General features: G+C 39.8%; 42 protein-coding genes and 2 pseudogenes (1 of these 44 running past the window's edge). 36 read left to right on the top strand and 8 right to left on the bottom strand.

Annotated elements, in window-relative coordinates; all coding sequences use genetic code 11:
• Positions 1 to 473 carry the start of an amidohydrolase family protein gene (locus AN213_RS15025; protein ID WP_054563792.1) on the bottom strand. Its footprint begins 796 nt before the window's first position, so the window shows 473 of its 1,269 coding nt (coding positions 1-473); its start codon is at positions 471 to 473; its stop codon lies beyond the left edge, outside the window.
• Positions 474 to 620: 147 nt separating this feature from the next.
• Between AN213_RS15025 and AN213_RS15020 the strand changes: the two genes are divergently transcribed.
• From AN213_RS15020 to AN213_RS15010, 3 genes are all read left to right on the top strand, one after another.
• A complete protein-coding gene (locus tag AN213_RS15020; protein ID WP_055199001.1) occupies positions 621 to 2,444 on the top strand; it encodes a DUF885 family protein in 1,824 nt (607 codons plus the stop codon).
• Positions 2,445 to 2,508: 64 nt separating this feature from the next.
• The gene (locus AN213_RS15015; RefSeq protein WP_054552059.1) at positions 2,509 to 3,006 is read left to right on the top strand and encodes a YcgN family cysteine cluster protein; all 498 of its coding nucleotides are present in this window, start codon (positions 2,509 to 2,511) and stop codon (positions 3,004 to 3,006) included.
• Entirely contained in the window at positions 3,006 to 3,530 is a 525-nt protein-coding gene (locus AN213_RS15010; protein WP_054563794.1) for an RNA methyltransferase, read from the top strand. Before AN213_RS15015 ends, AN213_RS15010 begins: the two co-directional genes overlap by 1 nt.
• A 27-nt stretch (positions 3,531 to 3,557) precedes the next feature.
• Here the strand turns inward: AN213_RS15010 and AN213_RS15005 are convergent, their stop codons facing one another.
• From AN213_RS15005 to AN213_RS14995, 3 genes are all read right to left on the bottom strand, one after another.
• Positions 3,558 to 5,294, bottom strand: a complete 1,737-nt coding sequence (locus AN213_RS15005; protein WP_054563795.1) for a hypothetical protein — start codon at positions 5,292 to 5,294, stop codon at positions 3,558 to 3,560.
• 100 nt (positions 5,295 to 5,394) lie between these two features.
• Entirely contained in the window at positions 5,395 to 6,348 is a 954-nt protein-coding gene (locus AN213_RS15000) for a carbohydrate kinase (protein WP_054563796.1), read from the bottom strand.
• Entirely contained in the window at positions 6,348 to 7,565 is a 1,218-nt protein-coding gene (locus AN213_RS14995) for an AGE family epimerase/isomerase (RefSeq protein WP_055021631.1), read from the bottom strand. The genes AN213_RS15000 and AN213_RS14995 overlap by 1 nt, the downstream gene beginning before the upstream one ends.
• A 137-nt stretch (positions 7,566 to 7,702) precedes the next feature.
• Here AN213_RS14995 and fucP point away from each other — a divergent pair, with 137 nt between their 5' ends.
• The 21 genes from fucP (at position 7,703) to AN213_RS14890 (ending at position 33,045) form a co-directional block, all read left to right on the top strand.
• Positions 7,703 to 8,974: an L-fucose:H+ symporter permease gene (gene fucP / locus AN213_RS14990; protein WP_055021632.1), complete on the top strand. Its 1,272-nt coding sequence runs from the start codon at positions 7,703 to 7,705 to the stop codon at positions 8,972 to 8,974.
• A gap of 348 nt (positions 8,975 to 9,322) precedes the next feature.
• Positions 9,323 to 11,212, top strand: coding sequence for a methyl-accepting chemotaxis protein (locus AN213_RS14985; RefSeq protein ID WP_054563799.1), 1,890 nt, complete (start codon positions 9,323 to 9,325; stop codon positions 11,210 to 11,212).
• A 19-nt stretch (positions 11,213 to 11,231) separates the two neighbouring features.
• Positions 11,232 to 12,311 carry a diguanylate cyclase gene (locus tag AN213_RS20265; protein ID WP_235575516.1) on the top strand — a complete coding sequence of 360 codons (1,080 nt, stop codon included), beginning with the start codon at positions 11,232 to 11,234 and terminating at the stop codon, positions 12,309 to 12,311.
• The gene (locus AN213_RS20260; RefSeq protein ID WP_055199000.1) at positions 12,312 to 12,917 is read left to right on the top strand and encodes a DsbA family protein; all 606 of its coding nucleotides are present in this window, start codon (positions 12,312 to 12,314) and stop codon (positions 12,915 to 12,917) included.
• Between the two features lie 176 nt (positions 12,918 to 13,093).
• Positions 13,094 to 13,846 (top strand): DUF3450 domain-containing protein, encoded by a 753-nt coding sequence (locus tag AN213_RS14970; protein ID WP_054552068.1) that lies wholly within the window; start codon positions 13,094 to 13,096, stop codon positions 13,844 to 13,846.
• A gap of 10 nt (positions 13,847 to 13,856) precedes the next feature.
• Positions 13,857 to 15,224: a MotA/TolQ/ExbB proton channel family protein gene (locus tag AN213_RS14965; protein WP_054563802.1), complete on the top strand. Its 1,368-nt coding sequence runs from the start codon at positions 13,857 to 13,859 to the stop codon at positions 15,222 to 15,224.
• Between the two features lie 3 nt (positions 15,225 to 15,227).
• Entirely contained in the window at positions 15,228 to 15,755 is a 528-nt protein-coding gene (locus AN213_RS14960; RefSeq protein WP_054552070.1) for a MotA/TolQ/ExbB proton channel family protein, read from the top strand.
• Between the two features lie 45 nt (positions 15,756 to 15,800).
• Positions 15,801 to 16,214, top strand: a complete 414-nt coding sequence (locus tag AN213_RS14955; protein WP_036971869.1) for a biopolymer transporter ExbD — start codon at positions 15,801 to 15,803, stop codon at positions 16,212 to 16,214.
• A 12-nt stretch (positions 16,215 to 16,226) separates the two neighbouring features.
• Positions 16,227 to 16,832 carry an energy transducer TonB gene (locus AN213_RS14950; RefSeq protein ID WP_054552071.1) on the top strand — a complete coding sequence of 202 codons (606 nt, stop codon included), beginning with the start codon at positions 16,227 to 16,229 and terminating at the stop codon, positions 16,830 to 16,832.
• Positions 16,833 to 16,849: 17 nt separating this feature from the next.
• Complete coding sequence (locus AN213_RS14945; protein WP_055198999.1) at positions 16,850 to 18,157, top strand: lipopolysaccharide assembly protein LapB; 1,308 nt, start codon at positions 16,850 to 16,852, stop codon at positions 18,155 to 18,157.
• 290 nt (positions 18,158 to 18,447) lie between these two features.
• Complete coding sequence (locus AN213_RS14940; RefSeq protein ID WP_054563805.1) at positions 18,448 to 21,201, top strand: hypothetical protein; 2,754 nt, start codon at positions 18,448 to 18,450, stop codon at positions 21,199 to 21,201.
• A gap of 78 nt (positions 21,202 to 21,279) precedes the next feature.
• Positions 21,280 to 23,913, top strand: a complete 2,634-nt coding sequence (locus tag AN213_RS14935) for a TonB-dependent receptor domain-containing protein (protein WP_054563806.1) — start codon at positions 21,280 to 21,282, stop codon at positions 23,911 to 23,913.
• A 137-nt stretch (positions 23,914 to 24,050) separates the two neighbouring features.
• On the top strand, positions 24,051 to 24,947 hold the full coding sequence (gene yegS / locus AN213_RS14930) for a lipid kinase YegS (protein ID WP_055198998.1): 897 nt from the start codon (positions 24,051 to 24,053) through the stop codon (positions 24,945 to 24,947).
• A gap of 119 nt (positions 24,948 to 25,066) precedes the next feature.
• Positions 25,067 to 26,209, top strand: coding sequence for an aspartate-semialdehyde dehydrogenase (gene asd, locus AN213_RS14925; RefSeq protein WP_054563808.1), 1,143 nt, complete (start codon positions 25,067 to 25,069; stop codon positions 26,207 to 26,209).
• Between the two features lie 61 nt (positions 26,210 to 26,270).
• Positions 26,271 to 26,882, top strand: coding sequence for an FMN-binding negative transcriptional regulator (locus tag AN213_RS14920; RefSeq protein ID WP_055198997.1), 612 nt, complete (start codon positions 26,271 to 26,273; stop codon positions 26,880 to 26,882).
• A gap of 285 nt (positions 26,883 to 27,167) precedes the next feature.
• The gene (locus AN213_RS14915; RefSeq protein WP_055198996.1) at positions 27,168 to 29,126 is read left to right on the top strand and encodes a methyl-accepting chemotaxis protein; all 1,959 of its coding nucleotides are present in this window, start codon (positions 27,168 to 27,170) and stop codon (positions 29,124 to 29,126) included.
• A gap of 240 nt (positions 29,127 to 29,366) precedes the next feature.
• Positions 29,367 to 30,824 (top strand): EAL domain-containing protein, encoded by a 1,458-nt coding sequence (locus tag AN213_RS14910; RefSeq protein ID WP_055198995.1) that lies wholly within the window; start codon positions 29,367 to 29,369, stop codon positions 30,822 to 30,824.
• Positions 30,825 to 30,887: 63 nt separating this feature from the next.
• On the top strand, positions 30,888 to 31,322 hold the full coding sequence (locus AN213_RS14905) for a GNAT family N-acetyltransferase (protein ID WP_055198994.1): 435 nt from the start codon (positions 30,888 to 30,890) through the stop codon (positions 31,320 to 31,322).
• Between the two features lie 551 nt (positions 31,323 to 31,873).
• Complete coding sequence (locus AN213_RS14900) at positions 31,874 to 32,254, top strand: VOC family protein (RefSeq protein ID WP_055198993.1); 381 nt, start codon at positions 31,874 to 31,876, stop codon at positions 32,252 to 32,254.
• Between the two features lie 6 nt (positions 32,255 to 32,260).
• Positions 32,261 to 32,548 (top strand): hypothetical protein, encoded by a 288-nt coding sequence (locus tag AN213_RS14895; protein WP_054563814.1) that lies wholly within the window; start codon positions 32,261 to 32,263, stop codon positions 32,546 to 32,548.
• A 50-nt stretch (positions 32,549 to 32,598) separates the two neighbouring features.
• Positions 32,599 to 33,045: a hypothetical protein gene (locus AN213_RS14890; RefSeq protein ID WP_055198992.1), complete on the top strand. Its 447-nt coding sequence runs from the start codon at positions 32,599 to 32,601 to the stop codon at positions 33,043 to 33,045.
• Between the two features lie 103 nt (positions 33,046 to 33,148).
• Here AN213_RS14890 and AN213_RS14885 read toward each other — a convergent pair.
• From AN213_RS14885 to AN213_RS14875, 3 genes and pseudogenes are all read right to left on the bottom strand, one after another.
• A pseudogene (locus AN213_RS14885) lies at positions 33,149 to 33,397 on the bottom strand (ion transporter); the annotation flags it as partial.
• Positions 33,398 to 33,618: 221 nt separating this feature from the next.
• Positions 33,619 to 35,109 (bottom strand): DEAD/DEAH box helicase, encoded by a 1,491-nt coding sequence (locus tag AN213_RS14880; RefSeq protein WP_055198990.1) that lies wholly within the window; start codon positions 35,107 to 35,109, stop codon positions 33,619 to 33,621.
• A 3-nt stretch (positions 35,110 to 35,112) separates the two neighbouring features.
• On the bottom strand, positions 35,113 to 35,643 hold the full coding sequence (locus AN213_RS14875; protein WP_055198989.1) for a hypothetical protein: 531 nt from the start codon (positions 35,641 to 35,643) through the stop codon (positions 35,113 to 35,115).
• Between the two features lie 125 nt (positions 35,644 to 35,768).
• On the opposite strand from AN213_RS14875, the gene AN213_RS14870 reads away from it, so the two are divergent.
• The 11 genes and pseudogenes from AN213_RS14870 to AN213_RS14825 all read left to right on the top strand — a co-directional run bounded on the left by AN213_RS14870 (position 35,769) and on the right by AN213_RS14825 (position 53,588).
• Complete coding sequence (locus AN213_RS14870; RefSeq protein ID WP_055198988.1) at positions 35,769 to 35,990, top strand: helix-turn-helix domain-containing protein; 222 nt, start codon at positions 35,769 to 35,771, stop codon at positions 35,988 to 35,990.
• 699 nt (positions 35,991 to 36,689) lie between these two features.
• Positions 36,690 to 37,454, top strand: a pseudogene (locus tag AN213_RS20585) (PAS domain-containing protein); the annotation flags it as partial.
• Positions 37,449 to 37,988, top strand: coding sequence for a methyl-accepting chemotaxis protein (locus tag AN213_RS20580; RefSeq protein WP_408002939.1), 540 nt, complete (start codon positions 37,449 to 37,451; stop codon positions 37,986 to 37,988). The pseudogene AN213_RS20585 and the gene AN213_RS20580, both read left to right, overlap by 6 nt.
• A gap of 494 nt (positions 37,989 to 38,482) precedes the next feature.
• The gene (locus tag AN213_RS14860; protein WP_055198986.1) at positions 38,483 to 40,594 is read left to right on the top strand and encodes an EAL domain-containing protein; all 2,112 of its coding nucleotides are present in this window, start codon (positions 38,483 to 38,485) and stop codon (positions 40,592 to 40,594) included.
• Positions 40,585 to 41,508, top strand: coding sequence for a diguanylate cyclase (locus AN213_RS14855; RefSeq protein ID WP_055198985.1), 924 nt, complete (start codon positions 40,585 to 40,587; stop codon positions 41,506 to 41,508). The genes AN213_RS14860 and AN213_RS14855 overlap by 10 nt, the downstream gene beginning before the upstream one ends.
• Before the next feature lie 84 nt (positions 41,509 to 41,592).
• Positions 41,593 to 42,861: a PotD/PotF family extracellular solute-binding protein gene (locus AN213_RS14850; protein ID WP_055198984.1), complete on the top strand. Its 1,269-nt coding sequence runs from the start codon at positions 41,593 to 41,595 to the stop codon at positions 42,859 to 42,861.
• Between the two features lie 9 nt (positions 42,862 to 42,870).
• On the top strand, positions 42,871 to 45,129 hold the full coding sequence (locus tag AN213_RS14845) for an ATP-binding protein (RefSeq protein WP_055198983.1): 2,259 nt from the start codon (positions 42,871 to 42,873) through the stop codon (positions 45,127 to 45,129).
• Position 45,130: 1 nt separating this feature from the next.
• On the top strand, positions 45,131 to 48,592 hold the full coding sequence (locus AN213_RS14840) for an ATP-binding protein (RefSeq protein WP_055198982.1): 3,462 nt from the start codon (positions 45,131 to 45,133) through the stop codon (positions 48,590 to 48,592).
• A gap of 199 nt (positions 48,593 to 48,791) precedes the next feature.
• On the top strand, positions 48,792 to 49,814 hold the full coding sequence (trpS, locus tag AN213_RS14835) for a tryptophan--tRNA ligase (protein ID WP_055198981.1): 1,023 nt from the start codon (positions 48,792 to 48,794) through the stop codon (positions 49,812 to 49,814).
• 349 nt (positions 49,815 to 50,163) lie between these two features.
• Complete coding sequence (locus tag AN213_RS14830) at positions 50,164 to 51,885, top strand: hypothetical protein (RefSeq protein ID WP_150114723.1); 1,722 nt, start codon at positions 50,164 to 50,166, stop codon at positions 51,883 to 51,885.
• Positions 51,882 to 53,588 (top strand): hypothetical protein, encoded by a 1,707-nt coding sequence (locus AN213_RS14825; RefSeq protein ID WP_055198980.1) that lies wholly within the window; start codon positions 51,882 to 51,884, stop codon positions 53,586 to 53,588. The genes AN213_RS14830 and AN213_RS14825 overlap by 4 nt, the downstream gene beginning before the upstream one ends.
• 602 nt (positions 53,589 to 54,190) lie before the next feature.
• Here AN213_RS14825 and AN213_RS14820 read toward each other — a convergent pair.
• Complete coding sequence (locus AN213_RS14820) at positions 54,191 to 56,533, bottom strand: arylsulfatase (RefSeq protein ID WP_055198979.1); 2,343 nt, start codon at positions 56,531 to 56,533, stop codon at positions 54,191 to 54,193.
• 416 nt (positions 56,534 to 56,949) lie between these two features.
• Here AN213_RS14820 and AN213_RS14815 point away from each other — a divergent pair, with 416 nt between their 5' ends.
• On the top strand, positions 56,950 to 57,546 hold the full coding sequence (locus AN213_RS14815) for a tyrosine-type recombinase/integrase (protein ID WP_055198978.1): 597 nt from the start codon (positions 56,950 to 56,952) through the stop codon (positions 57,544 to 57,546).
• The last annotated feature ends 125 nt before the right edge of the window (positions 57,547 to 57,671 follow it).

Below are 57,671 nucleotides of genomic sequence, written 5' to 3'. Positions count from 1 at the left end.
GGGCCAGCCGCCCAAATACGTGGGCCAACAATATCGCCTGCGTTAATGCCATCTCGTACTGCAATCACGCTGTAGCCTTCTGCGCCTAAGTTACGCAGCGTTGTAAAACCTGCATACAGTGTTTTTTCGGCAAAATGCGCCGCTTTAATTGCTTTGCGCGGAATCGATTGACCAATTCGCTCACTGCGCGGCACGGTAGGGTCGCTCGTTAAATGCACATGCATATCCATTAAACCTGGCACCAGAGTCAATTCTGGTAATTGAATATGCTTATCGCCACCTTTTAAGCTAGGCTGTTTATTGCTTTGTACAGCTGTAATTTGACCATTATCTATACTAACAAGTGGCGATTTAATCAGTTTACCTGAATTTACATCTACCATGGATTTTGCCGATAAGTAGGTGGTTGCGTAGGTATTTAAAGAGGTTAGGCAGGCTAGGCCTAAGCTAATAGCAAGAGCTGTCTTTTTCATTTTTATTCAAAATTGGTAAGTCGAGCCGCCACTCTAGCAATCAGCTTACAAAGTGTAAATAAACTGCGATAAGTTGCAGCGATACTTGCTAAATAGGGAACTAAACCCTCATAATTTACGCGTACTTAATATAAGGGCAGGGAAAGAATGAAAAACGTAAAACTAGCACTACTTAGTTCAGCGGTGATGTTTGCATTACTTGGTTGTAATGAATCAACGCCAAGCAACGAAAAACCAACTCAAGAAGTAAGCAAACAAGCACCAAGCGCAACGTCAGCCACAGAGCAACTTGATACATTACTAGCAGACTACTTTGAAGTAGGCTTAAAGTTTAATCCAATTGGTGGTACTTACATTGGCCGTAGCGAATATAACGACCAATTTATTGCACCTATTAGTAAAGCAAACCGCGATGAGCAGCTTAACTTTGTTAAAGAATACAAAAACAAACTAGCAAATATCGACAAGGCGCAATTAACAGGTCAATCATTATTGAGCTACGAAATTCTAGCCCGCGATTTAGACCTTGCGATTGAAGGCGCTCAGTTTCCAAGTTACTTAATGCCAATTAACCAAATGGGCGGGGCGCACAATACCTTTGCTGCGTTAGGTTCTGGGCAAAGTGCACAGCCTTTTAACACGGTTGAAGATTATCAAGCATTTGAAAAACGTGCTGATGGTTTCATCGCGTGGTTAGACAGTGTTGAGCAATCAATGCGCCAAGGCATGAAAGACAAAGTGGTTCTTCCTAAGCCGCTTGCTGAAAAATTATTACCGCAATTTCAAACTCATATCGTAGAAAAACCAGAAGAGTCATTATTCTGGGGGCCAATTGCTCAGTTACCTGAGTCTTTCAGCGACAAGCAAAAAGCACAGCTAACAAGCGCGTACACGGCGATGATCAGCGAGCGTTTAGTGCCTGCGTATCAAAAAATGGCTGACTTTTTAGCGAATGAATACATTCCAAATGCCCGTGAAAGCATTGGTTACAGCGACCTGCCAAATGGTAAAGCATGGTATGAGTATCAAATTAAACAGCATACTACGCTGAGCCTAAACGCCGATGAAATTCATGACATTGGCTTAAGCGAAGTATCGCGCATCTTATCTGAGATGAAAAAAGTCAAAGAGACAGTCGGTTTTGAAGGCGATTTAAAAGCGTTTTTTGAACACCTAAGAACCTCAGATGAGTTTTACTACGATACGCCTGAAGAGCTAATTGCTGCGTACGAAGCAGTAAAAGAAAAGATTGATGCTAAGCTGCCGCAAATGTTCGATATTGCGCCAAAAGCGCCATACGTTGTAAAAGCAGTTGAAGATTTCCGCGCTGAATCTGCTGCGGGTGCATCTTACCAGACGCCAGCGCCAGATGGCTCACGCCCAGGTATTTTCTATATCAATACCTTTAATCTAAAAGCGCAGCCTAAGTTTTTACTTGAAACCTTATCTATTCACGAAGCCGCGCCGGGTCATCACTTTCAAATTGCCTTGCAGCAAGAAATTGAAGGATTACCGCTGTTCCGTAAATTCGGTGGCTACACGGTATTTGCAGAAGGTTGGGCATTGTATGCAGAAAGCTTAGGTAAAGAGCTTGGCTTATTTACCGACCCTTACATGTGGTACGGCCGTTTATCAGATGAGCAATTACGTGCAATGCGCTTAGTGCTTGATACTGGTTTCCACGCAAAAGGCTGGACACGTCAACAAGGTATTGATTACATGTTGGCTAACTCATCAATGGCCGAAAGCGACATTATTGCTGAAGTTGAGCGTTACATTGCATGGCCGGGCCAAGCGCTGTCGTACAAGTTAGGTCAGTTCAAAATTCAAGAACTACGTGACTTCGCGAGCAAAGAGCTAGGCGATAAGTTCGACATTAAAGCTTTCCATACGCAAGTTCTGATTGATGGCGCATTACCTATGCCAATTCTTGAAGAGAAAATTAAGCGTTGGGTTAACGAGCAAAAATAGCACCTTTGCGCGCATGCTGGCTTTACGCTAGAATGCGCGCTGTTTAGGGGCTTTGAGTAATACCATGTTAGAAGATCAATTTTGGCTTAAGCGCTCGCTTGAGCAAATGTCACAACCCGAATGGGAAGCCATTTGTGACGGCTGTGGTAAATGTTGTTTAAACACATTTATCGACAGTGAAGACGAAGATGAATTTACCGCAACGGATCAACTTCGCGAGGGTGAAGAACTGATCTTCACTAATATTGTTTGCCAATACCTAGACAACGACACCTGTGGGTGCAGCGAATATGCGAACCGCCAAACCTTGGTGCCTTCATGTGTAAAGCTCACTAAAGAAAACCTCAAAGATATCTTTTTTATGCCGCAAAGCTGTAGCTACCGCCGCCTTTACGAAGGCCGTGGCCTTGCGTCTTGGCACCCGCTACTGAACGGTGGCAGTAAAGATATGATGCATGAGTTAGGTATTTCTGTGCGTGACAAAACAGTGAAAGACTGTGATGTAGACCTTGATGACTTTGATCTGTACGTGGCCGAATGGCCAACCAGAGACATTGATTAATGAGCACACTTAAAGCAAGCATTGGCTTATTAAACCCAAAAAGCCCAACGAATGTGGGTGGGGTATTACGTGCCGCGGGTTGTTACAATGCTAAGCAGGTGTTTTTTACTGGTAGCCGCTATTTACGCGCTAATAAGTATCACACCGATACCAAAAATGTACTTGAGCATATTCCGCTAACGCAAGTCGAAAGCCTAGAGCAAGCAAAGCCTGAGGGTGCCACAACGGTGGTGATTGAGCTTGTTGAAGGTGCAACGCCGCTGCCTGAATTTAAGCACCCTGAAAACGCATTTTATGTATTTGGCCCTGAAGATGGTTCGGTCAGTAAAGACGTGCTGAAATGGTGTGATGAAGTAGTGTATGTGCCAACTATAGGCTGTATGAACCTAGCCGCAACCTGCAATGTGGTGCTATACGACCGACTTGCCAAACTCGGTGGTATTGAGAGTTCAAACGACACCATTTGTAATAGCCGTGACACCAACAACTCACTAAAATGGCAACAAAAAAAGAGCGCTAAATAGCGCTCTTTTTAGATTCAAATTCAAAAGCTACTTTTTAGTAATTTGTACGTTACTTTCAAGGCCAATGCCGTTGTCAGTAATGTCTGTGGCAAAATAAACACCGACAGGTTGCTCGCGTAGGGAATCAAGCTCAGCCATTTCTTCATCACTTAATTGACCCGTTGATGCAATCGTATCAAGTAAAGGTAATAAGATTTTTTGAACGTCGAATGCCATGTTCACAAAACCATTTTTAGTGACACTTTGCGACTCTAAAGTCTCGGCAATCTGCGCTGACTTATCACCCGTAAAAATCACAATATGATTGCCTTTAAGGGCCATTTTAATATCAAAGTTAAGTGGCACAGGCGATGGAATGTATTCATTGATCAACACTGCATCACCATTGGCTGGTAGTTTTATGTTAGCAAGCGGCGGTACAAAACCTTGCGCAATTGAATACAAGCCATGGGCATCGGTCGCCGATAGAGTAACAATGGCATCAAGCTTATCAATTTGTGGGCCGTTGTAGTCATCAATGGTCAATGCAGCATCTTGAACGCTTACACTCATGCCTTGTACGCCATTTGCAAAACCCGACACCATAGCAAGGCCAGCAGTGCTCACTTCTTGCATTTCATTTTGTAGTGCGACAATTGGGCCACAGTTAAACTCAGCTGATTTAATTGCACCCGTTAATGTGTTGGCTAGCGGCAGGACTTTTGCTACATCAATACCATAAGCAACACTCATCATTTGCCCGTCAAGCCCAGTGGTATGTTTTGGTACAAAGCCACGTACGGCTTGAAGAGTATTAAGTAAGTCTTGATCTGTGCTTTGCAGTACTGCTTTTACGTCAAAGTCAGCGTAGTCGGCTGTAATACGTGTTTTTGTTGTGCCTGATACAGTCGCAGGCCATTTAGCGGCAATGGCAGCAATATCATCTTGGCACTCAGGAGTTGAAATCATTGCTAACGCATTTGCTTGCTGGGCTTTATCAAGTAGCTCTTTGAGCATCTGGTGTAAGCGAGAGTCTTCTTTGCCTGTTACAGCATTGGCGATACGTTGGTGATCAACAAAGCCAACCGAGTTACCATCAAGCGAGAAAGTTTTAATAAGCTCAGGTAGCTTTTTAGTTTCAGCTAGTGATTGAGCCGGTTTTTCTACGCCAAGGGCAATACGTAAATCTTGTTCATTAGAAAGCGCAGTGGTTAGCGTGATGGTAGCCCAATTGTTGTGAGTTGATGCAATTAGGTTGAAGTTATCTAAGCCTTCAAGCTCAATCGCAAAGCGCGTGTAACTTACGCCTTCAAGGCTTTCAGTTGTATAAGCAATACCGGCTTCATCAGCTGATTGTTTAATGCTATTGATAATGCTGCTTTGATCTGCGACCTGAAAGCGCACAATCGGCATTAAACCTTGCGCATACATCATGCCTTTGTAGTCATCACCAAAACCCCAAACCGATTTAAAGGCATCGTAAGAGCTCAGTGATTGCTGGTATTTTTCCATCAGTGATGCAAGGAATAGGGCATTCTTATCATCAACAGTTTTAAGCTCAGCAATGATGGGCGTTAAATCGCTAGTACCTTTCATTGCATCTGGCATAAGCGCAAAATACTTGCTATACGGAAAGGGTTTAAGTTGACCATAAAAAACCGCCGTATCGGCAGGTACGTATGCAAGCTCTGGTAAATCTACATCAACACTGGCTTTATTTTGTGAGTACAACAACGCACCTGCAACAATGGCAATCGCGCCCCCAGCAAGAAGCTTATTATTCATAGGATGAATTCCTTTTTCTTTAATTAGTTAAAAAACATACCATGAAATTTAAGCACTCTCCACTAGAGTGCTTAATAGATTTGTAAGCAATTATGAGCTGTTATAAAAGATCTTCGGCGCTAGGTAATGATGCAAATGCACCATAACGGCTTACAGCAAAAGCGCCGGCCTTCGCTGCGTAAGCAATGGTTTGTTCGATATTATCTGGAGTTTGACAAAACGCTTTAAAGCTTTGTTTGTTTTCACAGTGCTGACCAATCTTTGAGAGCATGCCGCCAATGAACGCATCGCCTGCGGCTGTGGTATCAACCACTTTTGTAGCTGGTGGGCTAACTTGGCCTTTAAAGTCTGCGTGGTAAAAGCTGATTGCTTCGCCGCCATTAGTAACTAGCAAACAGGTTACACCCGCCTTTAAAATGGCATCAATAGTATGCTCAAGTGGCATTTCTTGATGGCTTTTTTGATTTAAAAACTCAAGCTCTTCAAATGACAGTTTCACGATATCTGAAAGTGATATAACGTGCCACATTCTATCAAGCGTATGGCGCATACTTGGCCAAAGGTTTTCGCGCAGATTCATATCAAAGCTACAAATTGCACCGGCTTTTTTCGCCTGAGTTAAACCATAAATTGTGGTTTGATAGATGTTGTGCTCAGTTAAACTGTTGCTGCATACATGCATGATGGCGTGATTTGCAAACATTGCATGGTCAAAGTCGTCCACTCGATACAGTAAATCTGCGGCTGGTGGGCGATAAAAGCTAAATGAGCGTTCGCCACTGTCATCAAGTGATACAAACGCCAATGCTGTTTTAGCCGCATCGGTGAATGTACAGTACTGGGTGTTTACTGCATGCTGGTCAAGCTCTTGTTTAATAAAGTGACCGAACATATCATCGCCTAACATACCGCAAAAACTGGTGTTTAGGCCTAGTTTTGCTGCTGCAACAGCCACATTAGCTGGTGCGCCACCTGCGTATTTGGTAAATGATTCTGGTTGTTTACCATCAGATAAAAAGTCGATTAATGCTTCGCCAAAACACACTAAACTCATTATGCATTCCTCAAGGTTAAGGTTCTTAATACTTCGTAGCAGGCACCCATAGTATGGTAGTCGGTTTTGCCTGCTGGCGATTTTTCGTCACTGTATGGTTGGTTTTGTGCTGATAAAATGCGATACCACGCACCATATTGGTGATCTACCATATGTTGCCAACTGTACTGCCAAATTTTTTCGTACCACTGCCAATAGCTTTCGTCATTTGTGGCATCAGCGAGTAGGGCTGCTGCGGCTAATGATTCGGCCTGCACCCAAAAGTATTTATCGCTATCACAAATTTGTTTATTTGGTGCAAAGCCATAGAAAATGCCCCCATGTTGCTGATCCCACGCGATGCTCAGGGTTTCATCAAACAGGCTTTTAGCGCGCGTTACCAGCCAAGGTTCATCAATATGGCGGTTTAAAATAAGTAATAGTTTTGCCCACTCAGTTTGATGACCTGGTTGAAATCCCCAAGGTCTAAATAAATGCTGCGGGTCATCTTTGTTGTAATCTAAATCGATTTGCCAATTTTTAGAGTAGTGCTCCCACACCAACTGCTGGCTGTGGGCTGCCAGTTTTACGGTAAAAGTTTCGGCAAGTTGTTTAGCGCGTTTTAAATAACGGGTCTCGTTAGTTGCTTCAAAACACATGAGTAAGGCTTCGCATAAATGCATATTGGCATTTTGGCCGCGATAGTCATCTGCACAGCTAAAATCGGCATTTTGCTCATCTAAATAGGCATTATGCTGTGGTTCAAAGTAGTGCTGCTCTAATAAATCCCATACCTGTGAAATAGTTTTTTTGCAGTCGTTCACCCCTGCTTTTAAAGCAACCGCGTTTGCAAGCATAACAAAGGCAAGCCCATAGCAATGGTTGGTGTCGTCTAACACTGTTACTGTGCCGTTATCATCTTGCTCAATAAGCCAAGCATAACCACCAGATGCTTGTTTATGCGCATGTTCAAGGTGGGCTAAACCATGTTTAGTGAGGCTTAAATATTCTGGATCTTTAAACTCGATATACGCCATCGCGTAATTAAAAACAAAGCGGGTGCTCGACACTAAATGCCGAGTGTGTTTTTCGTAAACCGCGCCATTATTTTTAAAGAATTGATAAAAGCCCGCTAAGCCATGGGCTGAATGATCAACACAATGGGGGTGATAAAAAGCAAGAGTATCTTGGATATGCTGCTTAAGAAAATCAGGGCTTTTAAAGTTAACTGTGGCCATGCGTTATTAATAAATCTGTGTTCATCTTGCAACTATAGCAGGAAATAAAATTATTGGAACGTTCCTAGTAAATCTTTGTGCTATTTTTACTTCAATGTGTAGAATCAAAGGTAACTTGTTAACGGAGTGAAAACCACGTGAGTGAAATAAATACAAACCAATCGTTTGTCGCCGATGGTTCGCAGCAAAATAAAAACTACCTGCTACCACTGACAGCAATGACAACCCTGTTCTTTTTATGGGGTTTCATTACAGTTTTAAATGACGTGTTGATCCCGCGCTTAAAAGGGGTGTTCGATTTAACCTACACAGAGGCAATGCTGGTTCAGTTTTGTTTCTTTGGCGCTTACTTTATTGTTTCGCTACCTGCGGGTATGTTGGTTAAAAAAATGGGCTACAAAAATGGCGTACTAACCGGCTTAGTCGTAGCATCAATTGGCTGTATGTTATTTTACCCAGCAGTTGTTGTGCATGAGTACTGGTTATTCTTAGGTGCGTTATTTGTTCTAGCAGCAGGTATTACCGTATTACAGGTATCTGCTAACCCGTATGTTGTGGCGTTAGGTCCTGAAAAAACGGCGTCGTCACGTTTAAATTTAGCACAAGCACTTAACTCACTAGGTACCACAGTTGGTCCATATGTGGGTGGTATTTTATTCTTTGGTACAGCAGGCACATTAGCTGCAAACGCAGCAACTGCAGAATCTGTAAAAGTGCCTTACCTTATGCTTGCAGCAGCACTACTGACCATTGCTGTAGTATTTGCCTTCTTTAAATTACCTGTGATTGCAGAGCATACAGAAGAGCAAGACTGTAAAGCGAAAGGCCACAGCCTTGCCGAAGCACCTCATTTAATGATGGGTGTTGTAGGTATCTTCTGTTACGTAGGTGCAGAGGTTTCAATTGGTAGCTTCTTAGTAAACTATTTTGGCGAAGAACACATCGCTGGCCTTGAAGAGCATGCGGCTGCAAGCCTAATTGCTTATTACTGGGGCGGTGCAATGGTGGGTCGTTTCATTGGCTCTGCAGCACTTCAAAAGATTGCGCCTTCAAAAGCGTTATTCTTTAATGCCATGATGGTTATTGTATTGCTGTTAGTGACTATTTTCACTGAAGGTGATGTGGCGCTTTACTCTGTACTTGCGATTGGTTTATTTAACTCAATTATGTTCCCGACTATTTTCTCTGTTGCTATTGAAGGTTTAGGCTCACTAACTAGTAAAGGTTCGGGTTGGTTATGTTTAGCAATCGTTGGTGGTGCCTTAGTACCATTAGTACAAGGTGTAGTCGCTGATACAGTAAACATCCAACAAAGCTTCTTCGTACCAGTGATTTGTTATGCATTTATCGCTTGGTATGGCTTAAATGTTGTACGTTTAGCTGATAGCTGGAAAAAACGCATCGGCTAAAAATAACAATTAATAAAAACCCCGCACTGAGTTGCGGGGTTTTTTTGTGCCATTTTTTTGCTAAAGCGAACAAAACTAGATGACAAAATGATTTAATGAATACGTATTCAGGGGCGCTTTAAGTAATAATTTATGGGAACGTTCCAATTTGGTTTTTGCTGCTTTTTTATTAATGTGACTTAAGAAGTGGAATTGGCTGCCGTTAACAAAGTAATTGATTTTCAAAGAAAGCATACTTTAATAAAAGGAACGTTTTTCTAGTTTTAGCTTAATTTTATAAGACAAAGAGCTTTAAATTTGTTAAATATAATGAGGCTAACAACGAAAAAAATAACAAACAGGTTTGTCATGCAAAGCACTCTTAAATTTACCACCAAGGTAACTGTGGCTGCATCACTGGTTTTAGTGATAGTGCTCGGTTTATTCACCATTAATAACTTCATCTCTATGCGCAGCCAAACGCAGGAGCAGCTTTCGCTCGTTCTTCAAGAGATTTCTCAGTCAGTGTCGCAAAACATAGCTAACTGGTTAAATGCTAAATTAGCGATTGTTTCGTCAGTTGCTGATACCTATCAACTTGGTGATAGCAAAGAGCTTACACTTACGCAGCTGAACACAGCCGACAAAGCGGGGAGTTTTAAGAATACCTATATTGGTATCACGGATGGCACCTTTGTATTGAATGACCAATCTGTTGTCTTACCGCCAGACTACGATGCAACAACACGCCCGTGGTACAAGCTTGTTGAAAACAAAACAAACACTGCCTTTACTGCTCCTTATATTGACGTAACCACCAATGAACTGACTATTTCAGCTGTAGCGCCTATGCAAGCTAACGGTGTGTTTAGCGGGGTTGCAGGTGCCGACATCGACATGAAAACCATTACTAAAATCGTCAACGAAATTGACTTTTTAGGCTTTGGTTATGGCTTTTTACTAGATAGTGAAGGGCGCATTTTAAGCCACCCAGAAACTAAATTTAACGACAAAAACATGAGTGACTTATTTGGTAAAAGCTTGTCGTTACAATCTGAGTTTGTTGAAGTACAGGTAGGTGGCTTAGATAAATTGGTATCGTTTACCAAAATCAAAGGAATTCAAAACGTTGATTGGTATTTAGGTGTGGTGATCAACGAAGAAATTGCTTACTCATCAGTTGCCTCATTTAGAAATATGGCGGCTATTTACATGCTAATGGGTATAGTGGCGATTGTATTAATGATGCAGTTTTTACTTCGCTATTTAATGCGTCCAATGCAGCGCTTAAACGATGCAATTAAAGATATTGCCCAAGGTGAGGGGGATTTAACTCGCCGTCTTGAGGTTGAAAACAATGACGAGTTTGGCGAGTTAAGCCATTACTTTAATGCGTTCATCGAGAAAATTCATACATCAATCGAGCAAGTTAAAAATACCACCGTTGAGCTTGAACGCTTAGTTGAGAGTTTAGTTAACCAAACTCAAGGCACGCTCGACATGTATGCTGACCAAACAAAACGTACTGATAACGTGGCAACGGCAATCAATGAACTGACATCGAGTGCGGTAGAAATCTCAAATAGTGCAAGTAATGCGTCAACGTTAGCAACCAGTGCTAACAGCCAATCGTTACAAAGCCAATCTGCATTAGCTGACAACTTATCCGCGATTAATGCTTTATCTCGTAATATGGAGCAGGCGCAAAAAACCATTAATAGTTTAGATGCACACACTGTAAGCATTGGCCAAGTGCTTGAAGTGATCAAAGGTGTGAGTGAACAAACTAACTTGCTCGCTCTTAATGCGGCGATAGAGGCGGCCCGTGCCGGTGAAGCAGGTCGTGGTTTTGCGGTTGTAGCTGACGAAGTACGCCAACTTGCGCACCGTACACAACAATCAACACAAGAAATCGAAGACACCATTTCTCAGTTACAACAAGGTTCTGCGACTGCCGTTGAAGTTATGACGGCCAGTATTCGCGACAGTGAAAAGAGTGTTGAGCAAGCTCATGTAGCAGGCGATAAAATGGCTGAGGTAACCCGTGCCATTGAGTCAATCGATGAGGTGAACCACAGTGTTGCTAATGCCACGACTGAGCAAAACCAAGTGATTCAAAGCCTAGACAGTGATATACACTCAATTAGTGAGCTTTCAAATCAAGGTCAAAGCAATCTTAATAATACATTGAATGAGTGCACTAAATTGAAAGCCCAGTTCTATGAGCTTGAGCAATTGGTACTTAAATTTAAAGTTTAGTTGTTAAGAGACTGCAATTTTGGATCAAAATTGGCTTAATGCCATTACGTTAAACAGTGTCGACACGGCGGATAAACAGCGTCGTGCCTTCACGTTATTTGCCATGGCTTTTTTTGCCATCGTATTAATCACTTCGTTAGTGTTATCTAACTATCAAATTTACGCCTTACCGCTCACTATTATGTTAGTGGTGAGCGATATAACTATTGTGCTGTGCATGCTCTATTACTTTCGCACTGGTGCTTTAGTCTCTGTAAGCTGCATTATTTTATCGATTATTTTGCTTCTCTGTGTGGCCTTGGTGTACACCGGTGGCAAAGAAAACACCGCTTTATATTGGCTCATGTTTTACCCTATTGTGGCTTATGTCACTTTAGGGTTAAAAGTGGGCAGTGTGTTGGTTGGTATTATGTACGCTAGTGCAGTTGCACTGCTGTTTAGCCCCAACTTTGGGCAAGCGCATTACGGGCAAGTTGAAACCTCACGGTTTTTAGCCTCTTTCACTATGGTAATTTTGTTTTCTGGGATCAGTGAATACTTTAGGCAAAAAAGCCATCAAAAAATTGCTGATATTACCTTAATAGAAAAACGCGATGCATTAACAGACCCACTAACAGGCCTTGCCAATCGTCGTTACATTTATGAGCATATTCAGCCGCGCCTTGAAGCTGAAGCGGCTAATTATTTACCTATGTCGGTATTATTAATTGATTTAGATAACTTTAAATCACTTAACGATACTTATGGTCATGACTTTGGCGATCAGGCATTAATAGCCTTTACCTCTATGCTGCACGATAAATTACGTGGCACAGATATAAAAGCCCGTTATGGCGGCGAAGAGTTTATTATTTTGCTGCCAAAAGCCGGGCTTAACATTGCCCATGCGGTGGCTGAAAAACTGCGTAGTTATGTCGCCGAAAAACAGATCCCTTATGATGTTGGGCAGTCTGTAACCATTACCTGTAGTATTGGCATTGCCAGCCTAGAACGTGGTAGCCAATTTAGTAAAGCGATTAAACAAGCCGACGACAACCTCTATAAAGCCAAAGCGAAAGGGCGTAATGTCGTGGTCTCTGATTTAACTGAGATAAGCTAAATGGCCAAGCTAATTTATGTATACGACCCAATGTGTAGTTGGTGCTGGGGCTACAGAGAAACCTGGTTAAAACTAAAAGCTGCCCTTGGCGATAAACTGGCTATTGAATATAAAGTGGGTGGCCTTGCGCCTGATTCAGATGAGCTAATGCCAATAGATATGCAGCAGTTTTTACAGCAAACATGGCAACGTATAGAACAGCAGCTTGGCACTCCATTTAATCATGAGTTTTGGCATACCGCGCAACCACGTCGCTCTACTTACCCTGCATGCCGTGCTGTGCTTGTTGCAAGGCAGCACAATAAAGAATGTGAAATGCTTTACGCCATTCAAAAAGCCTACTACTTAAATGCACAAAATCCATCTGACATCAGCACTCTTGCAAGCCTTGCTGAGCAAATAGGGTTAGAAAAAAACGCATTTATAAACGAAATTGAAAGTGAAAAAATAAATTCATTACTCATGGCCGAAATAAACCAAGCCAGAAGCTTACCTATTCAAGGATTTCCATCTTTAGTCCTTGAAAATAAAGGGCTATACACTGCTATCCCGGTTAATTATCAAGACTGGCAAAGCACTTATCAGCAAATAACATCTCATATTTAGTTCCCGAAACCCTCCAACTTTTGCCTTATCTTTGCGCAATATAAACTAATTGTTACAGCTGTCATATTTTTGTATTTTTTGCGCAACATGCTTGTCATTTTTCATCGTTATCCTTTCGCACAATAAAACAACCCAACTAGCAAATTAAGCTAACTTAACGAGTAAAGGTGTATGCGATGAAAGGCGTTAAACCACTGATTTTAGCAGGTATTGTAGCGGCATCTGCAGCAGTACATGCAAACGATCTAGATAAAGTAATTGATAAAAGCAGCGAGATAAACAAATCTGCAGCGCAATCACAAACTAAAATCGACAAGATTGCAGATTCAATGCAAGGTCGTTTACAACAATTCAAAGCCCTTAATAAAGAAATTGACGGCTTAACTGTTTATAACGCGCAACTTACTAAGCAATTGAATAACCAAATTGCAGAAATGGACGCGTTAAACGAGTCAATGGATCAGGTATCGGTTATCGAGCGTCAAATTACGCCGTTAATGATGCGTATGATCACAGGTCTTGAACAATTCGTTGCACTAGACGTGCCTTTCTTAACTGAAGAACGTAGCAAGCGTATTGCATCATTAAAAGAAATGATGGATCGCGCAGACATCACTTCAAGTGAAAAATTCCGCCGCTTACTTGAAGCTTACCAAGTAGAAGTTGATTACGGTCGCACTATCGAAGCGTATACATCATTACTGAATGTAGATGGCCAAGAGCGCGAAGTAGATTTCTTACGCATCGGTCGTTTAGAACTTATTTATTTAACACGCGATGGCAAAAAAGCAGGCAGCTGGGATAAAGAAACAAAATCGTTTGTTGAATTACCAGATTCTGCAATCAGCCAAATCAACAAAGGCTTACGCATTGCACGTAAGCAACTTGCCCCAGATATGTTAACACTGCCAGTCCACGCTGCTGAATAAGAGGTTTGAGATGAAATTATTTACGAAAATGACAAAAATGGCCGTGTTTGCAGCTGGCCTTGGTTTTGCTGGTAGCAGCCTAGCGGCTGAGCCAATGGATTTAGACTCATTACTAAAAACATTAGAGCAAGGTAAAGCACAGCAAAGCGCCGAAAATAAACAACGTGAACAAGAGTTCATGGCACGTCAAAACGAACAAGTACAAATGCTTAAAGATACACAAGCAAAACGTACTGCAATGCTTAACGAATCAGAGCGTTTAGAAACTCAGTTTGAAGAAAACGAAGTAAAGCTAGCTAACTTAACAGACACACTTTCTAACCGCATGGGTTCACTTAAAGAACTATTCGGTGTGTTACAACAAGTTGCGGGCGATTCAAGCAACAAATTCATGACGTCAGTTGTTTCTGCAGAGCTTCCTGGTCGTAGTAACTTCATGGATGAACTAGCACAAAAAATGGGTTCAACGTCAAAGCTTGCTTCTATCGATGATATCGAAAAAGTTTGGTTTGAATTACAACGCGAAATGACTGAGCAAGGTAAAGTATCTCGCTTTACAACAGATGTAATCGTTGAAGGTGGCAGCAAAGCACAAAAAGAAGTGGTGCGTGTTGGTGCATTTAACTTAATCGCAGACGGTAAATACCTTGAGTACACACCGGCTACAAATACAATCAGCCAGCTTACGCGTCAGCCTAGCAGCCGTTACACAGCAACTGCAGCTGATTTACAGCAAGCAAATTCAGGTGTTGTACCGTTCGCACTTGACCCTACAGGTGGTTCAATCTTAGGCCTTTTAGTACAAGCACCAGATACTGAAGAGCAAGTTCACCAAGGTGGTACGGTTGGTTACATCATCTTAGGTGTTGGTTTAATCGCTTTACTAATTGCACTTGAGCGTTTTGTATCTCTGATGATTATGGGTAGCAAAATCCGTCGTCAGCTTAAAGACACAGTGGCACGTGATGACAATCCACTTGGTCGCGTAATGAAAGTGAAAGATCAGTACCCAGATGTAGCGTACGACACGCTTGAGCTTAAATTAAGCGAAGCAATCATTCGTGAAATGCCAAAAATTACTCGTAACCTGACGCTAATTAAGATTATCTCTGTTGTAGCACCACTACTTGGTCTACTAGGTACGGTAACCGGTATGATTAACACCTTCCAAGCAATTACCTTGTTCGGTACAGGTGACCCTAAACTAATGGCGGGTGGTATTTCTCAGGCACTTGTAACAACGGTACTTGGTCTGGTTGTGGCTATCCCAACAGTATTCTTATACACACTTCTTAACACGCGTTCTAAAAATATGCTGTTGATTTTACAAGAGCAAAGCGCAGGTATCATCGCAGAGCGAAGCGAGAAAGGAGCATAAATCATGGTGCTATTGATTGATGCAATCAATGCTCTACGTGATTTCCTCGACACAGGTGGCCAAGTTCTCTTGGTCATCGGTGTCCTCATCTTCGCGATGTGGTTATTGATACTTGAGCGTTTTATGTATTTCTTTGGTGGCTTTAAACGCTACAAGAAAGACGTAAAAAGTACTTGGAGCAATAGAGCAGAGCGTAACAGCTGGAACGCAGAGCAAATTCGCCAAGCGATGATTTCACGCGCTGGCATGCAACTAAATAATAACCTTGCGCTAATCAACGTAATGGTTGCGTTATGTCCACTTTTAGGTCTGTTAGGTACCGTAACCGGCATGATCGAAGTATTTGATGTAATGGCAATCACAGGCACAGGCAGTGCACGTTCGATGGCATCAGGGGTGTCTAAAGCCACTATCCCAACAATGGCCGGCATGGTGGGTGCACTTTCAGGGGTTTTCGCATCAACGTTCTTACAACGTCGTGCAAAACGCGAAGTGCAATTACTTGAAGACAACATGGTCTTAGACCACTAAACGAATTTTAGGGTGATGTGAGCATCACCCACTAGGAGACTAACAATGAGAGCGCCACTAGGTAACTTATTTCAAGAAGACGACGCTGAAGAAATCAACATGACGCCAATGCTAGACGTTGTTTTCATCATGCTTATCTTCTTTATCGTAACAGCATCATTCGTAAAAGAAGCCGGTATTGATGTAAACCGCCCAGAAGCGGCAACGGCAGTGAAAAAAGAGCGTGCCAACATCTTAGTTGCTATTTCTGACAAAGGTGAAATTTGGATCAACAAACGCCAAGTAGATGTTCGTGCAGTACAAGCAAATATCGAGCGCTTAAAAGCTGAAAATCCACAAGGTAGTGTGGTTATTCAAGCTGATAAGAAAGCCACAACCGATGTACTTATTAAAGTAATGGATGCATCACGTGCTGCAGGCGCATTTGATGTGTCGATTGCTGCGCAAGAAGCATCATAAGGAATGTGAGCGATGCGTTATATAGTTGCATTAATCATCGCTGGTATCGTGACTGTCATGCTGTTTTTAGGCATGCAGGCACTGATCACCGGTGGTGAAGGGGCCATGTCTGAGCCCGTAAAAGGAAACGTACTTGATTTTGTTCGTCTGAAAAAAGAAGAGACAGTGCAAAAGAAAGAACGTAAACCGCAAAAGCCACCAACGCCAAAAGAGCCACCTCCGCCAATGGAATCACCGCAAATGCAAAACAGTGATCCTAACGCGAGCAATGCCAACTTTGACTTTGGTGCCAGTGTTGAAGCCGACGTTAACTTAGCTGGCGGCTTAGCCCTTGAATCAAGCGACGGTGAATACTTACCGATTGTAAAAGTAGCGCCTGTTTATCCGCGCCGAGCTTTATCGCGTGGGATCGAAGGCTATGTGATTGTTGAGTTTACAGTAACCAAGCAAGGCACAGTACGTGACCCGAAAGTTATTAAAGCTGAACCAGAGTCTTTGTTTGACCGCGCTGCGATGGATGCAGCACTTAAATTTAAATATAAACCGCGCGTTGTTAACGGTGAAGCTGTTGAAGTAGCGGGCGTACAGAACAAAATTTCTTTCCAAATTAACGGTTAGAAAAGAGGAATGCGATTATGAAACCTTTAAAAGTTGCCGTGATTTGCGCGGCTGCTTTCACAAGCAGCCTTGTAGTCCCAAGCGTTGTTAGCATGTTACCAGGTGTCACACTGGCAACGGCTTACGCACAAGAACAAAAAACTAAACGGGTACCTGCACTGCGCGAAAAAGTGTATAGCCAATTAGCACGAGCACAAAAGCTGGCTGATGATGGAGATGCAAAAGCAGGGTTAGAAGCTCTTGATAGTATTCAAGAGCGCTCTTCGAGCATGAACTCGTATGAAATTGCCATGATGCATAATTTCTACGGTTTTATTTACTACAACGAAAACGACCTTGATAAAGCAATTGCATCGTTTGAAAAAGTAGTAAACGAAGATGCGATTCCAGAAACCTTACGTGTAAGCACCATGTTTAGTTTAGCGCAACTTGCAATGGCTAATAGCGATTACGAAAAGGTAATCAAATATTTAGCACAGTGGGATGTGATTAACGACAAGCCTAAAACAGATGCTTATTATGTATTGAAATCTCAAGCGTATTATCAGCTTAAAGATTACCAAAAAGGCATTGAAAACATTAACCTAGCTATCGCAGAAGCCGACAGCAAAGGTGAAATGCCAAAAGAAAACTGGTTAATCTTACAGCGTGCAATGTACTACTCACTTAATCAGTCTGACAAAGTGGTCGAGGTACTTGAACGTTTAGTTAAGCTTTACAACAAGCCAGAGTACTGGGTTCAGTTAGGCGGCATGTACGGTGAAACGGGCGCAGAGAAAAAGCAATTAGCGGTTTTAGAAGCGGCATATCAACAAGGTTTCATGAAATCTAAATCAGATCTACGTCAATTATCACAAGTGTATTTATACAACGGCCTGGCTTTTAAAGCGGCAAATGTTATGAGTAAAGCTATGCAAGACGGTGTCGCTGAAAAATCAGCGAAAAACTATGCCTTTGTTGCAGAAGCGATGGTACAAGCAAAAGAAGCTGAAAAGTCACTTGCTTACTTTGCAAAAGCCGCTGATTTAGTAACGCATGGTCAGTACGAACAACGTATTGCAGAGGTAAGCATTAATCTTGAAAAATACGAAGAAGCAGCGGATGCAGCACGTAAAGCCCTAGATAAAGGCGGCTTAGAGTTTGAATCGAATGTGTATGTTGCCTTAGGTATGGCGCAATACAATTTACAAAACTTTGATGCCTCGATTTTAGCGTTTGAACAAGCGGAAAAACACAAAAAGTCGCAGCGTTTAGCTGAGCAATGGATCAAGTATGTGAAGCGTGAAAAAGTGCACGCCGAAACATTACGTACCGCTTTACTCTAAATCGTATTCAACAGGTAAGCGTACAAAAGAACTAATTTATAATCGCAACACCAAAGCTGCCTTCGGGCGGCTTTTTTCCGTTCCTAAAATAAACTAACTTACTATTTTTTATATAATTAATATTGTCATTTTATGTTTATTAAAGTGTAACTAGTTTGTCATACAGCTCCCGTAAGGTAGTCGCAGTTTAAAACTCAAGTGACCCAAAAGCATTAAGTTTCAGTGCTTTTTGGTGACTTGAGTTTATGCGCTAACACAATAATTAAATACCTATCTTAACGGAGTGAACAATGAAATTATCTGGCTTATTCAAGGTTAGTCTTGTAGCTACAGCAATCTCACTAGCAGGTTGTGGCGGTGGTGATATCAACATCAACGTAGAAGAAACAGTTGAGCAACCAACTACACCTACTAACCCAACTACACCACCAACAACTGAAGAGTTACCGGGTGTATACAGCCAAAGTCTTTCGAACGAAGTGTCTGCTGCATTAGGTCGTGATGTGACAGTACAAGTTCTTTCAGGCGTAATCACTGAAGATACAACATTATCAACAGACGCATTTTGGGCGCTTGATGGTGCTGTATTCGTTGGTAACGATAAAGCAGACAGTGCAACGTTAACAATTGAAGCGGGTGCGGTAGTATTCGGTAACAGCGGTTCTGATTACCTAGTTGTTAGCCGTGACTCTAAAATTGAAGCTACAGGTACTAAAAACGACCCTATCATCTTTACTTCTAAGCAAGACGTAGTTGGTGAAGAAACATCTGCAGGCCAATGGGGCGGTATGGTGCTTCTTGGTAACGGTATCTCTAATAAGTGTCCTGCTGAAGGCGATTGTGCTCTTCAAGTTGAAGGTGTTGAATCTGGTGCTGTATTCGGCGGTACAGACAATACAGATAGTTCTGGTACTTTAAAGTACGTTGTTGTTAAAAATGCTGGTTATGAAATTGCCCCAGATAATGAACTAAATGGTATTACATTTGGTGCTGTTGGTTCTGGTACAACGGTTGAGTACTTACAAGTTCACAACAACTCAGATGATGGTGTTGAATTCTTCGGTGGTGCGGTAAATCTGAAGCACGTTGTATTAACAAGCATCGACGACGATAGCATCGACTGGGACAATGGTTACCAAGGTAAAATGCAATTCGTTTACGTTGAACAAGATCCAGATTCAACAGATGCAAACCGTGGTATCGAAGCAGATAACGACGGTAGCACACCTTCTAAAGAACCAAAATCATTACCAATCATCTCTAACTTAACAATCATCGGCAACAACTTCGACGGTGAAGACGATGCTGAGGGTATCTACCTTCGTGAAGGTACAGGTTTACACCTTTACAACTCTGTGATCACTGGCTCTGACGAAATGGGTGAGTGTTTAGAAATTGAAGGTGCTGAAGACGGTGTAAGCGAAACAGTTAATAACGCTAACGATGGTACTATCTTAATTCAAAACACATTCATGTCGTGTACTAATGGCGAAAACTTCAAAAACCCAGTTGATGGTAGCGGCAATTCATTACTAGAGCTTGAAACGTGGTTTACAGCACAATCTGGTAACGTAATCAATGATAAGCCAATGCTTGGTGCAAACGGTCAACCAATTGCAGGTTCTCCATTACTAGGCGCGGGCCAAGATGTAGCAAATACTGTTGATGCGTTCTTCGATACAGTTGACTTTGTTGGTGCACTGAATGATTCAGATGACTGGCGTGAAGGTTGGGCATTTGGTTACGGTGGCGGTGAAGTAACTGCACCACCAGCAGTAGCAGGTTGTCCATCAGGTACAACGTCAATTTCTCCAGTTGATGGCAGCACAACAACATGTGAAGTGTCTGGTCGTATCACCGCTGATTTAACTCTTACTGCGGGTAACTACTACGCATTAAGCGGCGCAGTATTTGTAGGTGAAGATAATGCAGATTCAGCTACTTTAACAATCGAGCCAGGCGTAACAGTATATGGCCGTACAGGTGATGATTACTTAGTAATTAGCCGTGGTTCAAAAATTAATGCTAACGGTACTAAAGATGAGCCAATCTCGTTCACTTCAAGCCAAGATGTGATGGGTGGTACTACAGCCGCTGGTCAATGGGGTGGTTTAGTACTTCTTGGTAACGCACCATCAAACAAGTGTCCAGCAGAAGGTGATTGTGCACTTCAAGTTGAAGGTGTTGAGTCAGGTGCGGTGTTCGGTGGTACTGATACAACGGATAACTCAGGTACACTGCGTTATGTTCGTGTGATGAATGGTGGGTACGAAATCGCACCAGATAACGAATTAAACGGTATCACGTTCGGTGGTGTTGGTTCTGGTACAACTGTTGAGTATGTACAAGTACACCAAAATGCGGATGACGGTGTTGAGTTCTTCGGTGGTAACGTTCAAGCGAAGTACTTAGTACTAACAAGCATTCAAGATGACAGCATCGACTGGGACAATGGTTTCCAAGGTAAAATGCAGCACATTCTTGTTAAGCAAGCAGCTGATAACTCAGACGCGAACCGTGGTATTGAAGCAGACAACGATGGTTCTACACCGTCTAAAACACCTAAGTCAAACCCAACAATTGCTAACTTAACAATCATCGGTAATACCTTTGATGGTGAAGATGACTCAGAAGGTATGTACTTCCGTGAAGGTACGGGTGCGCAAATCTATAACGCAATCGTAACGGGCCCTGAAGGTATGGGCGAATGTCTAGAGATTGAAGGTGCTGCTTCAGGTGAAAGTGAAACAGTTAAGAATGCTCAAGATGGTACCTTAATGATTAAATCATCAGTGATTGCATGTTCTGAAAACTTCAAAGACCCAAGTGGTGTAGATTTCAGTGTTGAAAACTGGTGGACAAACACATTAGGTAACTTAGTTGCTACAGGTCAAACGCAAGTTGTAAATGGTATCTTCACTATCGATACAACAACAGCGACAGACGTTAAAGCAATCGACGGTTTCTTCGATACAACAACGCACATTGGTGCAGTATCTGCTGATAACAACTGGACTGAAGGTTGGACAGTAGGTCTGGAATAACACAGTAAGCGAGGTGCTAAACAACGTGTTTAGCACCTTTAAACAACTTTCTGTAACTTATTTCAGATAGAGGTAAACATGAAACAATATTCAAAACAGTTCAGCTTAACAGCACTAAGCGCAGCTATCTTATGCGGATTGAGTGTCTCAGCACACGCAGCTGAAGCAGACGAAGAAGCTGTTCTTGAAGAAGTTGTTGTAAGTGCAAGTCGTTTAAAAGGCACTGCAACAGCTGTTCTAGAAGAGCGTAAACAGCAAGCATTCGTTGCTGATATTATGGGTGCAGAGCAAATTTCACGTAGTGGTGATAGTGACGCTGCTGCAGCGCTACGCCGTGTAACAGGTTTAACACTTGTTGATGGTAAGTTTATTTATGTACGTGGTCTAGGTGAACGATATTCAAGTACACAGTTAAATAATTCTGCTGTACCAAGCCCAGATCCAACGCGTTCTGTATTACCACTGGATTTATTTCCATCAGGTATTATCGAAAGCTTATCAGTACAAAAATCATATTCACCGTCAATGCCAGCATCTTTTGGTGGTGGTAACGTTGATATTCGCTTGAAATCAATTCCTGATCAGTTTGTATTTGATGTGACGGGTCAGCTTGGTTATAACAACAATAACTTTGATGATGGTCTTGAATACAACGGTGGTTCGGATGACTGGTACGGTGTTGACGATGGCACACGCGAAATTCCGCGTCCTATCCTTGATGTATACCAAAGTGGTCAATCGCTTGATGATTTAACACCTGAGCAAAGCCGTGCTTTAGCACTGTCGTTAAATCGCGATTATGATCCAAAATCAGCAAAGGTTGATCCAAATACAAAGTTCACTGCCACGTTAGGTAACAGCTTTGAATCGGATAAATGGCGCTACGGTTTCTTATCGTCGCTTAGCTACGATAATAAACACGTTGTTTCAGATGAGTATCAAGGTCAAGGTTTCTTGATTGGTGAAAACTCAACAACCATGATCCGTGGTTATGACCAAGTACTAAGTACAGAACACACGGTTAAGACATCAGGAATGGTTACGGTTGGTGTTGAGTATGACAAAGCGCATAAAATTGACTACACAGCATTAATCCTACGTGATACTGAAGATAAAATTTCAGACCGTTTAGGTATTGACCAAAACAACAATACCTCAGACAACAAGCGTGTACGCTCGTACGATGTTCGTTATGAAGAGCGTGAGCTGATCGTTAATCAGTTAAAAGGTATGCATACTTTTGATTGGTTGAATTACGCGGGTTTTGACTGGAAGTATTCAATTGGTCGCTCAAACCGTTACGCACCAGGTAACATGGAAACTCGTTTCATTGTTACTGATGCTAACGAAGATGGGTTTTACGATACAGTAAACGAAAGCGCATTAACCAATGCAACAACAGCTGCACGTTACACTTTCCAAGATTTGGATGATGAAGTAGAGAACTACGGTTTTAACTTTACGTTGCCTATTATGCTAGATGGCGTGGATGTTGAGCTTAAATCAGGTGCCGACTTTATCTCTAAAGAGCGTTCAGCAACTAACCGTCGTTTTGATATCAATACACGTGCATTCTCAGATGTTGACTTAAACGGAAATGAGTTAAACACCATTTTATCTGATGATGTACTTACAAACGCGTCACTAACGCAGCCAATCTTAAACGACACAACGGTTTCAGGCGATGACTATAAGTCAGCGCAGAAAGTGGATGCATACTACTTCGAAGCTGATTTCTTCTTCAATAACACATGGCGTATTACCGGTGGTTTACGTTGGGAAGATTTCCGTCAAGTATCTGTTCCTCTTGACCCATTTACTGGTGGCCTTGCATCTTCTATCGATTATGATGAGTTAGATCAGCTCGCATTCCGTGAAGACGACGTTTATAGCGCACTTGCATTAACTTATGTACAAAGTGACGAAACGCAATGGCGCTTAAGCTATGGTGAAACTGTTGTTCGCCCAGATTTACGTGAGATTTCTGACGCAACTTACATCGATCCGCTTACAGAATACCCTGTAGGTGGTACGCCAGGTCTACGTACAACCCAAATCAAAAACTATGATTTCCGCTGGGAAAACTATTTTGATACGGGCGAGAACTTCTCTGTTGGTGTGTTCTATAAAGACATGGTTGACCCAATTGAGTCTGTTCAATCACCTGCACAAGATGGGCCACCACTGGTACGTATTGCTAATGCAGAAGATGGCTATGTTGCTGGTGTTGAATTTGAATACCTGAAAGATTTCGCTTTCTTAGGTGGATTCTGGCAAGACGTATTCATGACAGGTAACGTGACTTTAAGTGACTCAGAAATCAACATGGACCGTCAGGCGATTGTTGAACAAACAGGGGTTTCTGCAGCGGTTACAAATACAACACGTCGCATGACGGGTCACTCAAAATATGTTGTAAACATGCAGTTAGGCTATGACGCACCTAGTGGGCAACATGCTTCAACGCTAATCTATAACGTATTTGGTGAGCGGATTATAATTCCTGGCATTGAAGGTCAAGAAGATTGGATGGAGCAACCTTTCCACTCTCTAGACTTTAACTACACCTATTTCCCTGATTTCAACTCAAGCTTGAAGTTTAAAGTGACGAATATTTTGGGCGCAAAATCTGAAATAGAGTCAGCGGGTACCTTAACTCGCTCTAAAGAGAAAGGCACTGAGTTCTCAATTGAGTACAAATATCAGTTTTAAATCTCTGACCAAGGAAGGATACAATAATAAATCCTAACGTTGATTTAGCCCTGCACTAGCAGGGCTTTTTTGTTTCTGTATTGTCTATAAACCATTGCGTGTTATGGTAGTTCTAAGTGTTAAAACAGGGATTTAAAATGGACTTACGGTTAATTATAAATGGCAAAAAAGCGGCTGATGAGCAGCTTCGTGACGCCATCGGTCAATTTCGAACTAGTCAGCAACTTGCGGTGCGTGTTACCTATGAAGGCGGTGACATTGAGCGCTTTATCAATGAAGCCGTGGCAGAGGGTGTAAAACGTGTTGTAGTAGCTGGTGGTGATGGCACCGTTAATGAAGCCGTTAATGCATTAATGAAACTGGAAAAGTCACAACGTTTAGAGCTTGCAATTGTACCTATGGGCACAGCGAATGATTTTGCTACAGCCGCTAATATTCCTCACGGGTACTTGCCAGCACTGAAACTTGCCGCAGATGGTCAGCCGCATGCAATTGATACGGTAGAGGTTGATAAGCGTTATTTTGTGAACGTAGCCAGTGCTGGCTTTGGGGCAAAAATTACCGCAACCACACCGCCTGCACTGAAAAACTTACTCGGTGGTGGGGCGTATACCTTGGCTGGTCTTGTACAAGCGCTGAGTTTTGTACCTTACAGTGGCGAGTTAACGCTGCCTGATGGTGAACGTACTTCGGGCGATATTATTGCCGCTGCCGTATGTAATGGCCGCCAAGCGGGCGGTGGCCAGCCACTTGCGCCACATGCGTACATAAATGATGGCTTGGTTGATTTAGTGGCGTTTACATCATTTGCAATTTCAGATGTACCAGCGGTTATCGAAGAGCTAAGTAACTATCCTAATTCATCACAACAATGGGTAAAACGCTTTCAAGTGCCTTGGCTTGAATGGCAAACACAAACAGAAATGCCAATAAACTTAGATGGCGAGCCAATCACCTCAAAACAACAGCGTTTTGAAGTGCACGCTGGCGCGCTAAACATGGTGCTACCAGACGCTTGCCCAATGCTAAGATGAAAAATTTTGATGTTACTCGGTTAGCGCTGGTTTTGCTAAGGCCGCAATGCTAGATTACTTCTGTAAAAATTAAACTCTCACGCAATGGACTTTAATTTTTAACAGTTTAGGTAATTTGAATGAATCAAACAGTGGAACAAACAATGAAAAAAGTAGGATTAGTCGGTTGGCGGGGCATGGTTGGCTCTGTGTTATTAGAACGTATGCAGCAAGAAAATGATTTTTCTAATATCGACACGACTTTTTTCACCACCTCACAAACCGGTCAATTAGGCCCTGATCTTGCTGGCCCTGCTAAACCGCTTTTAGATGCCAATGATATCGCTGAGCTTGCGAAGATGGATATTATTGTTACTTGCCAAGGCGGTGACTATACCAAAGCCGTTTACCCGCAATTACGTGAATCAGGTTGGCAAGGTTACTGGATTGATGCGGCATCGGCACTGCGTATGAGTGACGACAGTATTATTGTGCTAGATCCGGTAAATAAAGACGTTATCAGTGCGGGCTTAGAGCAAGGTGTTAAAACCTATGTGGGCGGTAACTGTACCGTATCACTTATGCTATTAGCCCTAGGCGGTTTATTTGAACAAGACTTGATTGAATGGGTAAGCCCAATGACATATCAAGCGGCTTCTGGTGCAGGCGCACGCAACATGAAAGAGTTAATTGCGCAAATGGGTGCAATTCACGAAACAGTGGCAGACAAGCTTGCAGATCCAAATGCTGCGATTCTTGAGATTGATAAGTTAGTCACCGAAAAAATTGCCTCAAGCGATTTACCGCAAGACCAGTTTGGTGTGCCTCTAGCCGGTAGCCTTATCCCTTGGATTGATGTACCAATGCCAAGCGGTCAAAGTAAAGAAGAGTGGAAAGCGCAAGTTGAAGCAAACAAAATTTTAGGTAGCAGCGAACAACCTGTCCCTGTTGATGGTTTATGTGTTCGCATTGGCGCAATGCGTTGTCACTCACAAGCGATGACAATTAAGCTGCGCAAAGACATTAGCGTTGAGAAAATTGAAGAAATTCTTGCTTCTCACAATGAGTGGGTAAAAGTGATCCCGAATGATCGTGACATTTCAGCTACAGATTTAACCCCTGTAAAAGTAACTGGCACGTTGTCTATTCCGGTAGGTCGTATTCGTAAATTAGCGATGGGCCCAGAGTATATCAGTGCGTTTACGGTTGGTGACCAATTGTTATGGGGTGCAGCTGAGCCACTTCGTCGCATGTTACGCATTATTGTTGATGGCCAACATTAATCACACATCTCAATATTAAGGCTAGCAGTTTGCTGGCCTTTTTTAGCACTAAAGGAAAGTAATGCACACCCCTAATAAATGGAAAATGACACCAGAGCGAGTATCGCAGTTTATCAAAACCTACAGCTTTGCTCTGATGGTTGATAGTGAGTTTGAGGCAACTCATTTACCTTTAGTTTATAAACCCGATGAGGGCGAGTTTGGTACTTTATATGGTCATGTGTCTCGGGCTAATCGTCACGGCAAAAGCTTGCAAGGTACCCGTGTATTAGTGGTTTTTAATGGGCCGCATAGTTATATTTCACCGACTTGGTATAGTGAGAAGCCAGCTGTATCGACCTGGAACTACGCTGCGGTGCATGCCAAGGGCAAAGTAGAATACCTCAATCATGAAAACACCTTAGCCTGCCTAGATGAGTTAATTAGCCAATACGAGCCAAGTATTTTAAACGACACCAGCTTATTGCCAGCTGATTATCAAGCCAAGTTACTTCGTGGCATTGTTGGTATTAAAATCGAACTTGATTCAATTCAGGCAAAAGAGAAGTTAGGCCAGCATAAATCGGCAGCGGATCAACAAGGTGTTGTAACAGGGTTAAAATCAGATAAACACCCAGATGCCCAAGCCTTACTTAGCTATATGCTTAAACATGAAGTAGGAATAGGCAGCTAATTTGCATCCCGCAAATGCTGCCAATTGGTTGGAAAGTATCAAGCACTGCTTTGTTAAAAGCATGTTAACTACTAAAACTAAAGTTAGTACATTCCATGTATCTGTCAACTAAATGTCATATTTAGAGACGGTAAGTTTCGAGTTAAAGCAATCTTAGAAGATATGTAAAACTGATTGATTTTATTTATCCTAATCTACTTTGCACCGAAAAAATAAACACTTAATTATTTGCCGAACTTCCAAGCCCTCACTATATTTTCTTAAGTGCTTAGTTGGAAGTTGGCTATGAACATTTCAAAAAAATTAAAACTCGCCTTTGCGTCAGCCATTGCGCTGCCACTCATTATCATTGCTGTGCTTGTAATTACACAAACAAGACAGCAAGCCCTCGATAGTTTTGCCGAGCTTAGTGAAAGAGAAGCAAGACAAGTCGATAATGGTATCAGTATGTTTTTTGCCGAAATTGAAAAAAACGTCGATTACCTTGCTTCCCATGCCGCTATCTTAGATGCCAAGCAAGGTGTTAAAACCCATATGCAGTCACCTAGTGCAGAAAAGCTTGATCATTTAAGTGGTAGTAACATCGAACAAAACGCCTTTAGTTTGTTTGATCACTTTGGCGCCACCCACCCGGGACTTGCATATATTTATATGGGTAATGAGCAAGGCGGTTATATTCAATGGCCAGAGGGGGAAGTTACAGCGAATTATGACCCAAGAGTAAGGCCTTGGTACGAAACAGGCAAAGCAGCAGATGGTAAAACGGTAAGAACCAATGCCTATTATTGGGCAGCCGATGACATGGTAATTGTTTCTACTGTTAAAGCGATTAAACAAGCAGGAGAGTTTATTGGTGTGCAGGGCATGGATGTATCCTTGCAGGGCCTTACCGATATTATTGCGAACATTAAACTTGGTGAAACTGGCTATTTAATGTTGATTGAAGATAGTGGCAATGTACTCGTTGACGTTAAAAATGCTGATTACAGGTTTAAACATTTAGCACAAGTCAATAACGGAAAATACAAACAGCTCGCTGAGAATAATCAGGGGCAATTTGAAATCGACATTAATGGCAAAGATTACTTAGCAAATATTTACACCTCGCAAAAACTAGGCTGGAAATTTATAGGTTTAGTTGAAAAATCTGAAGTGATGAGTGCTGCAAACGCAATGACGATTACCATTTTAGTCATCAGTGCTATCTTGATTGCTGTGTTCATTTTAGTTGCTAGCTATATTTCTAAATTAATTTCTGCACCTATTGTTGAAGTAAGTGATGGTCTTACCGAGATATCGCAAGGTGGTGGTGATTTAACTAAACGTTTAGTGATTAAAACACGCGATGAAACGGCCAAACTGGCTAACAGCTTTAACTTATTTTTGAATTTAATATCGGATTTAGTCACGCAAATTAATGATTGTGCGCAAAATGTTAGTGATACCTCAGCGCAAACATCATCACAGGCGGCGCAATTATCTGGCTCAACATCACAGCAACAACAAGCCCTTGAAATGGCGGCCACAGCAATTAATGAAATGGCAGCGACTGCTAATGAAGTATCTGCTAGTTGTGCCAATGCAGCCGAGCTTGCATCGCAAACACAACAGGCTTCTGAACTTGGGCAAAGTGTTATATCTGAAACGGTTGATAGTGTTGTGTCTTTGTCTGAGGTGATAACCAAAGCAACCCAAGATATAAACCAACTCGACGCTGAAAGCGAAAACATCATGTCGATATTAAGCGTGATAAGAGGCATTGCAGAGCAAACCAATTTGTTAGCCTTAAATGCAGCAATTGAAGCGGCGAGGGCAGGCGACCATGGTCGAGGTTTTGCGGTAGTTGCAGATGAGGTGCGTGCGTTATCACAAAGAACCTCAGAATCAACAGAAGAAATAGCAAGTCAGTTAGATACGTTACGTAAAATGTCTGATCAAGTGTCAAAAGAGATGACAACCAGCTTAAACCGTACAAACAAAACAGTTGATCTAGCTCATTCAGCACAGCAACAATTTAGCGAAATAACCGCGTCCATCGTCAATATTAGCGATTTAAATACACAAATTGCCACTGCAGCCGAAGAGCAACAGCATGTAGCCGAAGACATTAACCGCAATGTGGTTGAAATTAAAAATGCGGCAGATGATGTAAGCGAAATTGCCGATAGTGCAAGAGGTAATGGAGAGAAACTAAACCTGTTATCGAATACACTGACTGATTTAGTGGGTAAATTTAAAGTGTAAGTGAGGCATTATTGAAACATTGTTGCTATTTGTTTTTAAGTAGACTTACGAGCTGGATCAATTTATCAAAAAATAATTACCCGTTTTAGGTTCTAGGACTTGATTTGATAATACAATATGATTAAGTTTTAACAGCAACCAACAACACAGTAATGAGCTATGCAGGGAAGAACATTCAACTTTAACAAATTGCCACTTATTGTTTGTTTACTAATGTTCTTTCTAACCTGCGTTTTTCATGTGTCTGTAAGTTATTTTCAGGTAAGACACCAAAAGCAATTTTCGAACGTTTTATTAAATAAGGCTGAGCATATCTCTGCAGATATCTCATCAGCAATAAATGCCGCTTCACAGATATCATCTCGTCAATGTAACACTCAAACCATTAATAAATTACGGGTGATTTTGGCCAATTATGAATACGTTCATGATCTAGGTTTAATTAGAAAAGGTAAGGTTAAGTGCTCTGCAAATTGGGGTAAGTTAGACAAAACAACTTTACTTACTCAGCAATTATATAATTCATCTTCAGGGTATGATTTTGCAGCAGAGGTTGCTGGTGTTTTTCCGGTAAAAACAAAGTATGACGTCACTAAACGTGACGATATCATCGCATTCACTGTAAACAAGCCTTTTAAACATATTGATGAATTAAACAAGCACTTTGAATTTAAAATTATTTCTAAAAATAAAGAGTATGTTTTTCATCACTATGAAACCCAATATCAATTTAACAGCAAAACATTATTGCCAACTCAACAGGTAGAAACGTGTAGTACACAATTTTCTTATTGTGTTGTCACTGAGAATAATCGCCCAGGTATTTTGTATTTCCCGCTGTACATATCTGTATTGATCATATGTATGCTTGGTTTAATTAGCTTTTTAATAGCGTATTCTTTGAGCTCATATTTTGATATACAAAGCTCCATGGAATTCAGACTTCGAAGGGCAATCAAAAATGCACAGTTGTATCTTGAGTATCAACCAATCATAGATGTTAAAACTAACAAAATAATTGGTGTTGAGAGTTTAGTCCGCTGGAAAGACGAAATACATGGCCAGGTTTCACCGGAACTATTTTTAGGTGTTGCTGAGCAGTTATCTTTGTATCCTATGTTGGCCTATGAATGCGCGACGAAGGCCCTTCAAGAATTAGCACCAATTATGAAAACCGATCATGGTTTTTCTGTCGCAATTAATGTTAATGCATATGAAATTGAAAACCCCGAGTTTTTAGATTACTTACATCAGTTTTGTAGTAAGTATGAGCTAAGGAATGAGCAAGTAAAGATAGAGATCACAGAGCGCATTGGCCTGCCATTAACTTTATTAGCTTGCTTCGCTTTAAAGGCTAAAAAATATGGCTTTAAAATAGCGCTCGATGATTTTGGAACCGGGGTATCTAACCTTGTGTGGCTTACAGAAATCAACTTTGATGTAATCAAGATAGATAAGGTATTTACCCAATCAATTACAGATGGTGTTAAGCAAAAAATGATTTTGGCGATAATGTCATTAGTCTCAGAGCTCAACCGAACTGTTATCTTTGAAGGGGTTGAAACTGAGGACCAGTACAATTTTATCGAGAGTCATAACGAGGATTACCAAATACAAGGTTGGTATTTTTATAAATCATTGTCTTTGCAAGAGTTACAAAATGCTTTGGTTGGTAATGACAATGCTCAAACGCTCTAGACTTATTTTGCTGTTACACATTAGTATGTAACCGGCAATCGCTGTAGAACAAAATGGAAAACAATGAAAGTAGACAATGTGACCGCTGAAGATTATCCAGAGCTACTTGATGTGTGGGAAAACTCAGTACGAGCGACTCATGATTTTATAACAGAAGACGATATAGCCTTTTTTAAGCCAATTATTATTGAGCAAGCTTTTCCCAACGTAACTTTAAAGTGCATTAAGGATGACCATCAGGCAATTTTAGGCTTCGTTGGCGTACATGAGTGCAAAATAGAAATGTTGTTCATTTTAGATGCCGCAAGAGGTAAGGGGATAGGTAAAACACTCTTGAACTATGCGGTTGAGCAATTAGCTGCTAACAAAGTAGATGTTAATGAGCAAAACCCACTTGCAGTGGGGTTTTATCAGCATATGGGGTTTAAAGTTGCCTCACGCTCGCCATTAGATGATATGGGCAAGCCTTTTCCAATATTGCACATGGAGCTCGTGTAGGAATGACTGCAGCCGTGTAGGTCGTCAATAACCGTAAACCATAAATATTCGGCGTTAAAACGCCTCCTACAAACTTTCACTTACTTTACTCTCGCACCTCGAAGCTCGCTAACTTCTCTTTTAACGCGCTAAAGCACGACCTACAAACGCGCGAAACAAGTTTCACGCCTACGAAAGAAAACATTAGGCGCTAGGATTCAGGGTCTGGGACGCGATGTAAAATCACTGCTACCTGTTCGCCGTTGAAACGCCTCCTACAAACTTTCGCCTTGTAGCTTGCTAACTCGCTAACTTTCCCCTTAATCGCGCTAAAGCACGACCTACAAGAGCACGAAACAAGTTTCACACCTATACGATGAATCCCGTAGGAACGGCTTTAGCCGTGAATTTAGATGTTCGCCGTTGAAACGCCTCCTAGAAACTTTCACCTTGTGGCTTTCTAACTTGCTAACTTTACTCTCGCAACTCGCTAACTCATAACATATCTTTTGCTTAATTTAATGAACGCGATATGCTGAAGCAACGAATAAAGCACTTCATGGGAGTAGCAAATGAATCTCAATCAGGTGACGTTACCTGTAAAGGATATGAATGAAGCGGTGGCTTTTTACTTAACATTGGGAATGATTCAGATTGTGGATACCCCGCATTACGCACGCTTTCAATGCCCAGATGGTGATGCCACATTTTCCTTGTCATTAGAAACTGAAGATTATAGTAATAGTGCGGTAATTTATTTTGAACATGAGCAGCTCGATGAGCTCTACGCAAGCCTTGTTGAAAAAGGCATTAGCTTTGAACAGCCGCCAACAGCCCAGCGTTATTTATGGACAGAAGCAATTTTAAAAGACCCATCAGGGAATAAAATTAAATTGTATTGGGCGGGAGAAAACCGCTTAGACCCACCATGGAAGGTAGAAAAGAGAGGATGATATGTAATGAATATTACAGCAAAAGTTACTTTCTTAGTCATAGAACGCCCGGCTCATGCATTTAGATATACAGGAAGTGGTTGTTACCCTCGAATTTCATATTTGAACCGTGTCGATACCAGCTGTAGACTTATTTTTGAAGAGGGTAAAGAGTTCTTTGATGGAGAAACTGCTGATATATTTATAGAAGTATTGGATTCATCCGCTCATCAGAGCATGTATATTGGTATGCCTTTTGAATTGTTTGTATGTCATACAAAAATAGCAGAAGGCCAGATATCAAGCTTATTTTGAGAGTAATTAATGAATTTAAATAAATGCTTTGAGGTTAAATGAAGGGCTTAATGACATTAAAAAGAATTGTTTGGTTGGTGCTTTTTTTATTACTCAGCTTCGAATCATTTTCAGCTTTTGCTTGTAATTGTGGGTATTCATTAGAACATTTTTACGAAAAATCTAAGTCAGTTCACTTAATCAAGGTCACAAATCTAAAACTAATAAAAGCCTCTGAGACTAATAACGTTAAAGTTGATTTTGATTTAACTGAGACTCTATCAGCTAATAAATCTATAGCTAAAAATATATTGCTTAAACCAGGTGGTTGTACACCAAGTTTGATGCCAGGGTTTGCATATGTAATTTTTATTCCGAAAAATAAATCAACTGAAACATTTATAAATAAATGCACAGGCATTATTGAATTGGGTTTGCTAGAGCATCCAGCTGCACAAGAGCAAGTGAAAGCTATAAAAGAAGAAATTATCGAGTTGGATCGTAAATTTTCAGGTTGAGTTCGATTGCAAAAAGCTGCTTCATATTTGTTGGTTTTAAAGTAGAAGCGCTAGAGTCTAGGTCCTAGCGCCTAATATCTAAAAGCTATTATCTAAAAACTTTCTACTTTTCTTTCAGTAATTGTTTTAGTTCAGCCATTTCAGCTTGAAGCTGAGCAATTTGCCCTTTGGTTGCTGGCATGTCGGCATCAGATGTTTGCTCTTCACGGGCGTTACGATGTTCTTCAGACATAACTTCTAATATTGCACCAACCATCATGTTTAAAAATACAAAGGCTGTTAAGAAGATAAACGTTAGGTAGAAAATCCAGCTGAGTTCATACACAGCCATCGTTTCATACATAACATATGTGTTATATGCGTATATATTTGTTGACGAACTGACGGTTGGCTTGCAAGTAATTGTATTCTTAGATTAAATAACAAAAAAACCTATAACCTTATTTTGTCAACATTACTTTTTGTTGACGTATCATCTAAAATTCATAGCAACAAAATACTAATAAAGATGTTTTGTTGACAAATAATTAGCACATTGTTCTCATCAAACTGAAGAGTAAGTTTTGCTAACTTTTAAAATACTTCAGAACTATACTGTTTAAGTTTTTTAATTGATTGCTCTGAGATGATCAGTTCTTCGAAGCCATGAATCTCAAGCTCTTTATGGTTAAACTGACCAAAGATCCCCATTATCTTATCACTTGAAATACCTATTTCACTTGGTGCTATATCACTAAAAGAAGAGAGGCTTTCATCAAAATTAAATGTTGTTTCATCAATGATGATAGTGTGTTTAGAAGAATTAGCTACTTTTTGATTATTGTCATGAGTGATCTCCTCGTAGCTTTCGATTAACTCAGATGCCTCTGTCATGATCTCTTCATCCATTTGAACAAATTTTACTTTTGCTAATTCATCGGGAATGTCTTGTGCCGCGCGATAAGCATACTCAACAAGATTTGGCTCCGCTGGGATAAATAAAATTGCCTGCTGGTTTGGTGCATCAGTAATGCGCAAAATACGCCCCATTACTTGACGGTAATTCATTTCTGTTTTCACATTTGAAAGATAACAGCACACCTGAAGTCGAGGGATGTTGGTGCCTTCTGATATCATTCCAACACTGATAATCCACTTATCTTGATTATATCTAAAACCTCTAATGAGATCTTTTCCGTTGCCTTCATCACTCGTGACAACAACAGCACTTTCTCCAATAGTCTGTTTCAAAATTAACTGTATTTGCCAAGCATGATCAATTGATGACGCAACGATTAGCGCACCTGCTTCTTTATTAGTGGTTCGAAGTTCGTTTAGTTTTTTACTGGAATGGATTAAAAGTTGCTCTATTACGTTTGTGTTAGTAACAATCTTAGAGTATGGAATCATTGATTGTGTTAGAAGATCTATGAAGCTTGTGAAGTGACTCGTTTCATCACCTTCAACTACTGTAATCTGATCATTATCAAGTGCGATTACTTGAGGAATTCGGCACACATTGTCAGCTATCGCTTGTTTTAAACCATATACATAATCACATTGTATTTGTTTTGACTCATTACAATATTCAGCTAATACGATAGGCAGTGCGTCGGATCGCCAAGGTGTACCAGTTAGTGCGATTGTGTAAGCCGCTTTTTCTTTAATAGTTGTTATGATCTGCTTTCCCCAAGCATTAGCATCTTTTATATTTGAGCCTGCACAATGGTGGATCTCATCGAAGATCACAAACACGCGATACTTTTTAAATAAGCGCCATACCTTTTTATCTAGAGTGTTTAATGCCTGATAAGTAAATGAATTACCTAGTGCACCAATTGTGCCGTCAAAGTGCGTTTCGAATTGTTCAGCTAATGCTTCACTAAAATCATGTGCGACAATAGAAGAAGGAGAAAAACATAAAACAAGATCAATATCATTTTGATCATATAGTAATTTAGCTAATACTGACGCCATAACAGTTTTACCCGCACCAGGAGTAGCAAGTGCTAAAAAATGCTTATCTGTTTTATATTTAAAAATTGCCGAGTTAATACACTCAGACTGCCAATTCCTTAGTTTCATTAATTAATTCTCTTCAGTTGATTGAATAAGTTCATTTAAGGCTGCAATCTTACCTTTTAGAATATAGTTATTTTCCTGCGTTGCCATATAACGTCCTTTTAAATCGTTGAGCCTTTCAGGGCATATGTCTTTCAAAGCTACATACTCTTTTATTGCTCCCAAACCTTCTAGTAGTGAGGAGTTATATTGATTCAACCGTTTAGTGAGCATTTGTGGGTAACTGAGAGTTGAACTTTCAAATGTTTCTTCGTGTGATGTTAGTTCTAGCATTGTCTTTAATGCTACATAATCAAATAACTCAGTCTTAGAATATCTGGAAAGTCCTTTCTTCTTAGTTGTGTTTCTTACTAGCCAGCCTCTTCTGATCAATTTTAAAAGTTCATCGTAAACGAATCGACGTGATATAGATGGATCAAGATCTGCATCATTTTTTATTGCTATATATGCAGTTCTAATTTCAGTAGCAGTGAAATTATTGATGTTTGGCATAGACAGAATTTGGATAACAGATTTATCTAGTTCGAACTTTTCCATGCATAAACCTCAAAAAAATATAATAAATAACGGTGTATATGCGTATATGCATTTTTTATGATTATATGCAATCGTGTAAATCAACGCAATGTGGGATATTTATCTTTTGTGTCTGAGATATTCTAATGAGTGATTTTGCGAAAAAATTAGGTAAAAATATCAAGATGATGAGAGTCATGAAAGACAATAATCAGGCTGAATTATCATTTATGTCTGGCTTGGATCAAAGCTATTTAAGTCGAGTTGAGAACGGCACAGTAAATGTTACTGTCATTAAGTTATGTTGTATAGCCAAAGCACTTGACTGTAATTTGGATGAATTAGTCCCAGAAATTGATGAAAGCTAGGAGGTAATAGAAGTTAAAGTGACACACTTCGTATGTAGTTGAAAATTAATCTATAGGGCTGTAACACTAATTAACAGTTAAATTTATTTCAATTAGTTAACTATAAAAAATAGTGCTTCTTTAATAGTTATTAATACACAATTTCTTGTCTGTGAGATTATTATAGTTATCGCAAGAAGCAGAATTAATGCATTACCTTTAAAAGTATTATTCTCACTCAATCACTTATCAATAATGGTGAACGGGTATCGTTATTTTCTAATGTTTTACAACTTACAGTATGTTTTCTAATGATTCACTAACAAAGCACATCAAAGTTAGTGAATAGCTTAAGATCAGGTAGTTTATTAGTAGCCACCTTACAAATAATGACAAACTTGCAATGTTAGAAACATCAACAATAAAGTGCCAGTGTAAATCTAAAACGGCAATGTGCACTAAAGCACTAACAGAAAGAAGCTGAATTCTACAGGCTATGCAACTTGAATGATAAAAACGCAAAACTATTGAATTAATTACTCTTTTATTTTTATCCTCATTCCTTTTTAGATCCAATATCTCATTGACTCCGTATTATGGGCTAAATAAGTGATAATATGAGTCCTTAATCTGCCATATCTTTACTTTTAGTATCTACTATCTAAACTATTGATTCCTAATGCTCAAATTTTGAGTTGACTCTTAAAGGGAAACACCTCAATGTGGTTTTCAAATAAAAAATTGTTATCTGAAATTGCTTATCTTAAAGAGCAAACTGCTGAGTATGAAAATATTAAGCAGGAACTGAAAGAAGAGATGCTGTATTTTTTATTAAGTAAAAGTGGGCATATCCTAGAAGCAAATCATCGTTTTGCTGCGGCAATCGAAATTGAATTTGAGGACTTAAAAGGGGCAAGCATTGAAAGCTTGATTTTAAAAAAGTCATTAAATAAACCTCATACACAAAAATTCTTGTCAGCACTTAATAAAACTAACCATTGGCATGGTGCTTTACAGCTAAAAACAAAAACTGATAGAGAGTTGTGGCTTAGAAGTATTGTTCAACCTGTAAATGATGATATAGCTATTTTCTCATCTGAACTCACTCGTACTATATCTCATTCGAGAGATAAAGAAGATATGCTTGCAGCTCTTAGTCGTTCATCAGCTGTAATCGAGTTTACACTAGATGGAATAATTCTGAGTGCTAACGATAATTTCTTAAATGCTATGGGATACTCTAAAAGTCAAATATTAGGTAAGCACCATAGTATCTTTTGCGATCCTGAAGAGGCAAATTCAAGTTCCTATAAAGAGTTCTGGTCAAAGTTAAAGGATGGTCGCTTCATCTCTGATCGTTTTAAAAGAATAGATAGTTATGGCAATGAAGTATGGCTTGAAGCTTCTTATAACCCTATCCATGACGAAAATGGAGATTTATATAAAGTTGCTAAGTTTGCGACAGTTATTACTGAGCAAATGAGAAGAGAGCAAGCTATTTCAGAAACAGCTGGCATTGCCTATGATATCTCAAAACAAACAGACTCTGATGCAGAAAATGGTTTAGGTGTTGTAAAGCAAACCATCTCAACTATGAATGCGCTTTCTAAGAAACTTGAAACTGCGAGTGAAGGCATTAATAAACTTGATGTACAATCAGCAAAAGTCTCTCAGTTGGTTGAAAGTATTAAAGGAATAGCAGATCAAACTAACTTATTAGCACTTAATGCTGCAATTGAGGCTGCAAGAGCCGGAGAGCAAGGACGTGGTTTCTCAGTTGTTGCTGACGAAGTAAGACAATTAGCCTCAAGAACGAGTTTAGCTACAGAGCAGATAATTAGTGTAGTTGCTGAAAACAAACTACTAACACAGGACGCTGTTACAAAAATTGAAGCTAGTTTAGTAGAAGCCAAAGAAGCTTTGGATTTATCTAATAGTGCAGGTAATGTAATCGATGATATTCAAAAAGGCGCAAAAGAAGTCGTTGAGGCGGTAGGCCAATTTAAAACAAACCTTTAATAGGACTTCCCAAATTTAGCTATTACCACTTGAAAGAGACTGAACAATACGACTAAAACAAGTCAGTCTCTCAGTTATAAATTTCTCTATCGAGTATGGCAAAGCGAGCAACAATGCTTACACCCGTCGACATTTGAATATTTGGTTTTTGCTTTCTCTACTGCACCTTAGCAACTATGAAAGAAACCTAAATAAGTGCGGTCTGTTATCAAGTTGAAGTACGGGCTGGACTCTGTATGTACTTCATGCTCACCTGTGTTTTGGGCGTTATCGTTAATGTAATAGTGTTCCAAAATTCCTCCCTAAATTATCCATTTTGTTTTATTACAAAGTTAATAGTATTACTTACACATTAAGTAAAAACTAGCTAATAATTCAAAAAGCACCAGTTTAATATTCAAAAAATAATATTTTAAGACTAATAAAAAAGTTGGTCGCAAATTTGATGTTTTAGCGTTATTGTTAGTAGGTACAAAGTATTGTGGGGACCCTAAATGGACAATTGCAGTGTTCTTATCATAGATGATGAAGAGATTAATACATTACAGCTAGAGCATGCTTTAGACGGAGTCGGAAATATTTCAACTTCTAACAACAGCTCTGAAGCAATACTGCTGATTGAAAAAATTAGACCAGACATTTTGATTCTTGATTTAGAAATGCCTAAAGTCAGTGGTTTTGACATTTTAGAAGTGATACAGCAAAAGCCTACTTTGGCACATATTAGAACTGTTGTTATTACGTCTCACAGTGATCCTGCGATAGAAGAAAAAGCATTATCTTTAGGCGCGATAGACTTTATTTCTAAACCGCTAAACCTCAGACTCTGTCGAATTCGTATTGAAAATCATATAAAAATCAGAACGCAAGAAAAGGTATTACAGCTAACACAAGAAGAACTATTTGCTGAAAAAGAGCAGTTGAGAATTACGATAGATTCGATTGCAGATGCAGTTATTTCTACTGATAAAAACGCAAATATTGTGTACATGAACCCTGTAGCACAAAGACTAACAGGATGGTCACAAACTGCAGCAAAAGGTCGCCATATTGAAGAAGTCATGAAGTTATGCGACGCGACAACTAAAATACCGTCCATTAATCCTTTATCTGTTGCTTTAAAAGAAAATAGACCTGTCGCCATGGCTTTAAATACACAGTTGATCAGTAAGCAAGGAATTGAACATCGAGTTGAAGACAGCGCAGCTCCAATTCTTGATAAAAACCATAATCAATGCGGCGCTGTTATGGTATTTCAAGATGTGAGCGAAGCCTTAGCTATGTCGATGCAGATGACATATCTATCTCATCATGACCAATTAACATCATTACCAAATCGAGTATTACTTCACGATAGACTCACGCAGGGTATTGCTAGGGCTGCTTTTAATGACACTAAGTTAAGCTTGATGTTACTTGATCTAGATAAGTTTAAGTTTATTAATGATGCCTTAGGTCATCATGTCGGTGATGAGATTATCGCACATATTGGTCACAGCTTGGACCGATTCGCATGTAACGATATTACAGTCGCACGTGTTGGGGGGGATGAATTCGCACTCGTTGTTCCTCACTCGGCTAATTCTTTAAGTTTAGAGCCACTGGTTAACCAGGTTCTTAATGTTATTGGTAAGCCTTTCAGGTCTGGTGGTGAGCAGCATATTTTGTCTGCTAGTTTAGGTATAAGTGTGTACCCTGATGATGCATCAAGTGTAGAAGAAATGCTTCGTCATGCAGACTCTGCAATGTATAAAGCCAAAAACGAACCTGCAAACAGTTACTTTTATTTTAGTGATGATTTACAGGTTGAAATGAATAGGCGTCTTGAGGTTGGAAATAAACTTAGAAAGGCATTAGATGAAGATGATCTCGACGTTCATTATCAACCTAAATATGATTTAAACACTGACACACTGATTGGTGTAGAAAGTTTAGTTCGTTTAAAAGATGGGCAAGGTGGCTTTATTTCTCCTGTTCACTTTATTGAATATGCAGAAGAAACGGGGCTTATTTTTCGCTTAGGAGAACAAGTTATTGAAAAGAGCTGTATTGCAGCGAAAACTTGGCTTGATAAAGGTCTGCCTATTAAAGTAGCAGTAAATATATCTGCTAAACAATTCACAGATACTAAACTTGTAGATACTGTCGCCGAAACTCTTGAAAGAACCCAATTACCAAGTCGTTATTTAGAGTTAGAAGTGACAGAGTCGGCCTTGATTGAAAACTTTGATTATACTGTAAGTCAATTAAAGCTTATCTCTAGTATGGGGGTCAGTATTGCTCTTGATGACTTTGGAACTGGGTATTCCAGTCTTTCATACTTAAGGTTGTTCCCACTAAATGTGCTAAAAATAGATCAGTCTTTTGTGCGCGATATGCTTAACGATGAGCAAGCCCTCAATATTGTAACGACTATAATTGAACTAGCTCACTCTTTAAAACTCCAAATTGTGGCTGAAGGGATTGAAACTTTAGAGCAAAAAGATCGACTGCAAGAGCTTGGCTGTCAAATAGGCCAAGGTTATTTACTTAGTAAACCATTGAGTTTCGATAACGCTGATAAACTAATTCAAACCAGTAAAGCTGAAGGAATATTATGCCCTTAAGTTTAAAACCATTATCACAATGTAAAGTATTCATTGTTGATGATGACGAGATGGTCAGGTTAAGTCTAGGTGTTATTTTAGAAGATCATTTTTTCGTGGATGCATACTCTTCTGGTCAGGCTGTTTTAGAAGCATGTGAGGATTTACTTCCAGATTTGATTTTACTAGATATTAATTTACCGGATATAAGTGGTCTGGATATTTGTAGGCGACTTAAGGCTAAAGCTACATTCGAAAATATCCCAATAATTTTCATCACTTCGACTTACGATACAGGGTGTCAAAATGCATGCTGGGAAGCCGGAGCTACCGATTTTATTGGTAAACCAATCACAGCATCCACGTTGTTACATCGTACAGAAAATCACTTAGAGAATAAGCTTCGACTAGAAAAACTAATAGAGCTTACCTATAAAGATTCATTGACAGGCTTATTTAATCGGCACTATTTAGACCTTGAAGTTGCTAATGTTTTTAAACAAACTTCAAGAGAGAAGAAACCGTTCAGTTTGCTAATGCTTGATCTAGATTTCTTTAAGTTATACAACGATCAATACGGGCACCCGCAAGGAGATACTTGCCTGAAACTAATTGCTGATGTTATTGAGCGTTCTATTCAACGACCTCAAGATATAGCAATACGATATGGTGGCGAGGAGTTTCTTATCATACTGCCATACACTGACTTCGAAGGTGTTAAATTCATATGTGACCGTATATCAACTGAGCTTGAGGCGATTAATATCCCGCATGTTAAGTCTATTTGGGGCCGCGCGACAGTCAGTATCGGTGGGGTTATCTATGAGCACCAAAATAAGGTGAGCTTTGATGAACTGATTAATTGCGCAGATAAAGCGCTTTATGCGGCTAAGGGAGATGGGCGAAACTGCTTTAGGCTAAGCTTTTGTGATTAATTTTGGGTTTTTCTTACTACTTTTTGTAGAACCCTCAGGAACATAGCCTATACTTTGGAGACTGTTAACTTACCAAGAAATACAATGGAACATTCTCAAAAGCGTCGAGACTTTCTAAAAACACTCGGTGTCGGTGCTGCGGCATCAACTCTTGCGTTTAAAGCCCCTTATGTTTTTGCAAAGAACAAAGTAACCCTTCGGGTAATGGGAACACATGTTACTTTGCAAGAAGAGCTTAGACAAAGAGCAATGCGCGAACTAGGTATAAACATTGAATTTTCACCTATGGGTAGTGCCGCCGTTTTACAAAAAGCAGCAGCAGAGCCTAGTTCTTTTGATTTGTATGAGCAATGGTCTGACTCTATTAATATTTTGTGGCAAGCTGATGCAATTCAGCCAATCGAGGTTGATAGACTTGTTTATTGGGATGAAATAAACCCGCTTAGCAAGACAGGCAAAATTGTACCGGATGCAAAGTTAGGTGCAGGCGATTCACCCAATAAGCTTCTTTATGCACAGCCGGATGGTTCGTTAGGAGAAACACCATCCAAATTAATTAGCTTTATGCCTTATGTACACAATGTCGATTCATTTGGCTATAACACGAATGCTATCGAAAAAGGTATTCCGTACGAAACAGAATCTTGGGCATGGTTATTAGATGAAAAGAATAAAGGGAAAGTAGCATTAATTAATGCACCAACAATAGGTATCTTTGATGCTGCTCTAGCTGCTCAAGCTAAAGGATTAATGAAGTTTAATGATTTAGGTAATATGACTATTGCCGAGATTGACCAATTATTTGCCATTTTATTTGAAAAGAAACGGCAAGGTCATTTTTCAGGCTTTTGGACGTCAGTACCGCAATCTGTTGATTTTATGAAAATGAACCGAGTGACCATTCAAAGTATGTTCTCACCAGGTGTCAGTGCGCTAAATGGGCAAGGCATTCCAGTAACTTATGCATCGCCAAAAGAAGGTTACAGAGCATGGCATGGAGTAATGTGTTTATCAAAAAATACCCATGGGCATGTTAAAGATGCTGCGTATGAGTATATGAACTGGTGGTTATCTGGCTACCCAGGTGCATTTATAGCAAGGCAAGGATATTACATTTCTAACCCTAGTCGTAGCCAACCGCTTATGTCGAAACCTGAGTGGAACTATTGGTATGAAGGACAAGAAGCGTCAACTGACTTGAAGGGAACAGATGGAAAAGTATCTATTAAAGCAGGCGAAATAAGGGATGGTGGCAGTTATATTAAACGGTTTTCGAATATTGCGGTTTGGAATACTGTGATGCCAAATTATGATTACAGTTTAGATAAGTGGTATGAACTACTTAACGCATAAGGAAGTAAATTGTTAAGTTTTTTTTCAAAATCTCTTGCTGTCAAAATGTCGCTAGCAATGGTGCTTGTCTTAGTCGCTATGAGTGCGAGTTACTTGATTATGAATGAAAGGCTTAAAACGATTGAGGACTCTTTCAATAACATCGGTAAGATTAGCAACTATGCTGTAGATATTTTAAAAATTAATAAAGATATTGTTGAGATGCAAAGGGATATCTCAGTTTATGGTGCATCAGGTAGTGCACCCGTTTTTAAAAAAATCATGGTAAATTATGACAGTATTGAAAAGCGATTAGCTGAAATTAATATAGGAAAAGGCGCAGAAAGTATTCAAATTCATCTTGATGGTATGACGGAGCTTGTAAGTCGTTATGGCGCTAATTTAAAAGTACTGACACTTCGTTTTACACAACGGAATGACTTAATTGAAAAAGAATTACCACAAGTTTATTTAAATGCAGTTTTATTTCTTGAAGATTTAAAAGCTAAGGCTACTGACACAAATGAGAAGTTGTTTGCTACAGAGTACCTTAACCTATGGCACATGCTGCATCGTGATGCTTATCAATTTTTAACAAAAAAAGATTATGCCAAAAGAGCTGCCGTTGAAAAAATACTGAATTCGCTATCTAAAAACGTTGCAGATAGATCTAAATTTAAAAATATGACCGCTTTGGCTAATAGCTATCGAAATACTTTTTCAAAAAGTGTTCAGGCTAATCGAAACTATTTAAGCTTAGTAAATGTAGTAATGGCTGGAGATGCAATTGAATTTAGTACGCTTGCAAATAGTTTAAGGGAACATTCGTTAACTCAACTAAAACAAATAAAACGGGATGCTCATAAAACGGTTTCAATGACAGAAAGCATTTTAAATGTACTTGCTTTGATGGTTGTCACCTACATTGTTGCTCTCTCTGCATTTTTTCATTTACAAATTACACGCGCAATTAAACGCTTAACAAATAGTTTCACACATTTCTTAGACGGAGATTTAGAAGCCCCGATTTATGATATAAAACGTAGAGACGAAATTGGTATATTAGCCAAGGCAGCTAATAAGTTTAGAGAATTAAGTAAAGACCTTTCTGAAGCGAAGCAAAGTGCGGAGAAAACAACAAAAGTTAAGTCAGAGTTCCTAGCCAACATGAGCCATGAAATTAGAACGCCGATGAATGGTATTTTAGGTATGGCTCGTCAGCTGTCTCGTACGACGCTCACACCAGAGCAAAATAAAATGCTACACCTAATAAAGTCTTCAGGTGCAAGTTTATTAGTTATTATCAACGATATTCTTGATTTGAGTAAAATTGAGGCTTCAAAAATTGAGCTTGAATCAGAGCCTGTAGATTTAAGCTACCTTTTAGAAGAACTTAAACATCTATTTCAGGAGCAAGCAGATAATAAGAATATTCAGCTTTATATCTCTACAACTCCGGAAGTTGAAAAACTGTCGTTTTTGGCTGATGAAACACGATTAAAGCAGGTATTAATTAATCTACTGGGGAATGCTGTAAAGTTCACAGAACGAGGCAGTGTTTCGTTAACAGTTAACATACATGAGATTGGGCTTGATGAAGTAAAGCTTTCGTTTAATGTCTCTGACACAGGGATTGGGATTGCAAGTGAACACTTGAGTACACTATTTGAAGCATTTTCTCAGGCAGATACATCTATCACAAGGCGTTTTGGTGGTACAGGTTTGGGCCTTACTATATCAAATAAATTATTAAATTTGATGGAAGCACCACTTAAAGTTGAAAGTGTATTGGGAGAGGGATCTCACTTTTATTTTGATTTAAAAGCAAAGCGCACACTATCTTCAATGGACTTAGAACACGAAGATATTTTATTAACTAAATCCAAAGAAGTTATTGATTTATCAAATATTAATGCCCTTGTTGTTGAAGATAATGACATTAATCAGATAGTGATTGAAGCGATGCTTAATGAATTTAATATCACCTCTATAAATATGGCAAACAATGGTCAGGAAGCTGTTGAACAATGTGAACTAGGTGTATTTGATATCATTTTTATGGATATGCAAATGCCAGTATTAGATGGTCCGCAAGCCACTTTAAAAATCAGAGAGTTATCAGCATACAAACAAACGCCAATTATTGCTTTAACTGCTAATGTATTAAATGCTGATAAGCAACGCTGTTTTGATGCCGGAATGGATGACTATATCGCAAAGCCACTCGAGTATGACGCTTTAAGGTCTATCTTGCTAAAGTGGTGTAGAACAAATATCGAACGGACATAGTATGAATATTCATGATAAAGGTGGTGCAAGTTTTGTTGGTTCGAAGGTATTTTTAACAGTAGTTTCCTTTGTGTTTTGCATTTTTGGCTTATTCGCAGTTTATTTTTTTGAAGGGCACGTTAAAAATGATGTTTTAGGCTCAATTGACCAAGAGTTTACTGAGACTCAAGAGCGCTTAAAAGAAATAGTAACTAGTTCAATTGCTGAGTCAAAATCTGATCTCCGCTTTTTATACTCGACTCCCCCCATATCTGGTTTACCAAGAGCTGAATTTAATGATGGAATTGATCCATACGACGGTACTACATACAACCAATGGAAAGAGCGTCTAGAAACCATATTTATTGGTTTTATGGAAAATAACCTTGCAGTTGAGCAACTTCGTATTGTTGCTGTTACAGCCGAGGGTAAAGAGTTAATACGCGTGCAACGGGTAGGTGCATCTGTAGAGGCTGTACCTGATTACTCATTGCAAGCTAAAAGCGGTGAGCCATACTTTTTACCAAGCTCTCAGCTTGAAACGAATCAAATTTACATGTCGCCACTTACTTTAAATAAAGAATTTGGTGAAGTGGTTTTTCCCTACCAGCCAATGTTACGTTTTTCTATTCCCATTTTTAGTGATAAAGGAAAGCGGTATGCCTTTTTAATTATGAATGTAAATGCGAATGCACTCATTAATAATCTTAAACAGACAGTTTTCGATTACTCGGAGTTAATCATTAGTAGCTCTGAAGGTGACTTTGTCTACCATCCTATTGAAGAATATCAATTTTCAAGAGACTTAGACCCAGACCTAACGTGGGATAAAGTTTATAGTCAGAAAGTTCAATATCAGGGACTCTATACAGTAACTTCAAAACTTAACCCTGATCTGCAGTTTTATGTACATTCTACAAAAGTGAAGACAAGGCCTAGAAATAAGTATGGTTACATCAACTTTAATCTTTTAGTGCCTGAAAAGTACGTAGAAACGTTAATTAATGAGAAGCGTGAAATCACTTATGGCTTCCTAGCAGCGATAGGTGTTTTCACTTGTATATTGCTTATAATGTTTTATAGAAATGCGACGAGAAGTCAGTTATTAGCAGAAGCCCGCAGAGAAGCGTCTGCGATAGTTGATGGGTCTATCGATGCAATCGTTGGGTTAAATTTAGAGGGGGAGTTAACAAGTATAAATAATACAGCGGAGCGTTTGTTATCAATTTCTAAAATGACAGCATTAGGGAAACTAGCCAAAGATGTTGAGTTTCTCTCAAAATTACCCATCCACACCTACATTAATGATATACAAAGCTCAAAATTACAAATTAAAGATGAATTATCTGAACAACTTGGCGAAACAACGCTTCATTACGCTATATCTGTTAGCCCCGTTTTTTCTGAACACAATACCTTAATAGGGCTTGCTTTAATTATTAGAGATATAACAAAAGAAAAAGATGCAGAGATAAAAGTAAAGCGATTAAATACAGAACTAGAAGCGAAAGTTCGAAAGCGTACTCAAGCGCTTGCAGAGGCCAAAGATGATGCTATTAAGCATAGCGATATAAAAAGTGCATTTATATCGAACATCAGTCATGAGCTTCGTACTCCACTAAATGGAGTCATTGGCACTTTAAACATTTTAAAACGAGAAGAGTTGTCTGATAAATCACGAAACCTTGTTGAAATGATGGATCTAAGTGCATCAAATTTAAATCTATTAATTAATGACATACTTGATTTATCAAAGATCGAAGCAGGTAAACTGGATCTAAATCTTAAAACAATTAATCTACAACTGTTGGTTGAACGACTAGTAGAATCGAGTGCTATTCGAGCGTTTGATAAAGGGTTAAATGTATATTTAGATACCAGTAACTTAAACTGTGAAAATGTTAAAACAGATCCGCTCAGACTCACCCAAATTTTAAATAACTTAATCAGTAATGCGATAAAATTTACTGACAAAGGCTATATTAAAGTCATTGTTAGTTCTGAGCGCATATCAGAAGATAAACATGATTTAAAAGTGAACGTCCAAGATACTGGAATAGGGATTGCGCCTAGTACACAAGGACAATTATTTGATGCGTTTCAGCAGGCAAGTACAGCAATATCAGAAAAGTTTGGGGGGACCGGACTCGGCTTGTCTATTTGTAAACAATTATGCCAATTAATGGATGGAGACATTTCTGTCAGTTCAACTTTAAATCAAGGCAGTGTTTTCACTTTCAATATTAAAGTTCGGTGCAGTGCAGAAAACATTCAGGTTAATGAAAAATGCTACGAGAATAAAGCCATTTTGGTTGCGAGCAGTAATCAGAATATTTGGGAAATTTTGGATAAGACACTCAGTTTACAAGGCGGTATTGTCAGCACATGCTCTATGGCGGAGCTTGGCGTCCATAAAAACAAAGCTTTTGACTACGTGTTCTTAGACTATGAAGATGATACAACGAATAACATAGGTTCTATTATTGAAGTTTTAAGCGAAAATAACCAAAGCGCTCAGTTTATAACACTTCATCAGCCAGGAAACCCACTTCCTAAAGGTATTGCGTCAAAAGTTTCTCAAATTACAAAGCCTGCAACCCAAACAGAGCTGGTGCAAGTAGCTGGCTATGAAGTGCCAAAAAGTGAACCATTATATCTACTTTCTGAAACCAGCGGCTTTGAACTTTCAGATGATGTCATTGAGCAATTAAAAGGTTGTACGGTATTGATTGTCGATGATAATGAAATCAACATTGAAGTTGCTAAAGGCGCATTAGATGAGCTGCCTATAAATATTTTAACAGCAAGTAATGGACAAGATGCAATTGAACTTTTAAATCATTTCAACACAAATGAGAAGCAAATAAACTGCATACTGATGGATTGCCAAATGCCAATTTTAGATGGTTATCAAGTGTGTGAAAAAATACGCACAGGAAAAGCAGGAGAGTCTTTTATTGATATACCTATCATTGCAATGACTGCAAGCGCGATGGCAGGTGAAAAGGAAAAATGCTTAGCTGTGGGGATGAGTGATTATGTGAGTAAACCCATTGAGGCAGTTAAAGTATTAGAAAAGGTCGTCAAATGGTCTTTATCAAGCTTCGAGGGGCAACCTAGAGCAATACCTCTTGTAGAAAGTGAACTCGAAGAAGAAAAGCTGTGGGATCGCGAACAAGCCCTTGCACGATTATTAAATAAAGAAGTCTTACTAAATAAAATTTGTGAAGTGTTTGTTGTAAAAGCACCTATTAAAGTGCAGGAACTAATAGAGCAACACAAACAAGGGAATAGTGAAGAAGTCCGTCAAATAGCGCATGCGTTAAAAGGGATGTGTGGTGAATTAAGCGCTAACAAATTAAGAGAGTTATTCTCTGATATTGAGGTGGTAGCTGAGAAAGGTAATTTAGATATAGGTACTCAACTAATCTCGATAGAGCAAATGATACCTAAGTTAGTAGAGGATATTAAAAGAAGCATTTAATATTAGGCATCATATTGCATTCAATTTTAGTTTAGGTATATTTGGGCAATGAAAACGATTTTATTCACATCACAATCAAACATCTGGTGGCGCTCTACATAGAGCGGCGCAGGATTATTACATTCTAAAGCTGCTGGAAGGTAGCTAAGAATGTGATCTTTTTTATCTCCAGTAGCTCTACTATATCGGAGATTTCATCTTGAAAAACAAACATAAAGAACAACCTGAAACAATATTAACGGGCGATAGAGCTACAGGTCCTTTGCACTTGGGGCATTATGTTGGATCTTTAAAACAACGAGTTGAGTTACAGTTAAACCACAAGCAAACGATTCTTGTTGCAGATATGCAAGGTTTGACAGACAACGCTAATAACCCTTCTAAAGTGTCTGAAAATATTTTGAATGTAGTCGCAGATTACTTAGCTGTTGGAATTGATCCAAAACTAACAACAATTTGCTTACAGTCTCAATTGCCTGCACTAGCTGAATTAACTATGCTTTACAGCAATCTAGTAACAATAGCTAGGCTTGAAAGAAACCCTACCGTAAAGAGTGAAATTCATCAGAAAGGTTTTGAGCGTTCAATTCCTGCAGGCTTCCTCACATACCCAATATCTCAAGCAGCTGACATTACAGCTTTCAATGCTACTTTAGTTCCTGTAGGGGACGATCAATTACCGATGATTGAGCAAACAAATGAAATTGTGAGGAAAATAAACTCCTTAGCTAAAAAAGAGGTGTTGAAGGAATGTCGCCCCCTTTTAAGTAAGGCTTCACGACTACCAAGTACGGATGGCAAAAGTAAAATGTCTAAATCAAACGGAAATCCGATAAACCTTGGCTCAAATGAACTCGAGATTCGTAAGGCTGTAAGATCAATGTATACAGATCCAAATCATTTAAGTGTTGAAAGCCCTGGCCGAGTTGAAGGGAATGTAGTATTCACATACCTAGATGCGTTTCATACTGACTCGGCGTTAGTAGAGCAATTAAAAGAGCAATACCAACGTGGTGGTTTAGGGGATGGGTATACAAAAAGTGTTTTGGAAGACTGCTTGCAAGAATTTCTTCGTCCGATCAGAGAAAGAAGAAATGCGTTACTTCGTGATAAAGCTTTTCTCATTGAAGTGTTGAAGTCCGGAAGCACTAAATCACAAATAGAAACTGAAAAAGTTCTATATCAAGTTAAAGATATTTTTGGATTAAATATTCTTCAATAACCCCCTAATGGAGTAAGAATAAATACTTACTCCATTACACAGAGCTAAATAATGATAAAGTTATTCACGTAGAAAATAAGTTAAGATAAGAACATAAGTAATTCCATCTGCTAGGCCTAATTATATTAGGTGAAGGGGCAGAACACCTGGCGGTGGAGCAGGAGATAGAATAAGTCAAATTGAGTAGAGAAAATGTATCTGGAGGGCACAAAGCCGCCCTTTGGCTGAAACTCATTTTTGTTCCAAAACGTTTTAGAACATCTCCAGATCTTTTCTCAAGTACTTTTAGTTTGACCTAGGTCTTCTTTTACAGCAAAGTGCTTACTCATTGTTGAGTAAGGGATATACAATGTCATTAGAAGAAACAAAAGCTCGGTTACTAGCGGCAAGTGGCACAGCAGAAGAGTTGCTATCAAAGGTTAATGATCTGTATGTTGAGGAAACACGATCTGAAGAGAAGGCCTTGAAAGATGCTTTGACTCAGTTGCACAACGCAAGAAAGATTGATCTTATCAAGCTAGTAAGAGGAGTTGATAAAAGCTTCAGCGGTCACGATTTTTTCAAAATTCTGCATGTCTTTGAAAATGTTTTACCTTCATTAGATGCGAATATTGAAGATGTCCTTCGTTGCCTGCTACATCTCACGCAACAGGCTGGAAGAGACTCGGCTATTGGTGGAGTCTATAGGGCTTTTCAACATTTCTGTAGCGTTGAAGCACATCGCTCCAGAGATAGTGTTGAATTTATCCTTGCACAAACTGATCTAAGTCAATATGCCCCTTTTCTCTCTAGTTCAATTCTCGCATACGACTCAAATTATGTGACCGATGCTATCCAAACGACAGAAAACCTGATCTCGAATAAAAATGAGGTGGTAAGAAGTCAAGCCTATTTTATTTTGGGGAAGCTTGATGTGGGTGAAGATCAAGCTAATGTCATTTGGGAGCTACTTAGTAGAACTGGCGAACGTGAAAGTGGCTGTTGTGCTTCAGTAATACGAGCAATAATTAGCTTTGGTGATACATTCCCATCTTACTGGCCGCAAATTGAAGAGTTTCTACTCATATTTGCTGAGGATTCTCCTCCAGAGGTTATCTATGAGGCATCGCATATTGTCGCCTTTATGAGAGTTGAATTACCAGAGGGTGTTCTAAAGCTTCTGCTAAAGCAGTGCGCCAATGTTTCTACTGAATACAAAGGCATCATAGACAATATCGATCATATATTGGTCAACTTAGTCGGGAAGGAAGAATTTCCCCAAGCCTTGAAGTTATTGGAATCGATTTTGACTGCTGGCGTGAAGTTCCCCCAACTGGATTACTTTTCCAATGAACTACTGAGCAAGCATCAAAAGCTACTTAATCATATTGTCACAAAGTGGTTTTTGTCTGGTGATCCTTCACTTTGCCATAGTATTTCAGATCTACTTCATGACTTTACTGACAAACATGTCGAGTTAAAGGCTGAAATGGCATTGCTGGGTGATGAAGTGAAGCAAATATTTGTTAGCCGTAAGGCTGTCGGTTGGCTTTTTACGTGCCCTGTAGTGGCGGCAAGCTTCATTTTATCTATTTACGAAACAGCTTCAAGCTCTACACGTAAAGAGCTTGAGCAGATTTTATATGACCCCTTACTATTAAGTTATCCAGGGGAGCTCAAGCAATTCTTCCAATCGTGCATTGATATTGGCTTTCAAGAAGACCCGTGTGAGATGTTACTTAGTAAGCTTCAGGCTTATCATTCTGATATTGAGAAAGTTTCTGGACTAAAAGAGTTGATTGCACCCAGAGAAAATATAAGCGCTTATTGGAAAGAGTCCAACAAGCATATGCAGGCAGCCTACGAAAATGCATCAAGAGGATCGATTATCGATTTGATAGCAACGAGGCAGACGCTATTATACGGTAATAGCTCAATTTACTACATACATCGGGGTGATGGAGAGCGAGTGCGAGAAGAGGTGCAAATGCAGTCTTTTTCCCATTCGACTGAAATGCCAAGGTTAAATGTCTTAGATCCAGAGTCACTAGATTATATTTTACGAGTTTACCGTTGTGAGAATGAAAAATGAAGCTGATTCTTAAGCAATACTTAGCCTCGTTAAGAGAGCGCCACGAATTAGATGCTGTCTTACCTGATTTATTGAGTAGCATGGGAATGAACGTGTTCATTTTACCGACCCGTGGGGTTAAAGAGTACGGTGTTGATATTGCAGCAGTTGGTCAATTACAAGATGACGAAGAAGAGTCGGTTTATCTATTTTCTGTGAAATCAGGAAACCTGACTCGTGAAACTTGGAGTGGACAATCTAACCAGTCATTGCTTCCCTCGTTACAAGAAATCTTATTCGGATTTATTCCCACACGCATACCTCCTCAACATAGCAGTAAGCCAATTGTTATCTGTTTATGTTTTGGAGGGGATATTAATTCCGGTATTCGTCAAGAAGTCTCTGGGTTTGAAAATTATAACTCCCGAGATAAATTAAGATTTGAAGAGTGGAATGGCGATAAGCTTTCAGAGCTTATTCAACAGTACTTGCTAAAGGAGGAGCTGCTGCCTAGCTCCAGCCAAGCTTTGTTAAGAAAATCCTTGGCTTTACTTGAAGAGCCCGAAAGTTCAAGCAACCATTTCTCAGTATTGATTGATGAAGTTTTGTCACATACCACTGATACCGATTCTATTGCATCGTCCATAACTCGGATTAACGTTTGTTTATGGGTTCTATTTTCATGGTGTCGTGACGGTGAGAATTTAGAAGCAGCATATCTTTCATCTGAACGTACATTACTGCTGGCTTGGGATAAAGTTAAAGGTCACTACACAGGAAGGAATAAACTCTCAAAATCGTTCGATAGTATTTTGGATACGTATCATCAAATTACTGACTGCTATGTAGACCGATGTTTAATTCCATATGTTGGACTTAAATACGCGCTCTCTCATGCGGTTCATTCGCCATGTTCTATCGATGTAAATATTAAACTGTTTGATGTGCTAGGACGTTTGGCCGTCAAAGGTCATTGGGTTTTAGATTCACTCTCTAAGAGTTATGCTAAAAAACTACCTACAGATGGGGAGTCTGAAGAGCAGAAAAGATTACGGCTTCGCCTTAGGGAAGTAACTAGTGCAATTAATTTCTTGGCTATTAATAACCCAATATTATTGTCCCCTTACAAAGACTCACAGGCAATTGATTTTGGTTTAGCTTTAACTTTGCTTTCAAATAATTCAGAACTTGATGGTTTTGTGCAGAGCTGGCTATCGGGGATGGTGGATAAGTGTATTTTCGCTTTCGAGTGTGATGGCATGTATCCTACCATGCACAATTCTTACGAAAAGTTGCTTGAGCATAAAAATAAAGATAAGACCAACAGCAACTATAAGAAAAAAGTTACTGAGGCTAGCGTCTTATACCCGCTGTTAGCTGTTTACTGCTCTTTGTATAAACTAGATTCAGTAAACCAAGATCTAGAAAAGTTTGCTAGAGATAAACTTTTACATAGCACGTTACAGTATTGGTATCCGAACCAAAATAGTGAACAAGTTATGTATTCTAACTCAAGTACGCATGGCTCAGCATCAACAGACTTTCCAATGAATGGAAGCGCTGCGCTAGAACATATAAAACAAGAGTGTGTCAATGCTGATTCCTTCAAGAGTATGTCAGCTGTTACTAAGGGTAAAGCTCCTTTGGTGCTAACAGCATGTCGCTGCTACAGATACCCAGTTCCTTTTCATTATATCGAGGATTTTCTCAATACATCGGAGTAATTATTAAAGTAGTAGGTTTTTACGCTCTCTTTGCGGAACTGAAATGCATGATTAGTAGAGATGGCCTTATTTCTACTAATCGGTGTTCAGCAAAACATATAACTCATTTCTGTCCATTGACGAGTTAAAAACATAACTCGCCTTTGCCCCAAAACGAGTTGGCTCTGATGGTTTAGAGGTCTGCTTTGATGCTGAGTAGTAAATATTGCAATAACCTAGTTCAAGCCCCATACTCTAGTTTATTTTCTCAAACGTTTTCTCAAGAAATCCGCCAAGGGTAAGTGTATTAATCTTGTTCGTGTTTATCGTGGGATATTGAAACAAACTGGTCATCATTATACTAAGTAAACTATATGTATAGATTAATCGATCATAAGCAGTACATCATTTGACCAATAGGTGACCAGAGTTTTCAAACAGTCTGTGCCATTTTCTGACATTCGGCTCTAACATGCTTTATCGATACTTTAAGACAAATAATCGATTGAGAGTTAAGAGCTACTCGATAACAGAATTGTTGTGTTTTACTGTTTAGTAAGAAGTCTAACTCTCGTTCGATAGGGCTTTCAAAACCCATTAATTTGGGTTTTGAGAATAAATTGTTATTTCAGTACATAGTCAACTTTATGGAGCTGACCAGTAAAAGCAAAAGGAGCTTTATCATAGTAGTTTCGTGAAACAGTAGAGCCGAGATCTTTTCCGATATCAAGCGTTTCTGTCGCTGAGTAACGAACAGGTGGTACTTTATCTATCTTACCGGTAGCAATCTTCTTTCCGTTAACTAAAAGAGTCGCTTGTCCACCATTCGGTGCTTCACCTTGTTGAATATAATCAAGTGTCAAAGTGACCTCACCCGCTGGTAATGGCTCCTTAGATTTTAAGTAATAGTGCTCCTCGTTGAAGAAATTCATTACATAGACAGGTTTATTATCTTCAATGTATAGACTATAACCAGCACTACCACCGCCTACAGCTACTAATACACCCTCAGCACCATCTTTAGGCATATTAAACGTTGCAGTAATTGTGTGAGAGCGCCCATATACAGGAGGTGCACTTCCCTCTGGCACGCGACTAGTGCCTGGCAGATAAGTGAATTTTGATTTCCCTTTAGTCACACTTGGACGTTCAGGGTTCGATGCACGCTCAACAAAGCGATCATCAAGTGGATAGACGTTATATTTTTCTGCTTCTTGATCGAAAATAGAGATTAACTTCTTAAGTTTATCTGGGTATTTATTCGATAAATCTACCGCCTCAGAAAAGTCTTCTTCAATATTATAAAGCTCCCACTTATCGTTACCAAAGCCAGCTGAGCCACTTAAGTCCCACGGCACACCGTGGAAAGAGGCAGCAACCCAACCGTCATTATAAATTGCACGGTGACCACCAGTCTCAAAGTACTGAGTCTTACGCTTACCTTCAGCATTTTTATCATTTAGTGAATACAACATACTTACACCGGCTATTGGAGTCTGCTCTACTCCATTCACTATTTTTGGCTCAGGTATATGTGCTGCATCTAAAATCGTTGGCACGATATCAATTACATGATGAAATTGCGATCGTAAGCCACCATGCTCTTTAATATAGTTAGGCCATGAAATAACAAGCCCATTTCGCGTACCACCGAAGTGTGAAGGTACTCGTTTCATCCATTGGAATGGTGAAGAGCCAGCCCACGCCCAACCAACCGGAAAGTGATTTTCGTGAAGAGGCCCACCGAGTTCATCGATTTTTTCAAGCTGCCCTTCAACAGTGTCAGCAATACCATTCTGAGTCATCATATTGTTAAGCGTACCAGTAGCACTACCTTCAGCACTTGGGCCATTATCACCAGCAATAAATATAATCATGGTATTATCTGCATCGGGTAATTGTGAGATAGCATCAAGCAACCGGCCTACGTGATAGTCGGTATGTGCAGCAAAACCCGCAAATACTTCTTGGTGTCGACTGAATAGTTTCTTCTCGTTGGCAGACAGAGAATCCCACGACTTTATTTCTTTAGGTCGTTTTGTCAGCTTGGTATTCTGTGGAACTACACCAAGCGATTTTTGTCGTGCAAGTGTCTCTTCACGGACTTTATCCCAGCCCTGATCAAACTTACCTTTAAATTTATCATTCCATTCCTGCGGCGCATGCAAAGGAGCGTGAGTTGCACCCGTTGCAAAGTACATAAAGAATGGTTTATCACTATCGATAGACTCTTGTTGGCCTATCCAGTTTATAGCATCATCAACAAGATCTTCCGTTAAGTGATACCCTTCTTCCGGTTTTTTAGGTGGCTCAACAGGGGTGGTATTTCTAAATAATTGAGGCTCCCATTGACTTGTTTCGCCGCCTTGAAAACCATAAAAATACTCAAACCCAAGTCCTGTAGGCCAATGATCAAATGGTCCTATAGGGCTTGTCTCCCAATCAGGAGTATTGTGCCATTTACCCCATGCAGCCGTGTTGTAGCCATTACTTTTTAATATCTCAGCAACGGTTGCTGTTTCATCGGGCCAAACACTGTGATAACCCGGGTAACCTGTTGAAAGCTCGGTAATCGTGCCTGAAGCAACCTGGTGATGGTTTCTACCTGTCAGTAAAGCGGCACGAGTTGGTGAGCAAATCGCGGTAGTGTGAAAACGATTGAACTTTAAACCTTGATTAGCTAATTCATCGATTGAAGGGGTCGGTATTGGCCCCCCAAAGGTGCTGGGGTGGCCGAAGCCAAAGTCGTCAAGTAAAATCACTACGACATTAGGTGCGCCTTTTGGTGCCTGAATTGGCTGCGGATAATCCTGTTTTGATGTTTCAAATGTTTCGCCAATTTTACCTTTAAACTGCGGTGCGGCAATTGGTAAAACACTTCTGTCTATTTCACTTGCTTCCACTTTTGTAAACCCTGAAAGCAATAATAATGAAATGATACTACCTACTCGTGTAAAACGATTCATCCTTTTCTCCCTGTAATACCTAGTGTTAAATCATCATGAAACTGATTTTATTTTAGCTACTATACTTACTCTTCGCGAATAATATTCAAGCTATTTCAATCATAATCAGGAAATTCGGTCAGAGAGCTTCTAATTCATGTACTAGACAAGTGAGCCAGTTCAGAAAGTAATTCTGGCAGTGTTGTGCCCAAGCAATCTGTTTAGAGTTTTAAAAAATATTGTAAAACAGCATTTACATTTACATTGCACACAAACCAAACACTTTTATTGAAGCGATTAGCCAACTTTGTTTCCGTCGCAGAGGAAAGTCCGCTTTTGGCAAAGAGCCGCAATTAGCCTTTGAAACGCTTCTGTCCAAAATCATAATCAGCAATACATCCGCTATCCTCATAGTGACTTTTAAATAGGAGGCCACTATGAAACCAGAACTAAATCACAATGCTACTGGTGTGAAACGTCCTTTCAAACTTGAAGAGATTTGGCGTATTCGGACACGAATTGAAATTCAAAACAACTTGATGCAATTAGCGTTACTTAATTTGGCTATAGATAGTAAATTAAGAACATGTGATTTACTGTCATTAAAAGTTCGAGATGTCGCTACCCAAGATCAAGTTTTTGAGAGGGTGCAATGGACACAGATGAAAACAGGGATCGAAGTTCAATTTGAGATAACTCCGAGAACACAACAAAGTATTAGCCGTTGGGTTCAAGAGGTTAAATTGCAACCTAGTGATTATTTGTTTCGAAGTTTACGTCGCTCTAATCAACCCATAAGCTATTCATATTACAGGTCTATCATCAGAAGTTGGGCTCAGCAGTTAGGGCTTGATTCTGACCTATATGGAACTCACTCAATGCGAAGAACCAAAGCGACTTTGGTGTATGCTCGAACCAAAAATATACGTGCCGTTCAGTTACTACTAGGTCATACAAAAATTGATAACACCATTAGATATTTGGGAATAGAGATTGAAGATGCCATTAAGATATCTAGAGAAACCGATTGTTGATTTAACACAGGCAGTATTCTTGTGCTGCCTTTGCCCCATTACGTTTTTCAAGGCATACCTTACAGTGCAGTTAGTTTCTCTATTAAGTCTTTCCTGAGCCGATTTATATGTAGTGATTTGCGTTG

It is taken from the genome of Pseudoalteromonas sp. P1-8, assembly GCF_001399985.1.
In the GTDB taxonomy this organism is placed as follows: domain Bacteria; phylum Pseudomonadota; class Gammaproteobacteria; order Enterobacterales; family Alteromonadaceae; genus Pseudoalteromonas.
This window is presented reverse-complemented; position numbering and strand designations above follow the sequence as displayed.

Excerpts from the sequence above, each read along its gene's own strand:
- AN213_RS14860 (WP_055198986.1), top strand. The coding sequence starts at position 38,483 with ATGGACAATTGCAGTGTTCTTATCATAGATGATGAAGAGATTAATACA.
- AN213_RS14940 (WP_054563805.1), top strand. The coding sequence starts at position 18,448 with ATGAAATTATCTGGCTTATTCAAGGTTAGTCTTGTAGCTACAGCAATC.
- AN213_RS15000 (WP_054563796.1), bottom strand. The coding sequence starts at position 6,348 with ATGAGTTTAGTGTGTTTTGGCGAAGCATTAATCGACTTTTTATCTGAT.
- AN213_RS14820 (WP_055198979.1), bottom strand. The coding sequence starts at position 56,533 with ATGAATCGTTTTACACGAGTAGGTAGTATCATTTCATTATTATTGCTT.
- AN213_RS14840 (WP_055198982.1), top strand. The coding sequence starts at position 45,131 with ATGAATATTCATGATAAAGGTGGTGCAAGTTTTGTTGGTTCGAAGGTA.
- asd (WP_054563808.1), top strand. The coding sequence starts at position 25,067 with ATGAATCAAACAGTGGAACAAACAATGAAAAAAGTAGGATTAGTCGGT.
- AN213_RS14830 (WP_150114723.1), top strand. The coding sequence starts at position 50,164 with ATGTCATTAGAAGAAACAAAAGCTCGGTTACTAGCGGCAAGTGGCACA.
- AN213_RS14960 (WP_054552070.1), top strand. The coding sequence starts at position 15,228 with ATGGTGCTATTGATTGATGCAATCAATGCTCTACGTGATTTCCTCGAC.
- AN213_RS14985 (WP_054563799.1), top strand. The coding sequence starts at position 9,323 with ATGCAAAGCACTCTTAAATTTACCACCAAGGTAACTGTGGCTGCATCA.
- AN213_RS14970 (WP_054552068.1), top strand. The coding sequence starts at position 13,094 with ATGAAAGGCGTTAAACCACTGATTTTAGCAGGTATTGTAGCGGCATCT.
- AN213_RS14870 (WP_055198988.1), top strand. The coding sequence starts at position 35,769 with ATGAGTGATTTTGCGAAAAAATTAGGTAAAAATATCAAGATGATGAGA.
- AN213_RS14995 (WP_055021631.1), bottom strand. The coding sequence starts at position 7,565 with ATGGCCACAGTTAACTTTAAAAGCCCTGATTTTCTTAAGCAGCATATC.
- yegS (WP_055198998.1), top strand. The coding sequence starts at position 24,051 with ATGGACTTACGGTTAATTATAAATGGCAAAAAAGCGGCTGATGAGCAG.
- AN213_RS14950 (WP_054552071.1), top strand. The coding sequence starts at position 16,227 with ATGCGTTATATAGTTGCATTAATCATCGCTGGTATCGTGACTGTCATG.
- AN213_RS14850 (WP_055198984.1), top strand. The coding sequence starts at position 41,593 with ATGGAACATTCTCAAAAGCGTCGAGACTTTCTAAAAACACTCGGTGTC.
- AN213_RS15005 (WP_054563795.1), bottom strand. The coding sequence starts at position 5,294 with ATGAATAATAAGCTTCTTGCTGGGGGCGCGATTGCCATTGTTGCAGGT.
- AN213_RS15015 (WP_054552059.1), top strand. The coding sequence starts at position 2,509 with ATGTTAGAAGATCAATTTTGGCTTAAGCGCTCGCTTGAGCAAATGTCA.
- AN213_RS14890 (WP_055198992.1), top strand. The coding sequence starts at position 32,599 with ATGACATTAAAAAGAATTGTTTGGTTGGTGCTTTTTTTATTACTCAGC.
- AN213_RS14935 (WP_054563806.1), top strand. The coding sequence starts at position 21,280 with ATGAAACAATATTCAAAACAGTTCAGCTTAACAGCACTAAGCGCAGCT.
- AN213_RS20260 (WP_055199000.1), top strand. The coding sequence starts at position 12,312 with ATGGCCAAGCTAATTTATGTATACGACCCAATGTGTAGTTGGTGCTGG.
- AN213_RS14855 (WP_055198985.1), top strand. The coding sequence starts at position 40,585 with ATGCCCTTAAGTTTAAAACCATTATCACAATGTAAAGTATTCATTGTT.
- AN213_RS14955 (WP_036971869.1), top strand. The coding sequence starts at position 15,801 with ATGAGAGCGCCACTAGGTAACTTATTTCAAGAAGACGACGCTGAAGAA.
- AN213_RS14880 (WP_055198990.1), bottom strand. The coding sequence starts at position 35,109 with ATGAAACTAAGGAATTGGCAGTCTGAGTGTATTAACTCGGCAATTTTT.
- AN213_RS14920 (WP_055198997.1), top strand. The coding sequence starts at position 26,271 with ATGCACACCCCTAATAAATGGAAAATGACACCAGAGCGAGTATCGCAG.
- AN213_RS15010 (WP_054563794.1), top strand. The coding sequence starts at position 3,006 with ATGAGCACACTTAAAGCAAGCATTGGCTTATTAAACCCAAAAAGCCCA.
- AN213_RS14900 (WP_055198993.1), top strand. The coding sequence starts at position 31,874 with ATGAATCTCAATCAGGTGACGTTACCTGTAAAGGATATGAATGAAGCG.
- AN213_RS14825 (WP_055198980.1), top strand. The coding sequence starts at position 51,882 with ATGAAGCTGATTCTTAAGCAATACTTAGCCTCGTTAAGAGAGCGCCAC.
- AN213_RS14905 (WP_055198994.1), top strand. The coding sequence starts at position 30,888 with ATGAAAGTAGACAATGTGACCGCTGAAGATTATCCAGAGCTACTTGAT.
- AN213_RS15020 (WP_055199001.1), top strand. The coding sequence starts at position 621 with ATGAAAAACGTAAAACTAGCACTACTTAGTTCAGCGGTGATGTTTGCA.
- AN213_RS14965 (WP_054563802.1), top strand. The coding sequence starts at position 13,857 with ATGAAATTATTTACGAAAATGACAAAAATGGCCGTGTTTGCAGCTGGC.
- AN213_RS14895 (WP_054563814.1), top strand. The coding sequence starts at position 32,261 with ATGAATATTACAGCAAAAGTTACTTTCTTAGTCATAGAACGCCCGGCT.
- AN213_RS20580 (WP_408002939.1), top strand. The coding sequence starts at position 37,449 with ATGAGAAGAGAGCAAGCTATTTCAGAAACAGCTGGCATTGCCTATGAT.
- AN213_RS14915 (WP_055198996.1), top strand. The coding sequence starts at position 27,168 with ATGAACATTTCAAAAAAATTAAAACTCGCCTTTGCGTCAGCCATTGCG.
- AN213_RS14875 (WP_055198989.1), bottom strand. The coding sequence starts at position 35,643 with ATGGAAAAGTTCGAACTAGATAAATCTGTTATCCAAATTCTGTCTATG.
- AN213_RS14815 (WP_055198978.1), top strand. The coding sequence starts at position 56,950 with ATGAAACCAGAACTAAATCACAATGCTACTGGTGTGAAACGTCCTTTC.
- AN213_RS14945 (WP_055198999.1), top strand. The coding sequence starts at position 16,850 with ATGAAACCTTTAAAAGTTGCCGTGATTTGCGCGGCTGCTTTCACAAGC.